The sequence below is a fragment of the Flavicella sediminum genome, from assembly GCF_006381105.1.
Classification (GTDB): Bacteria; Bacteroidota; Bacteroidia; order Flavobacteriales; family Flavobacteriaceae; genus Flavicella; species Flavicella sediminum.
In genome coordinates, this window is record NZ_VDET01000037.1 from 57,672 (window position 1) to 112,314 (window position 54,643).

The window sequence follows — 54,643 nt, forward strand, 5'->3', positions numbered from 1 at the left end:
GGTCAGCAAGCTGAAAAATTAAGTTTTAAGAAAGAAAATTAGTGAGTACTTATAAAGTGAGGTGGTTTGCCAAATTGCAATTAATGCGTCCTGCAAATATAGTTACTTCGGTGGCTGATATTATTGCAGGTATTGCTATTGCAGGTTTTTTAAATCAAGATGTTTTTAACAATGATCAATGGTTTTCAATCTTATTGTTAATCATTTCTACGTGCGGATTGTATGGTGGTGGTATTGTTTTTAATGATGTTTTTGATTTTGAACAAGATAAAATTAATCGACCAGAAAGAGTAATTCCAAGCGGTCGGTTGACTTTAAGGCAAGCAAAAATATTGGGAATGCAACTGTTTTCAGTAGGTGTTTTTGCAGCGTTTTTAGTTTCAATTCTTTCTGGAATTTTGTCTATAGTCGTTATGCTATTGGCACTGTTGTATGATAAATACAGTAAGCATCATAAATTATTGGGGCCTATAAATATGGGCATGTGTCGAGGAGGGAATCTTATTTTAGGTATGAGTATTTCTTCGGAACTTTCAATGAATTACTGGCTTATAGGTGTTTTACCTGTGTTATTTATTTCAGCAATTACGCTCACTGCTCAAAAAGAAGTCAAAGGAAAAAATAAACTGGCCATTGCATTTGCCATTGTTTTGGATCTTTGTGTGGTTGCGGGTTTTTTAGTCATGCACCATTATTTTAATTTATCACTCATCAATGCCATCGGTTTTCTTATCTTGTGGTTTGGAATGAATTTCTATGCCAAGCTAAAAGCAATATTTTCTAATAAACCTGAAAATATTATGAAAGCAGTAAAAATGGGAATACTGTCTTTAATTCCACTAAATGCCACCTATGTTGCCGGATTTTCTTCGGTTAAATTTGCGGTGTTACTTTTGTTGCTTTTGCCAATTTCAATGTTTTTGGCGAAAAAATTTCCTGTTACTTAGAATTTTATAAGTGAATTATATTTATGCAAATAGTTAAAAAAATACAACAACAAGTCCAAGTGACTGTTGAGTTTGAACTGCTTTTTACAAAGCACTTGTTTCATTGTGAAAATGAAGTTTTAAAGCAGGTGCTTCAAGCAGAGTCTGGGCAGCAAGCAAAGGCTATTGTAATTGTAGATAAAGGAGTAAGTGCTGCCGATAAAAATTTAATAGAAGCGATCAAAAATTATTTTTTCACTCATAAAAACACGCTACAACTTTGTGGAGAGGTGTTGGAAGTGCTTGGCGGAGAAGCCGTTAAAAATAATAAGGATGCCGTTGACGCGGTGTTAGATTTGGTAAATATACATGGAATTGATAGACACTCTTATGTCATTGCTATTGGAGGTGGTGCTGTATTAGATGCAATCGGATTTGCTGCTTCAATTGCTCACAGAGGTGTTCGATTGGTGCGTGTTCCAACCACAGTGCTGTCACAAAACGATTCTGGTATTGGTGTCAAAAATGGAATTAATTATTTTGGAAAGAAAAATTTTATGGGAAGCTTTTCTGCTCCCTATGCTGTTATAAATGATGCTGCTTTTTTAGAAACTCTACATATTCGCGATTGGCGATCTGGTATTTCTGAAGCTATAAAAGTAGCATTGATAAATGACTATTCTTTTTTTGAATGGATTGAAGAAAATGCCTTGTTGTTAAATAGGCGGAATGCATCGGCAATGGACGAATTGATTTTTCGTTGTGCAAAGATGCATATGGATCATATTCGATGTTCGGGTGATGCTTTTGAGCAAGGTTCTTCAAGACCTTTAGATTTTGGACATTGGGCAGCTCATAAGTTAGAGCAGCTATCTAATTTTGAAGTCAAGCATGGAGAAGCTGTGGCCATCGGGATTGCTTTGGATAGCACCTATTCTTATTTAAAAGGATTTATTAATGTAAAGGATTTACATAGAGTTTTAGATTGTATTTTAAATTTAGGTTTTTTAATTACCTATCCAAATTTCGATAAGGAGGTTTTAAAAGGTTTAGAGGAGTTTCGTGAACATCTTGGAGGTAGGTTGACAATTATGTTGTTGGCAGGTTTAGGAAATGGTTTTGAGGTGAATGAGATGGATGAAACTTTGGTTTTAGAAGCCATTCAGTATATGTCGAATTATAAAAAATAACGGAAGTTCTAGAGTTTAGGTCGAGCATTATTGAGCAATAAAAGATTTTATTTTCAAGATAGAAACGTAGTTTTTGAGACCTCATTTTTTAGCAACTTTTTAATAAATGATAAGAAATTATAAGCAAAAGAGAATCCTTATGTTAATTCTGATCTAACAGGTTTTTAAAAGCTGTTAGGTCTTTTATGAGCGTAAAATAGATTCTGTTGAATTGTTGGTAATTAAGTATTTGTCAAGAAAAAAAATAAATTATGTTTTTAGAAGGAAATGCACATCTAACATATTGCACTAATATTCATCCCGGAGAATCTTGGGAGGAAGTGTTTGATAGTTTGAAAAAATATACCGTAGAAATAAAGGAACAATTGCAAGGAGATAAGCCTTTTGGTATCGGATTGCGATTGTCTCGGAGAAGTGCTGCTACTTTATTACGAAAAAATAGATTGGAAGATTTTAAGCAATGGTTGCACGATCATAATTTGTATGTGTTTACCATGAATGGTTTTCCTTATGGCGATTTTCATGATGCTGTAATTAAAGACAAGGTTCATTTGCCAGATTGGACAAGTGTTGAGCGAGTGTCATATACACAAGATTTATTTAAAATTCTCTCGTTTTTGTTGCCTGACGCTATGGAAGGTGGGATTTCTACATCGCCTTTGTCCTATAGATTATGGTTTAAAAATAAGGAAGAAGAAATAGAAAATGTGAAAAAAAAATGTACCTCTTCTTTAATGAAAATTGTGGTGCAGTTATTTGAAATAGAAAAGGAAACGGGGAAACATTTACATCTAGATTTGGAACCAGAGCCCGATGGATTTTTGGAAAATACTGAAGACATAATTCGATTTTTTGAGGATTATTTGTTCCATGAAGGCGTAGAGGAGTTGATGGATCCTTTGAAATGTTCTAAAGCAAAAGCAAAAGCGTATATTTTACGATATATTCAAGTGTGTTACGATGTTTGTCATTTTTCTTTGGCTTACGAAAGTACCAAGTATACCGTTGATGAATTGAATCGATATGGAATTAAAATTGGTAAAATTCAAATTAGTGCAGCTTTAAAATGTGTGTATACATCTGAAGAAGTATTGAAAGAACAGCAAGCTTGTTTGCTCCAGTTTGATGAACCTAATTATTTACATCAAGCTATTCTAAAACGAGAATCAGGAGAATTAAGTCATTATTCAGATTTGTCAGAAGGAGTAGAAGCAATGGAAGATTATGATTTTAAGGAAATAAGAACCCATTTTCATGTACCCGTATTTATTGAAGATTATCAAGTGTTACAGTCTACACAAGATGCCATAATTGAAGCGTTGACGTTTTGGAAGGAAAATAAATATAGCAATCATTTAGAAGTGGAAACCTATACTTGGACTATTTTACCAAAAGAGTTACAGACTGATTTAACAAGTTCTGTGGTTAGAGAATTGGATTGGGTGCTTCAACAAATAAATGCTTAGGTATTGAAGAATATGAAACAAACAGTAGTAATCAATGTGGTTGGACTTTCGAGTTCGTTGTTGAAAGATAAAAGTCTTTTTGTGACTAAGTGGATCGCTAAAAATCAACTATCCAAAATAAAACCGATGTTGCCAGCGGTTACCTGTTCGGTTCAGTCCACCTATTTAACAGGAAAATGGCCATCGGAACATGGAATTGTTTCTAATGGTTGGTATTTTCGTGAGGAAGATGAAGTCAAATTATGGCGGCAGTCGAATAATTTGGTACAGGCTCCAAAAATTTGGGACATCGCTAAAAAAAAGAATTCAGAATTTACCTGTTCTAATATGTTTTGGTGGTACAATATGTACTCAAATGCCGATTTCAATGTAACACCTAGGCCGCAATACAGAGCAGATGGACAGAAGAAACCTGATTGTTATTCAAAGCCTGCCGATTTACGAGATCGACTTCAAGAGCAATTGGGGACATTTCCTTTGTTTAATTTTTGGGGACCAAACACAAGTATAAAATCTACAAAATGGATTGCAGAAGCTTCTATGTTAGTGCATACTTGGCATGAACCTACCTTGCAATTGATTTATTTACCTCATTTAGATTATGTACTTCAGAAAACAACAAATAAAAAAAGCATTGACAAAGATGTAAAAGAATTGGATAAGGTTTTCCAAGAGTTGATTGAGTTTTACGAGTCAAAAGGAGTAACACCAATAGTGCTTTCTGAATATGGAATCAATCCTGTAAAAGAGCCTTTCCATATCAATAGATTGCTTAGAGAAAAAGGGTTTTTAAACATCAGAATAGAAAATGGACTGGAGGTGCTTGACTATGGTGAGTGCACAGCATTTGCTATGGCGGATCATCAAATAGCACATGTTTATATACAGGATAAAACTCGGATTTCTGAAGTAAAACAACTTTTAAAGGGCTGCCCTCATATAGATTTAGTTTTAGATGCTGAAGGAAAAAAAGCACATCATTTAAACCATGAACGTTCTGGAGATTTAGTAGTACTAGCAAAGCCTGATTTTTGGTTTACCTATTATTATTGGTTGAATGATGCTGTAGCTCCTGATTTTGCAAGGATGGTAGATATTCATAAAAAACCAGGCTACGATCCTGTAGAATTATTTACAGATCCGAAGAAAAAAATGATGATGGCTCGAATTGCATTGAAATTGATCAAAAAGAAATTAGGCTTTCGAACTTTATTAAATATAATTCCCTTAGATGCTACTTTGGTGCAAGGCTCTCACGGAACCATAAATTCAGGCAGTGAGTACCATCCTATTCTGGTACAAAAAACAGGGAATAAAGTGAAGGAAGTCTTTGAACCGATTGCTATTTGTGATCTAATACTGGATACAATTTTTAAATAAGGAGTTAAGCTAAGAGTTTACCAAACATTTTATTCGGTATTCATTCGGAGCACATTTTTCGTATTTTTTAAAAACTGTAGAATAGTATTGACTTGTAGCAAAACCACAAGTGTATGCAATTTCCGCAATGGTGTAATCAGGATGTTTTAACAAGGCGATCTTAGAAGCTTCTAGACGTTTTAAAGTCAGGTATTTCATGGGGGTTAAATTGGTCAATTGTTTGCAATGATGTGTAAAACGGGTCATGCCTACGCCAGCAGATTTTGCCATTTTTTCAATAGTCCAATTATCAGAGATTGATTTTTCTAATTCATTTAAAAACAAGCGAACACTTCTAGAACTGTCTGTTAAAGTTTCGTTTAACTCAATATCTTTTGTATCTAAAAGGTCTAGCAAGAGTATCAATAAATAATTGACAAGGAGTCTAATTCTTGAAGCATTGCTGCCATTTTCATCCTCATTAATCGCTTTGTTTATTCTTGCAAAACAATTGCGTACTCGTTGGTCTGTTTTCCAAATAGACTTTTCATTGTGTCTTAAAATAGTGGTCAACCTGTCTAAATCTTGATTGGTTAAGGTGATCCATTCAGGCCAAACCCATTCTTGGTGGGGTCTTCTGACACCCAAATCGATAATAACCCAATAAAATTTCCCCATGCCAACATAGGGATTTCCAACTTTGTGCGCTTCCCAAGGTCGTGTAACGGTAAGATGATCAGGTGTTAATATAGTTTCGTTTCCTTCCTGTGCATAAGGCATGGTACCAGATTCTAAAAAATGAAATTCGATACCCTCATTGCGATGCCAGTCCAAACCCCAATCTTGTGGCTCATTGGCGTCCCAATAACCAATACTATTTAATCCAAGTGTATTGTCATCCAACCTATCTCCAGGATAAGTATGTCTGGCAAGTGCTTTGAACTTTATTTTTTTTCTTTCAAAAGCATCAATAAGTGGAACACAGGTATCTGCATGATAAACGATACCATCGGCTTCATAAGGCTGTATTTTCTGTTTATTTTTTATCACTGAAGTAATTTGAACAAGTTCGCCTTGCAAATTAATTAATTTGGTTGAGATATTTTGCATGGAAGTCAATTATTTAGAAAGTCTTTTAAGATTGTGCTAATTCATGTAATTTAGATACCTAAACTAAATAAAACCAATCATGAACACCCATATAACAGCTAGTTACGATGCAATTGTAGTCGGTACAGGTATTTCTGGAGGTTGGGCAGCCAAGGAACTTTGTGAGAACGGACTGAAAACTCTTGTTTTAGAAAGAGGAAGAGATGTAAAGCATATCCAAGATTATCCAACCATGCATCACGATCCTTGGGATTTTAAATTCCGTGGAAAAATGAAGGCCAAAACCTTTGAAAGAAAACCCGTACAAAAAAGATATGGAGGAGCAAAAAATGAAGCTTCTGCGCATTGGTTTGTCGACGATGTAGACAACCCATATACCGAAATAAAGAAATTTAATTGGATCAGAGGTTACCATGTTGGTGGACGTTCTATAATGTGGGGACGGCAGTCGTATAGATTAGGCGACCTTGATTTTACGGCTAATAAATTAGATGGCCATGGTGTAGATTGGCCAATTCGTTATAAAGACATCGCACCTTGGTATGACAAAGTAGAACAATATATCGGTGTATCTGGAGAGAATCATGGTTTACCACAGCTGCCAGATGGAAAGCTTTCGGAACCAATGGAGTTAAACTGTGTAGAAAAAGAACTTCAAAAAAGTATCAAAAACAATTTTGATGACCGCTTAATGATGCCTGGTCGTGCTGCACATATTACAGGAAACGCCTTACATGAAGGTCGCTCAAAATGTCAATATCGTAGTAGGTGCATTCGGGGTTGTCCGTTTGGTGGGTATTTTAGTAGCAATTCGTCTACCTTGCCTGCTGCTGAAAGAACTGGGAATATGACTTTAAGACCTAATTCTATCGCTTTTGAAATTGTGTATGATGATCAGTTAAAAAAAGCAACAGGTGTGCGAGTTATAGATGCCATTACAAAAGAAAAATTATTTTTTAAAGCAGATATTATTTTCAGTTGTGCTTCCACATTAGGTACAACAGGTTTGTTGCTGCAATCTAAGTCGAAACGTTTTCCTAATGGGTTGGGAAATGACAGTGGTGAATTAGGCCATAATTTAATGGATCATCATTTTAAAGTAGGAGCAACAGCAACTTTTGATGGACATCAAGATAGTTATTATAAAGGAAAACGACCTGCTAGTTTTTACATTCCAAGATTTAGAAATGTAGATGAAAAATCGAAGCGAAAAGATTTTATTAGAGGTTATGGATATCAAGGTAGAGCAAGTAGAGGAGCAGATTGGAGAAGTGGAATTAAAGAATTGAGTTATGGCTTGCAACTAAAAGAGGAAGGAGTGAAGCCAGGCGAGTGGTCTATTGGAATTACTGCTTTTGGAGAATGTTTACCTTATCATGAAAATAAAGTCACTTTAAATGAAGAATTATTAGATGCTTGGGGATTGCCCACCTTAAATATTGATGCAGAATTCAAAGAAAATGAATTTAACATGCGGAAAGATATGAAAGAGCAAGCCGTAAAAATGTTGAAAACAGCAGGGTTTAAAAATGTAAAACCTAAAGATGAAGAACCAATTATAGGTTTTGCAATCCATGAAATGGGAACTGCCAGAATGGGTAGAGATCCAAAAACATCTGTTTTAAATAAACACAATCAACTACATAGTGTGCCAAATGTGTATGTTACAGATGGTGCTTGTATGACTTCCTCTGCATGTCAGAATCCGTCATTAACCTATATGGCTTTAACGGCCAGAGCTGCCAATCATGCAGTACAACAATTTAAAAAAAATAAAAAAGAAACATATGGATAGAAGAGCCGCATTAAAAAATTTGACCATGGGTCTAGGATATACCATCGCTGCCCCAACTTTATTAAAAATGTTAGCTTCCTGTACTTCGGAAGTAAAAACATGGACCCCTTTATTTTTAACCGAATTGGAACAGCATATGGTCATTCATTTGTGTGATTTGATTTTGCCTGCTTCTACAACACCAGGCGCTTTGGATGTAAATGTGCCTCAGTTTTTGGACATGATGTATAAAGAGATAGAAACCGAATCTAAACAAAAACTATTTAGAAGTGGAGCAGGAGTATTTGCTACAAAATTTCAAGAAAAAATAGGGAAAGAAGCGTTGGAAGGTAAGAAAGAAGATTATGAAGTTATGCTAGATACCTATTTGAATCTTTCAGAAGAAAAAACGGAAGAGGTATTAGCATTGCAAAAACAAAAAATAACAAAAGTGCCTAGAGAAAAAGCAGAAATTTATTCTTTGTATAAATTTTTATTAGCGACACGCGAATATACGCTGTATGGCTATTTTACTTCAGAAAAAGTAGGAGAAGAAGTTTTAAGTTACGATCCAATTCCGGGTGTATATCAAGGCTGTATTCCTTTGGAAGATGTGGGTAACGCTTGGTCATTATAATTTTTTATAGCAAATGAAGGAAATAGAAACAACATTTGATGCCATTGTTATCGGAACGGGAATTTCTGGTGGCTGGGCAGCAAAAGAATTATGTGAAAAGGGCTTGAAAACTCTTGTTTTAGAAAGAGGAAGAAATGTGCGACATATAAAGGATTATCCAACCATGCACAAAGATCCTTGGGATTTTAAGCACAGGGGAAAACAAAATAAAAAAGAACTTTTCAATCAACAAAAACAAGGACGTTTGTGGGGAGGCTATCCTACCAGTAACAAAGTAAAACATTGGTTTGTTGATGATTTAAAACATGCTTATACCGAAACAAAACGTTTTGATTGGATTCGTGGTTACCATGTGGGGGGGCGTTCTATAATGTGGGGAAAACAAACCTATCGTTGGAGTGAAATGGATTTTGAAGCCAACAAAAAAGACGGACATGGAGTTGATTGGCCAATTCGTTATAATGATTTGGCACCTTGGTACGATAAGGTGGAAGAATTCATAGGCGTTTCAGGTCAAAATTTAGGCTTACCGCAATTACCCGATGGGAAATTTTCTCCTCCCATGGAATTGAATTGTGTAGAAAAAGATTTGCAAAAAAAGATCAAGGATAATTTTCAAGATAGATTATTAACTATTGGTAGAGTGGCACACCTTACTGGGAATGCCATGCATGAAGGTCGATCTAATTGTCAGTTTAGAAATAGATGCGATCGTGGATGTCCTTTTGGAGGTTATTTTAGTAGTAATTCTTCTACCTTACCCGCAGCCAAGCGAACTGGAAATATGACTTTGCGACCGAATTCTATCGCTTATGAAATTGTTTATGACGCGCAGAGTGGTTTGGCAGCTGGTGTTAAAATAATAGACACTTTAACCAAAGAAAAACTGTTTTTTAAAGCAAAAATTATATTTAATTGTGCTTCCGCTATTGCTTCTGCAGCAATTATGTTGCAATCAAAATCAGAACGTTTTCCAAATGGATTGGGGAATGATAGTGGAGAATTAGGACATAATGTGATGGACCATCATTATGAGGTTGGTGCGCAAGCCGTAGTAAGTGATTTTAGTGATTCTTATTACAAAGGAAGAAGACCCAACGGATTTTATATTCCTCGTTTTGTAAACATCGATTCAAAATCGGAAAAGAAAGATTTTATTCGGGGTTATGGCTACCAAGGAGGGGCAAGCAGAACCAATTGGAAACGAGCCGTATCTGAATTGAGTTATGGAAAAAATTTAAAAGAAGATTTATTAAAACCAGGTTCTTGGAGTGTAGGTATGGGGGCTTTTGGTGAATGCTTGCCGTATCATGAAAATAAAATTTCGCTGAATTACAATCAATTGGATGAATGGGGTTTGCCTACCATCGATTTTGACGTAGAGTTTAAAGAAAATGAACACAAGATGCGAAAAGATATGGAAGAACAAGCAGTGAAAATGCTGAAGGCAGCCGGCTATGAAAAGGTCTTTGGTTACAATAGGCAAGCGGTTCCTGGCAGAGGTATTCATGAAATGGGGACAGCTCGTATGGGAAAAAATCCTAAAACTTCGGTATTAAACAAACACAACCAAGTGCATGAGGTACCCAATGTATATGTAACAGATGGAGCTTGTATGACTTCTTCAGCTTGTCAAAACCCGTCTTTAACGTATATGGCTTTAACCGCAAGGGCAGTTGATCATGCCGTAAAAGAATTCAAACAAAAAATGAGTTAATTTTTAAATTAAAAACAAATAGAATTAATGAATACGACAATCCCAAAAAAATACGATGCTATTGTTATTGGTACAGGAATTTCAGGAGGATGGGCTGCTAAAGAACTTTGTGAAAACGGTTTAAAAACACTCGTTTTAGAACGAGGGAAAATGGTGAAACATATTGAAGATTATCCTACGATGCATAAGGATCCTTGGGATTTTAAACATCGCGAAAATAAATTCAAAAAAGATTTAGAGCGAAAATACAAACAAGCCAGAACTGGATACGTTATGAAACCTTCAACCAGTCATTGGTTTGTAGATGATTATAAGCATCCGTATAAAGAAACGAAACGCTTTGACTGGATTCGTGGATACCATGTGGGTGGACGTTCCATTATGTGGGGAAGGCAATCGTATCGTTTGAGTGATTTAGATTTTACGGCAAACAAAAAGGATGGACACGGCGTAGATTGGCCAATTCGATACAAAGACATTGCCCCTTGGTATGATAAAGTTGAAGAATACATCGGTGTGTCGGGAAATAAGGACGGCCTAGCACATTTACCTGATGGAAAATTTTCACCACCTATGGAATTGAATTGTGTAGAAAAAGAATTGAAAAATAAGATTTCAGAGAATTTCAAAGATCGAGTTTTGATCAATGGTCGGACGGCACATAAAACAGGAAATGCGGTTCATGAAGGGCGTTCTAATTGTCAGTTTCGAAATAGATGTATGAGAGGGTGTCCGTTTGGAGGATATTTTAGTAGCAATTCTTCCACATTACCTGCGGCAGAAAGAACAGGGAATATGACCTTAAGACCTCATTCTATAGCGTATGAAATTGTGTACGATGAAAAATTAAAAAAAGCAATAGGAGTTAAAATTATTGATGCGGTAACCAAAGAAAAGCATTTTTACGAAGCAGAAATTATTTTTTCTTGTGCTTCAGCAATGGCTTCTGCCAGTATTTTATTGCAATCAAAATCAAAACGTTTTCCAAATGGTTTAGGAAATGATAGTGGAGAATTGGGGCACAATATTATGGACCACCATTTAGGAGTTGGTGCTTCTGCTGTTGTAGATGGTTTTAAAGATTCTTATTTTAAAGGAAGAAGACCAAGTGGGTTTTACGTTCCTAGGTTTAGTAATATTGATGAAAATTCAGAAGAAAAAGAATATCTAAGAGGGTTTGGTTTTCAAGGAAGTGCTTCAAGAAAAAATTGGAAACGTGGAATTGCAGAATTGAGCTATGGAAAAGATTTAAAAGATGAACTTTTAAAACCTGGAACTTGGACTGTTGGAATGGGAGGCTTTGGAGAATGTTTGCCTTACCATGAAAATAAAGTGACCTTAAATTATGACGAGTTGGATGAATGGGGATTGCCTACTTTGGTTTTTGATGTAGAATTCAAAGAAAACGAAGAAATAATGCGGGAGGATATGAAGAATCAAGCTGTGGAAATGTTGAAGGCAGCCGGTTTTAGTAATGTTCACGGATTTAAATCAACTTCGGTTCCAGGGAAAGGAATTCATGAAATGGGGACCGCTAGAATGGGACGAGATCCGAAAACCTCTGTGTTAAATAAATTCAATCAGATACATGCAGTACCTAATGTGTATGTAACCGATGGAGCATGCATGACTTCCTCAGGTTGTCAGAACCCTTCTTTAACCTATATGGCGTTAACGGCAAGAGCTGCAAATCATGCCGCAGAACAGTTTAAAAAGAAACAAAAAAAATAAAATAGATGAGAAAGTATCTACTATTGGTAAGTGTGGTGAGTTTATTGTTTTCCTGTAAATCAATAAAAACGAACAAAACAGGTGAGCCTTGGGTAAATTTATTAGAAGGCAATTCTTTAAAAAATTGGACAGTTAAAATTCGGAACCATAAAGCGGGTGAGAATTACAAAAATACCTTCCGTGTTAAAGATGGCGTTTTGGCTGTAAATTATGGAGAATATGAAAAATTTGATGATTCCTTTGGGCATATCTTTTACAATAAAGAATATTCCAATTATAAGTTTCGAATGGATTATCGGTTTATTGGAGATCAAATAGAAGGCGGTGCTGCTTGGGCTTTGCGTAATAGTGGAATAATGATCCATTGTGAAGCGCCAGAAAATATGGGGTTGCAACAAAAATTTCCGGTATCTATTGAGGTTCAATTGTTAGGAGGAAATGGAACGGATGAACGACCTACAGCCAATGTATGTACGCCAGGAACACATGTTGATATTGATGGAAAACAAGATAAAACACATTGTATTACTTCTTCTTCAGAAACTTTTCATGGGGAGCAATGGGTACATATAGAAATTGAGGTAAGAAATAGTGAAATTGTTTCGCATAAAATAAATGGGAAAGAAGTATTGAGCTATACAAATACCGTTTTAGGTGGCGCCGTTGATGCGAATAAAACCTATTGGAAAAATAAAGAAGGGGAATTATTGAAAAAAGGGTATATTTCATTGCAAAGTGAGAGTCACCCAATAGAGTTTAAAAATATTCAAATTTTAGAATTATAAGTCTTTACAGTATGAGAAAAAATGTATTTAGTTGTTTGATGGTCCTGTTGTTTATAGGAAATGTGTTTGCACAAGACCGAGTTCTTGTCTTTTCAAAAACGGCCGGTTATCGTCATAAATCTATAGAAGTTGGAATAAAAAGTATTCAGAAATTAGGAAAGGAACATAATTTTATAGTGGATGCAACTGAGGATGCTGAGGTAATGATTAAGAAAATTAAGAAATACGACGCTGTTATTTTTTTAAACACGACAGGTGATATATTAAATGAAAAACAGCAGAAAAAATTTGAGAAATATATTGAAAAAGGTGGTGGGTTTGTAGGGGTACATGCGGCTGCAGATACAGAATACGAATGGCCTTGGTATGGCAATATGTTAGGCGCTTATTTTTTAAGCCACCCACAGCAGCAAGACGCATTGATGCATATTGAAAACCATGAACATGAAGCGACATCATTTTTAGACGCAACATGGACTAAATTTGACGAATGGTACAATTATAAAGATATCAGTCCGAAAATAAATGTATTGATGAAATTGGACGAGACGTCGTACAAGAGAGGAAAGAATGGAGACAATCACCCAATTTGTTGGATTCAAGATATTAAAAAAGGAAAAATGTTTTATACAGGTCTTGGTCACACGGATAAATCGTACCAAGATGAGAAATTTTTAAAACATCTTTTAGGAGGAATTCAATCTGTGATGAAATAAAAAGAAAATTAGGCTATTGTTAAACTTAAATTAAAAAATATTATATAGGTATGAAACTGAATAAAAACTGTATATTTGCACGCAATTAAATGCTAAATTTATTGCACATGGCTTCAACAAAAATATTACAAGAAGGATTAACTTACGATGATGTCCTTTTAGTTCCAGCTTATTCAGAGGTACTTCCAAATACAGTTTCTATAAAATCAAAATTTTCAAAGAATATTCCTTTGAATACTCCTATTATTTCGGCAGCTATGGATACAGTTACCGAATCGAGAATGGCGGTATCAATGGCTAGAGAAGGAGGTATTGGTGTGATTCATAAAAACATGACAATTGCTGAGCAAGCTTTACAAGTTAAAAAAGTAAAGCGTTCTGAAGCAGGAATGATTTTAGAGCCCGTGACCATTTCTTCAGGACAAACGGTATTGGATGCCAAATTATTGATGCAAGAACATAAAATTGGTGGAATTCCTGTTGTGGATGAAAACTTTGTTTTAGAAGGAATTGTAACCAATAGAGATTTGCGTTTTGAAAAAAACAATGAGCGTTTAATTAGTGCAGTAATGACTTCTGATGGATTGGTAACAGTCGCAGAAGGAACTTCATTAAAAGATGCAGAATCTATTTTACAAGAAAATAAAGTTGAAAAATTACCGATTGTAAACGACCAAAATAAATTGGTTGGTTTGATAACTTTTAGAGATATTGTAAAAGTTCGAGAAAATCCAGAAGCTAATAAAGATGAATTTGGACGTTTACGTGTAGCTGCTGCTATTGGTGTTACAGAAGATTGCTTGGAAAGAGTTGCTGCTTTGGTAAAAGAAGGCGTAGATGCAGTTGTTTTAGATTCAGCACATGGACACTCGGTAAATATTTTAAATAAATTAAAAGAAGTAAAAGCAGCTTATCCTAATTTGGATGTCGTTGCTGGAAATATTGTAACAGCACATGCGGCCTTAGATTTGGTTGCTGCTGGAGCAGATGCAGTGAAAGTAGGTATTGGACCAGGTTCAATTTGTACAACACGTGTGGTTGCCGGAGTTGGTTACCCACAATTGTCTGCGGTAATGCAAGTCGCTGAAGCGTTAGAAGGAACAGGAGTTCCTGTAATTGCAGATGGAGGTTTAAGATATACAGGAGATATTCCAAAAGCAATTGCTGCGGGAGCGGACTCTGTTATGTTAGGTTCTTTATTGGCAGGTACTAAAGAAGCGCCAGGAGAAGTTATTTTATTTAACGGACGTCGTTTTAAATCTTATAGAGGAATGGGCTCTGTAGAAGCTATGCAACAAGGATCTAAAGATCGTTACTTCCAAGCTTCTGAAGGAAATACTCGAAAGTTAGTTCCGGAAGGAATTGAAGGACGTGTACCTTACAAAGGAGAGTTGTATGAAACGATGCATCAATTTATTGGTGGTTTAAGAGCAGGTATGGGTTATTGTGGTGCCAAAGATGTGGAAACGCAAAAAACAGCGCAATTCGTTAAAATTACATCTTCAGGGATTAAAGAAAGTCACCCGCATGATGTAACCATTACAAAAGAAGCGCCTAATTATTCTAGTTAGTAATCTTTTAGGAATAGTAATAAAATCAAAAATCCCTCTTAATTTTTAAGAGGGATTTTTTTATGCTAATTTTTCCTTTAAGAACTCAGCTGTTACAGATTTTTTACTGTGAACTAATTCTTCAGGTGTTCCAGTAAATAATAAATTCCCACCATTTTTTCCTCCCTCAGGTCCTAAATCCACAATATAATCAGCACATTTAATAAGCTCAATATTGTGTTCAATAACGATAAGGGTATGGCCTTTGTCTAACAAGGCATCAAAGGATTTTAATAATTTTTTGATGTCGTGAAAATGAAGTCCTGTAGTAGGTTCATCAAAAATAAATAATGTTTTGTCTTTGGAAGTTCCTTTTACTAAAAATGAAGCCAATTTAATTCGTTGCGCTTCACCGCCCGAGAGGGTAGAAGAGGATTGTCCCAGTTGAACATAACCCAAACCAACATCTAGAAGTGGTTTTAGTTTTTGTACAATTTTGGATTGATGGTAATTGTCAAAAAACTCAATGGCATCTTCAATGGTCAAGTTTAATATATCATCAATATTTTTATCGTTGAATTTTATTTCTAAGACTTCTGTTTTGAATCGTTTTCCTTTACAGTCCTCGCATTGCAAATGCACGTCTGCCATAAATTGCATTTCAATGGTTACTTCGCCTTCTCCTTTGCATTTTTCACATCGTCCTCCTTCTACATTAAAAGAGAAATGTTTTGGTTTGTAATTTCTGACTTTAGAAAGACTTTCCGAAGCAAACAAACTTCGAATATCATCATAAGCTTTGATATAGGTTACAGGGTTTGATCTTGACGAGCGGCCAATCGGATTTTGGTTTATAAATTCCACGTTTTTTAAGGAGCTGAAGTCGCCTGATAACTCTGTAAACTCTCCAACTTTTTCTCCATGACCGTACATTTTCTTTTGCAAGGCAGGATACAATATTTTTTTGACCAGGGTACTTTTTCCACTTCCGGAAACACCTGTTATAACAGATAATGAGTTTAAAGGAAAATCAACATCAACATTTTTTAAGTTGTTTTCTCTAGCACCTGTAATACGAATAGATTTGGTAGAGGTTCTCCTTTTTTGAGGGACTTCAATTTTTAATTCTTCATTTAAATATTTAGCGGTAAGGGAGTCTGACTTTAATAGCTCCGCAAAAGTTCCTTCAGCCACCACATGTCCACCATGGGTTCCCGCTTCTGGCCCAATGTCAATAATACAGTCGGCTTCTTGCATAATATCTTCATCATGCTCAACCACAATAACCGTGTTTCCTAAGTCGCGAAGGTGTTTTAATACTTTAATCAAACGTTGCGTGTCTTTGGGGTGTAAACCAATACTAGGCTCATCTAAAATATACATGGAGCCCACCAAACTACTTCCTAAAGAGGTGGCTAAATTTATTCGTTGACTTTCACCTCCAGACAAGGTGTTGGAAGTTCTGTTTAAGGTTAGGTAGCCCAATCCGACATTGTTTAAGAAACCAAGTCGGTTGTTAATTTCAACTAATAATCTTTTTGCAATCGAAGCATCGTGTTCATTTAAACTTAAGTTTTTGAAAAACACAACCAATTCATTGATTGGTAAATCTACCAAGTCAGAAATATTTTTGTCGGTTATTTTCACAAAATTGGTTTCACTTCTAAGTCTTTTTCCTTGACAAGTTTTACATTTTGTGCGGCCTCTATAACGAGAAAGCATGACCCGGTACTGAATTTTATAACTTTTTTTATCTACAAATTCGAAAAAAGCATGTAATCCTTCAAAAGCATTAGTTCCGTTCCAAACCAACTCTTTTTGTTCTTGGGTTAATTCAAACCAAGGTTTGTGAATAGGAAGATCGAATTTGTAAGCATGGTCAATTAATTGTTCTTTGTATTTTAAGAAAGAATCTGTTTTCCAAGGAGCAATGGCATCTTCATAAATAGACAATGTGGTATTAGGAATGACTAATTCTTCATCGATACCAATCGTATTGCCATAACCTTCACAGCTAGGACAGGCACCGTAGGGGTTGTTGAAACTGAAAAAATGTGTATTCGGCTCTAGAAAAGTCATGCCGTCTAATTCAAACTTATTGCTAAAAGGAATGATTTCATTTTCGTTAAGGTTTTCTAAACTACAGCAACCTTTTCCTTCAAAAAAAGCAGTTTGAACGGCGTCAGCTAATCGGTTGTAAAAATCTTCTTCATCTTTTACTACAATTCTATCTACCACTAAATGCAGTTGTTCTTTTTTTGCCGCTTTTTCAAAATCTTTTTTCGAAAATTGAGTTAAAATACTTTCGTCAATTCGAACAATTTCATCGTTTATTTTTAAACGGGCATACCCTTGTTGCGAAAATAATTTGATAACAATTCCAGGATCTTTGTCCTTGTCGAACTCAATAGGAGCTAACAATAAAAGTTTGGTTTTTTCTTCTAGTGATTTTACATAATTTAAAACATCAGAAACAGTATGTTTTTTTACTTGTCTGCCTGAAATTGGAGAATAAGTATTTCCAATTCTGGCAAATAATAATTTAAAATAATCAAAAATTTCTGTAGAAGTTCCTACGGTAGATCTAGGGTTGGTAGAATTCACCTTTTGTTCTATGGCTATTGCAGGAGCAATTCCTTTGATATAATCAACCTTGGGTTTGTGTAATTTCCCAAGAAATTGTCTAGCATAAGAAGATAAACTTTCTACATACCTACGCTGCCCTTCGGCATATAAAGTATCAAATGCCAAACTCGATTTTCCTGAACCGGACAATCCGGTTACAACCACCAATTTATTTCTAGGGATGGCGACATCGATATTTTTTAAGTTGTGTAATTTTGCTCCTTTGATAAGGATAAAATCTTTTGGACTAAGCTCTGCTATGTTTTTTGTCATTGTATGATAAGAAAGTTGTAAAAATAATCTTTTTGAAACTCAAAATTTGTATTGAAAAGATTTTTTAACAATAATAATTAGGTATGAACACAATAATTTTACATATTTGTAATCAGAAATTAACAACTCTTTTTTAAACCAACGCCTATACCATAAAATTACTTTTAAAAATTACAAACTGTCTAAGGACATTATTAAAAGGATTTTATATGTATACAAAAGTCATTTCCGACAGTGACCTAGTGAGTAGATATATTCAGGGAGATGAAAAATCTTTGGAAATATTAATTACGAAGCACAAACAAAAAATTTACGGATTTATTTATTCTAAAATTTTAGATAAAACATTGACTGAAGATGTTTTTCAAGATACTTTTATTAAAGTGATCAAAACTTTAAAAAAAGGGAAGTACAATGAAGAAGGAAAGTTTTTGCCTTGGGTAATGCGTATCGCTCATAATTTAGTGATTGATCATTTTAGAAAATCAAGTCGCTTGCCTAAATTTAATAGAACCGATGATTTTGATATTTTTGATGTTATTGGTGATGCTAGTTTGAATAAAGAGTCGGAAATTATTCAAGGGCAGTTGTATTCGCAAATAACAGGCATTATAAAAGACTTACCTGCAGATCAGCAAGAGGTGCTGAATATGCGTATTTATAGAGAATTAAGTTTTAAGGAAATTTCAGAAAATACAGGAGTAAGTATCAATACTGTTTTAGGAAGAATGCGTTATGCCTTGATTAATTTGCGTAAAATAATAGCGCAAAAAGAAATTATTTTAACCAATTGATACGAAACGAAGAATTTTATCGTTATAACTAAGTATTTTAACTACTAGTATATGATAAAAAATTACACTCCCCAAAAATCTTCAAAAGTAAACAATGAGCCTTCAGAGCAAACGATCCGATTTTTATTGGATTTTTCAAAGTCTCTACGATTTGTGAATAGCATTAAATTGGACACTCAAGTTGAGTTGAATTTAAATTAGTTTTGGTTGACTAATCCCCCAATTTTTTATGGGGGTATACCAATTAAATTATTTGTTTTTATAAGTATCTAAAACAGATTTTCTTCCAATTGTTTTGGTAATGATGTCTTTTTCCAAATCCCAACCTCTGGCAGGAGAATATTCTCTACCATACCATATAATTTGTAAATGCAAGTCGTTCCATAATTCTCTTGGAAACAATCGTTTTGCATCTTTTTCTGTTTGGTTTACATTTTTACCATTGGTTAAATTCCAACGATACAATAATCGGTGTATATGTGTATCAACAGGAAAAGCAGGAACGCCAAAAGCCTGACTCATCACAACACTCGCCGTTTTATGTCCTACTGCGGGTAATTCTTCTAAACCTTCAAAACTTTGAGGAACCTCTCCGTCGTATTTTTCAATTAAAATTTTAGACAATCCATAAATACCTTTACTTTTCATGGGTGATAATCCGCAAGGTCTGATAATTTCTTTAATTTGTTCTAACGTTAATTTTACCATGTCAAAAGGATTGTCGGCTTTGGCAAACAATAGTGGCGTAATTTGATTGACACGAACATCGGTGCATTGAGCAGAAAGTAAAACAGCAATTAAAAGAGTATAAGGATCTTTATGGTCTAAGGGAATCGGAATTTCCGGATACAATTCCGCTAAGGTATCTATAACAAATTGTACTTTTTCTTGTTTTAACATAAGGTTCGTTTTCGTTTCAAAAATAAAGGATTCTTATAGAAATACCTTTTAAAACAAGAAGTATTTTTTTAGTTATAAAAGCTTTTTCGCCAAAGTTAATGCAAAGTTTTTTTATTCTCATATTTAAAAATGGTTCTAAAAAAATGGCCACTTAATAAGCAAGACTTAGCATAGATTAAGAAATACAAAAAAGAGGCTTTAATATAAATTTTTGTAGTTCCGTATCCTTACTTTTACTACATGATTAAAAAGTTTATTCCCGCTTATTTATTGACGTTTGTAAACGTATTAGGTTTTAGTATTTTAATGCCAATTTTACCTTTTGTTGTAGATAGCTATGGAGCTCCAAAATGGGCTTTCGGATTGCTAATTACTTTGTACAGTGCCTTTCAATTTATTGGTGCACCTATGTTAGGCGCCCTGTCTGATACCCATGGAAGAAAACCAATTTTGTTGATTAGCCAGGCGGGTACATTGCTGAGCTGGGTAATTTTTGTCATTGCTTTAAGTTTGCCCGAATATCGATTTTTAGGTTTTGCTTTTCCTTTGTGGATTGTGGCTTTGTCTAGAATTTTAGATGGAATTACAGGAGGAAATGCATCGGTTACAAATGCCTATGTGAGTGATGTTACCAACAAAGAAGAGAAGTCGTATATATTTGGTTATTTAGGAGGTATTGCCGGAATAGGAATGATTATTGGACCAGGCTTGGGTGGAATAACAGCTTCAACTTCTATAGGTTATATGGGAACATTATTGTCATCAATAGTTATTTCTACCATTACTTTATTAACCGTTTATAAGTGGTTAAAAGAGTCTCATCCAGAAGAAAAAAGAACGAAAAAAAAGAAAATAAGTATTTGGGAAACTTTATTTATCCCTTTGCGTATTAAAAAAGTAAATCCATCGCCAATCATTAGAGTTTTATTTTCTATGAAATTTTTCTTTTCTGCCATGATGGGTTTTTATATTGGTACCATGGCTTTGTTTTTAGTCGATTTATTTTCATTCAATGTTAAAGAATTAGGCTTTTTTATGTTTGTTATAGGGCTGTTTTTAGCTTTAAATCAGGCTTTTGTTTCGAAATACTTTGTCAAAAAAATGGGTGCTTTTAAAACCTTAATCTTAGGGTTGGTTTTAAGTGCCGTAGGTTTGGTAGCCATTACTTTAACCGAAGATTTGTACTTGTATATTGTTTATTACTATATTTTAAACCTCGGACTTTCCTTATGTTTTCCGGTATTTAATTCTATAATTTCTGTAAATGCTAATCCGGCTAAACAAGGTGAAATTATGGGAATTAGTGAAGCAATTAACTCCTTTTGTATGGCCTGTTTTCCTGTAATTGCGGCTATAATTTATTCGTTTATAGGAAGCGATTTGTATCGATATATGATTGTGTTGCCAATTGTGGCTTTGGTACTTGCCTTTGTTGGGGTTAAAAAGTATGGAAAAACAACCTTTGCTAAATAACTAAAGGAGAATAATAAGTTTCTGTATTCACTATCCTGTCTGCTTTCTTTATATTTGTGTTCATTAAAAAATAAAGTATATATGGAGATGTTAAAAGTAGGAGACAAAGCTCCGAATTTTGAGGCAATAGATCAAAATGAAAAAACAGTAAAACTAAGTGATTTTAGCGGGAAAAAACTAGTCGTTTTCTTTTACCCAAAAGCAAGTACACCTGGCTGTACTGTGGAAGCTTGTAACTTACGAGATAATTATCAAACTTTTTTGGCACAAAATTATGAAGTGATTGGCGTAAGTGCTGATTCTGTAAAACGACAAGCAAACTTTGCGACGAAGCAAGAGTTGCCATTTTCGTTATTGGCTGATGAAGACAAAAAAGTAATTGAAGCTTTTGGTGTTTGGGGACCTAAAAAATTTATGGGAAAAGAGTATGACGGAATTCATCGTACTACTTTTGTTATTGATGAACAAGGAATTATTGAGGAGGTAATTGCAAAAGTAAAAACCAAAGCACATACCGAACAAATTTTAAAATAATCTTTACTAGGATGCAGGAATCAACAAGAAGAAATTTTATCAAAAAAACAGCATTGGCAGCAGGTGCTATTCCACTTGTTGGTTTTCCTCAACATATTTTTGCCACAGAAGCTGAGACGGCTAGTACACCTTTGGATATTCATATATTTTCAAAGCATTTACAGTTTTTAAATTATACCGAAACGGGGAAAAAGGCTAAAGAAATGGGCTTTGCAGGAGTGGATCTAACTGTAAGACCGAAGGGTCATGTGCTTCCGGAAACGGTAGGTGTAAATTTGCCAAAAGCGATACACGAAATTGAACAAGGAGGTTCTCAGTGTAAACTAATTACGACGGCTGTTGAAAATATTCACAATCCCTTGGATGTGTCTGTGATAAAAACAGCTGCTGCTTGTGGTGTGAAATATTACAGGTCGGGGTGGTTGCGTTATTCAGATCATGAAGAAATGGAAGTCACTTTAGAAAAATATAAGCAGCAAATTAAAGCCTTGAGTGAGCTGAATAAAACACACGGCATCGTTGGTTGCTACCAAAACCATTCAGGTACTTTTGTAGGTTCATCTTTGTGGGAAATAAAACAAATTTTAGCCAAGGCGAATCCAGATTATTTTGGAACGGAATACGACATTAGACACAATGTTGTTGAGGGAGCTAATTCTTGGGAAAATGAGTTAAGACTTATTAGAAAGCATATAAAAACACTGGTAATAAAAGATTTTAAGTGGGCTAAAATTAATGGTAAATGGAAACCCTTCAATACGCCAGTAGGCCAAGGAATGGTCGATTTCAAAAAATATTTTAGATTGCTGAAAGACTACAATATCCATGTACCCGTAACGTTACATTTGGAATACGATATTGGAGGAGCAGAACATGGAGCAAGAAAGCTTTCTGTGAAACCTCAAGTTGTTTTTGATGCCATGCAACGAGATTTAGAGACCGTACAAAAGCTTTGGAAAGAAGCTTAATAACTTTTTGCTTATAAAAAAGTTAGAATTTCATGGCCAGTTTAGCACTTAATACTCGACTGGTCATATAATTTGGAACACCGTATACTTGTTTGCTATAAGCATCTCTTACCCAAGTATTGGTGTTTGAATTTTGAATGTCGAATATGTTAAAGATTTCCAATCCTACATTTAGCTCTTTAAAGTTTTTTAAGAAGCCTTTTTCGTATTTCTTTTTTCCATCTACAATAATATACGAAAAACCAACATCGGCTCTTTTATAAGAAGTAAGTCGTGTTTGAAATTCATAAGGATCATTGTACGAAGGAGATCCACCTGGTAATGGTGAATTATAAACCAAGTTTAAATATACCTTCAAATCAGGAATGGTAGGTACATAATCTTGGAATAAGATTCCTAGTTTAAAACGTTGATCTGTTGGTCTAGCTATATCTCCTTGATTGTTGATGTTTTCAGTAGTACTTAAAAGGCCTAAACTTACCCAACTTTCATTTCCAGGGACAAACTCTCCATTTAAACGTACGTCCAAACCAGAAGCTTTGGCAGTCGTCACATTATCGGCTCTATATCGAATTCGGACATTGTCAATGGTATACGCATTTACATCGCTTAAACTTTTAAAGTAGGCTTCTGTGGTTAGTTTAAAAGGACGGCCCCACATTTGGAAACTATAATCGTTACCTAGTACAAAATGAAAAGACTCTTGAGCTTTTACATCGGTATTTATTTGGCCTTCAAAGTTTTTAAGTTCTCGGTAGGATGGAGGTTGATGATACCAACCACCAGATACTCTAAACATCATGTCTTTTTCCCAATTGGGTTTTATAGAAAACTGTCCCCTTGGACTTATAGTACTTTGGTTTTCTGATGTGAAATTATCAGAAATTACATTCCAATAATGTGCTCTAATTCCTAAATTATACCATACGTCATGATCCTTCCAAACACTTCTTTTACTCCATTGTAAAAAACCAGTAGCTCTATTTATGGTTACATTATTGTTTCCACGGATAGATTGATAAGGCTCAATAGGACCCGCATATGGCTCGTTAGGTTGTCTATTTATAACGGTATGTTCAATGGGTCTAATAGCAAAACCTGTAGAATCCAACACTTCCCATTCATTGATGCTTTCTCTAATATTTTCTTTTTGAAATTTAATACCACCTTCATAATGGTTTTCATCATCACGCGTAGAAAATTGAATTTTGATATTTTGAATCAAAGCATCCAATTCATTTCTAGAATGATTTATTTGTCCACCAATACCACGACTAAATTCTTTTTCACCAAAATTATCTGAAGTTTCATCCTGATTTATTTGATTTAAGGAATAGGCACCAATGATGTCAAAAAATTCTTCTTCTTGTGTATTGTAGGCCGAAGTTGTGATGTTTATTTTCATATCGTCGTTTACACGATAGGTTGCATTTAAAGCACCAAATAGGGTAACAAATTTATCATTTTCATTTCCTTGGTAAAAAACGACAAGTTCTATAGGGTTGGATAAAGTTCCAAATTTTGTTCTTCTACTAATAGGCTGATAGTTGTAGTCGTTTACAGAAAAATTTCCAAGGAAATCTAACGTCCACTTTTTATTCAGTTTGTAAGATAAAAATGTTTGAATATCGGCAAACAAAGGTTTGTAGTTTGTTTCTGTGTCTTTAGAATTGACGAGCAGTTGATTGTTTCTGTAGCGGGCACTGGTAATTGCAGAAAGTTTTTTGTCTAAAAATTGACCTTCAAAAGTAGCACTTCCACCTAAAAGAGTAAGATTTACATTGGTTTCAGTTTTTGTAGGTTTACGGTATGTAATGCTAAGTACTGAAGATAATTTATCGCCATATTTAGCTTGGAATCCACCTGCTGAAAAGTCAATGTCTTGGGTCATTTCAATATTTAAAAAACTCAATCCTTCTTGTTGTCCAGACCGAACTAAAAATGGACGGTAAACTTCAATACCGTTTACATAAACTAAGTTTTCGTCAAAATTACCACCTCTTACATTGTATTGGGTACTAAGTTCGTTGTTGTTGTTTACCCCAGCAAAGGTCATTAGTAAATTTTCTATTCCAGCCGTAGGACCAGGAATGTTTTTTAATTTTCTAGCTTTTAAATTGGTAATTCCTTTGGCTATTTTTCTATGATCTTGAATGGTGACTTCATCAATTTCTTCCGTTTTATAACTCATGGTAGGTGAGTAACGAAAAGTTCTTCTTTTTGGGATTTTAACTTTTTTGTACAAGTTGTTAAAAGAAACATGACTAAAGACTAATACCAATTCTTGTCGAGCTGGGATTTCTATAAAATATTCTCCATTTTCATCGGTTGTGGTTCCTTGGCCATTTTCATAGCTAATAGAAACACCTTGAACAGGTTCTCTTTTGCTATTTTTCACAGTACCCGATACAAATGCATTTTGCGCAATTAATGAGTTTATAGAGAACAGAATAAATAGAAAGAAGATGATTTTTTTCATCAAGAATAGTATTATTTAGTGTAAAAGAACGAAGAAAATTGTTTTGTATTGCCCACATTATCTTCTGAAACGACTGTAAAGGTATGCTTTCCTTTTTTTATTTCCTTGTCATTAAAATCATAAGTCAATTTATAGGTTTTTGTATTGTACTCCATTAAAATCCATTGCCCGTCAATTTCAGCTCTAAACGATTTTAAACCAGTTAATTTGTCTTTGGTATGAATGCTTAAATATCGGTAATTAGAAATATTTTGTCCCTGGTAAAAGTTAGGTTTGTAAATAAGTGGGGCTTCAAAATCTTGATGTATTGTAAAATCACCCAATGTTTTTGTTCGAGTTTTAAAAAGAGTATCCAGTTTTTGCGTACTCATAAAATTAAAATATTTTTTATTGACCACGTTTGCGATGTAGGACTTCTTTTTAATAGAATCACTTAAATGCGTTACGTTAAAGCTTATATTGTAATATTTGTCTAAAGGAAGATTTGGCTCGTGTATAGTCGCAACATTATTTTTTACCTTAAAGTTTAAATACAAATTGTCGTAAAAAGTGTTTTTAGGAAATTCAACAGCCACCCCATTTAGTTCAAATTTTGCTATTTTATTTCTGTCAATAAAATAGTTTGTTTTTTCTTTTTTCTTTAAAATTTTAGGAGCTTGTTTTGAGCCTATAACAGGAATTAGCATACTGGAAGAATTGCCAACGAAATCGGTGATTTTTAGTTCTATCTGATAATTTCTGCCTTCTTTAATTGTAAGATAACCTTTTTCTTTTGTGTTTTTAAAGATGCTTAATTTACTCCTAGGATGTATATGTGTCTTTTGGTATTTTCTTCTAATCTTACTGTAATAAGGATAGTCAATTAATAGATTCAGGTATTTTGATTCCGCAAAAGAAAACGTTTCTAGTTGGTGTTCATAAACGGTTTTTCCGTTAGAAATCATTTCAATTTTATAAACTCCATTTTTATTGGTTGCCCCGTCCTGTCTATCGTAAGTATTTATAGAGAAACCAATTTTTCCGTAGGCTTTTATAGGGCTTGCTTTGTGTTTTTTAGCGTCTATTTTTCTGAATTGTATAGGCAAAGGAATGTTACTTAGATTAACATGAGAAGAATCATTGAAGGCATAAGCTCTCAAATGAGAGATAATTGGCGCTTTGGTGTCTTTTGGTATCAGGCCAAAATGCATAGGGTTAATTATTTTTTCCGTTTTAGAGTTTCTTATTTCAAAATGTAAATGGGGAGCAGAAGAACTTCCCGTGTTTCCTGAAAAAGCAATGATTTCATTTTTAGCAATAGGTAATTCTGTTTTATTAGGAAATAAATGAATGTCAAAAGATTCTTTTTGGTATTGTCTTTTTTTGACAAATTCTTCAATTTTTTTGTTGAATTTTTTTAAATGTGCATAAACAGTCGTATAGCCATTTGGATGCGTAATGTATAGTGCTTTTCCATAGCCCCACAAAGAAATTTTTATTCTGGAGACGTATCCTTCTGCTGCTGAATGCACATTCAAGCCTTCTTTTCCCAAAGTTTTAAAATCGATTCCTGAATGAAAATGACCTGTACGAAGTTCGCCAAAAGTACCCGCTAAAATCATAGGGTTTTCTAAAGGCTGACTGAAATAATTTTGAGGATATTTATTTTGAGAAGCAACTAGCGTGATGCTAAAAATACTGAATAAGAGGGCTACTATTTTTTTTTTCAAGAGTTCTTTTTATTTATTGCTAAAGTATGAATAATATAGGATTTTGAAAAGAAATGTGCTAGGCACTTGTGAAACAGAAATCTAAAAAATAAATGCGTAAAAAACACGTAAAATGTTGTATTTTAACTTTGGAATGTTAACTTTGTAACAATAGTTTTGAAATTAAGAGCCATATGAGTAATTTTTTGGAAACCGTTGGTTTGCTAGAAGATAAATTAAAAAATCTGCTAGAGAAATATGAGTTTCTAAAAAAAGAAAATGAAATTTTACTTGGAAATATTAATGAACTTCAACAAACAAAGATGTTTTATGAAGAAGAATTGAAAAACGAACAAGAAAATTATAGGTTGTTAAAAATAGCCAAAACTATTGATGGTGGTAAGATAGATAGTAAAGAAACAAAACAAAAGATAAATGCTTTGGTTCGAGAAATAGACAAGTGTATTGTTAAATTGAATCAATAAGTTCTTTAAATAATGGCAAATAAGTTCAAAATAAAAGTAGTTATTGGAGGGAGAACTTATCCTTTGCATGTGAACAATGCAATAGAAGAGGAGGGAACCCGAAAAGCTGCAGATAAAATCAATGCGTTGATTGCTAGATTTGAACAAGACTATGCGGTAAGTGATAAACAAGATGTATTGGCCATGTGTGCTTTGCAATTTGCTTCCAAATTAGAAATAAATGCTGTTAAAGAAAACGAAGACTTAAACAAAGCGAAAAATAAATTAGACCAGTTGCATGAATTGTTAGATGCAAATTTGGGATAAGGTTTTTTATTAGAATACGATACTGCCTACATTGGTTAATGTTTGATAAACTCAACGCGATTCCATTAAAAAGGATGAGTCATAATAGCTAAAGTATGCCGATTTACTCGGAAACTTGACCTATTAGTTAGTCCTAAACTTGTTATTTTGGAGTTTATATAAACCAACTAATGTAGGTTTTTATATATATATAATTTAGATAAACATGGAAACAATCACCATAACTGGTATAGTCATTGGAACAGCAATAGGTCTAGTGATAGGATTGGTAATCACAAAGATACTCGAGAAAAAAAGAGGTTCGGAGATTATTAATAAAGCAAAAAGAACAGCTTCAAATAGAGTAAAATCAGCTCATAAAGAGGCTGAGTCAATTAAGAAAGACAAAATTTTACAAGCGAAAGAAAGGTTTATAGAACTAAAATCTGAGCACGAAAAAGTAATACTTTCCAGAGAAAAGAAGATCGCTGATGTAGAGAAAAGATTGAGAGATAAAGAATCTCAATTATCTTCAGAGTTAGACAAGAACAGAAAATTAAATAAAGAATTGGCAACGAAAGAAGCCGATTACGATTACCGTTTAGATTTCTTAGAAAAAAAACAGACAGAGATTGACAAAGTTCATAAGAGACAAGTAGAGCAACTAGAAGTTATTTCTGGTATTTCTGCAGAAGATGCTAAATCTGAATTGGTAGCTTCATTAAAAGAGGAAGCGAAATCTGATGCGATGTCTTATGTACAAGATATTATGGAGGAAGCGAAGTTAACAGCTGAGCAAGATGCCCGAAAAATTATCTTAAATACTATTCAGAGAGTAGGAGTAGAGCAATCTATTGAAAACTGTGTATCTGTATTTAACCTTGAATCTGATGATGTAAAAGGTAGAATTATTGGTAGAGAAGGTAGAAATATTAGAGCAATAGAATCGGCAACTGGTGTAGAAATTATTGTTGATGATACTCCTGAAGCAATTATTCTTTCTTGTTTTGATCCTGTGAGAAGAGAAGTTGCAAGATTGTCTTTGCATAACTTAGTAACAGACGGTAGAATTCACCCTGCTAGAATTGAAGAAGTTGTTAAAAAGACAGAAAAACAAATTCAACAAGAAATTATTGAAGTTGGGAAACGTACCGTAATTGATTTAGGAATTCATGGACTGCATCCTGAATTGATCAAAACAGTGGGTAGAATGAAATTCCGTTCTTCTTATGGTCAAAATTTATTGCAGCACTCTAGAGAAGTAGCCAATTTATGTGCTTTAATGGCTACAGAATTAGGTTTGAATCCGAAAGTAGCCAAACGCGCCGGATTGTTGCATGATATAGGTAAAGTGCCTGATACAGAAACAGAATTACCACATGCATTGTTAGGAATGCAATGGGCTGAGAAGTATGGTGAAAAACCAGATGTATGTAATGCTATTGGTGCCCATCATGATGAAATTGAAATGAAAACATTGTATGCACCTATCGTTCAGGTTTGTGATGCAATTTCAGGAGCTAGACCTGGAGCTAGACGTCAAGTTTTAGATTCTTATATACAACGTTTGAAAGATTTAGAAGATTTAGCATTCGGATTTACAGGAGTTCAAAAAGCGTATGCAATTCAAGCAGGTAGAGAATTACGTGTATTGGTAGAAAGTTCAAAGGTAGATGACGCAAAAGCATCAGAATTGTCTTTCAATATTTCACAAAAAATACAAAATGACATGACCTATCCTGGTCAGGTTAAAGTAACTGTAATTAGAGAAACAAGAGCGGTAAACGTAGCGAAGTAATCGGTTATACAGATATATACAAAAAAAGCTATCCATTTTGGATAGCTTTTTTTTTGTTTTGTTATTCTAGATTTTTAGAAGTTTTGATTATTTCAGAAAGTAATTTTTTTGCTCGTAAAATTTTCACTTTTATATTGTTCATCGGTTCATTCAATTCTTCCGATATTTCCTTATAACTGAGTTCTTGAAAATAACGCAAATTGATGACCTTTTGGTAATGTGGCTTTAGTTGCTTGATATACCTTAGTAGCTGTGCTAGATTCTGTTCAATAATTAATTGATCCTCTGGTGTCGGTGTGTCGTCTGAAATATGATGTGAGCGATCTGGATCGTTATCTAAAGATACAGTTGGTGTCTTTTTTTTACGCAATTCATCAATCTGTAAGTTTTTAGAGATGGTAAGGAGCCAGGTTTTAAAATTATAAGATTCTTTATAAAGTGCTATTTTATCAAAGGCTTTTGAAAATGTTTGTATGGTGATGTCTTCCGCTAAATTCTCGTCATGGATACGCGAAAGTTGGAAGAGATAAATATCATTCCAGTAAAGGTTTAATAAAGCTTTAAACGCAGCTTGTTTGCCTTCTTTGGCTTCAATAATTAAATGTATTTCCTGTTTCGTCATTTTAATATACCAACTTCATATAAAAGTTACCAGTGGGTGGGTGCGCTAATTTTATTTTTAACAAAAATAACGAACTGCATAAAAATAAGTGTTATTTCCGTAATTGGTGCCCATAAAATTAAATCTTTTTCATTTAGCCTTTTAGAGCTAAGTCCAATGCTTAGGTAAAAGAAAAAGTACCGTATGAATATGAGTATTCCGACAATTTTAAGTTGGAAGTTAAAGCTAAGCAGTAGAATTGAAAATAGAAAAAAGCTGATTTGAGAAGTGTAAAACAAACCCAATAACAATTTGTGTTTTAATTTGTAATGTTTTGCAGTTGATACATGTCTTCTTTTTTGCAAAATCCAATCTTTAAAATTGGTTTCCGGTTTAGAGACAGTAAAACTATTATTGGAAATATTGCAAATGGTATTTTGTTTGTTGGCAATTTCATTTATCAACAAATCATCATCTCCAGATTTGATTTTTATATGCTTTATAAAGCCATTAACCTTAAAAAAATCACTTTTTGTATAGGCTAAATTTCTACCTACGCCCATATATGGATTTCCGGCATTGGCATAAGAAAAATATTGAATGGCGGTTAGTAAAGTTTCAAAACGAATAAGTTTGTTTAAGAATGAATATTTAATTTTTGCATAAGCACCATAACCTAAAACGATGGTTTTGTTCTTTGAAAACTGACTGGCCATGTCTTCAATCCATAAGTCATTTAAAGGAATACAATCGGCATCTGTAAATAAAAGGTGCTCGTATTTGGCTGCTTTGATACCTAAGGTCAAAGCGTATTTTTTGTTTCCCCAAAAATTCTCACAATCTTGAATGTTGACAATTTTTATATGCTTGTGTTTTTCAGCAAAGTCTTCCATAACTTCTGCGGTATCATCAGTAGATCGATCATTGATCAACACCAATTCAAAATCATTGGAATAATTTTGTTTTAAGATAAGTGGAAGCGTTTCTTTTAAATTTTCTGCTTCATTTTTGGCACAAACAAGTACAGAAATAGGAGGAGAATCTGCAAATTTTTGTTTTTTATTAGAGCTAAAGCCTGTAGAAAAAAAAAGATAATAAATAACTTGAATAGCACAAATAACTATAAAAGCATAGAATAAGTATAAGAGCATTTTTTACTTATTTTCACAGTCTTCAGGCATTTTTCCACAAAAACCACAAGGCTCACCATCTTCATTAAAATTTGAATTTTGACTAGCACAGGTTCCAGCAAATTTACCGTCTTTTTTGGCCCATATTTTGATGGCAATTCCGGCAAATGCAAGTGCTAATAATACGATGGTAATGATCAGTAATTTCATAATAAATATATTAGACTACAAAGATAGTTAATTGGAAAATATAGCGTTTGAAAATGAATTCTTTTTTTCGGTTTTATCCCGATTTATTCTATAGTTATTTGTGTTCCTAGATTTTGACTAAAAAAAAGCCCCCATCTAACTATTGATTTAGATGGGGGCTTTTTATACTTGCTAAGTAGGTTACATACTATAGCTCATCTTTTAAAACTTTGATGACGAATTTTCTTAGTTTTTTAGGGTAATCTACCTGAATCATTGTTTGATGAATGTCATCAGGAAAAAAGATCGCGAAGTAACCTGTCTTTAGTTTTAATTTTGGTAAAGGTTCTAAAGTATAGAACGTAAAATCTTCTGTTTCATTATATGGAGTTGTCGGTTTCTGATTTACCAGCGTCGTCATTCCTACATTTTCTTCTCCAGCCACCATATATTGAATATCAATATACTTTTTGTGTGATTCTGATTTGCAAATTACTTCTTTTAAAGTATTGTATTCCATTAGAATTCCAAATACTTCGTCACCATCAATACTGTGTTTTCCTAATTTAGCCTCACTTAAGTCTGTTTGATTGATGTAATCAAAAGCTTTTTTAAATCTTGGGTGACAATTGGAATACAGATGTTGATTGTCAATTTTATCTAGAATCATTTTTTAATTGTTTTTGTTATAAGTGTCCAATTCTTTTATATAAATTTCTTTACGCTTAGACGGAAGTAAAGAATATTGGAATGAATTTTTAGCTAATTGATAAAGCATATCTTTGGATAAATCTAAAGCCGAAGTGATGGCTTCAAAATTAGTGTTTATTTGTCCACCAAAGTAGGCTGGGTCGTCAGAATTTATGGTAACTTTTAATCCCATGTCTAACATTTTTTTAAGTGGATGATTTTTTAAGTCATCTACAACTTGCAAGGCGGTGTTGGACAATGGACAAACGGTAAGAGCGATATCTCTTTTGATGATTTCTTGAATTAATTTAGGATCTTGTAAAGAGTTGTTTCCATGATCAATTCTTTGGATTCCTAAAATATCCAGGGCTTCCCATACATAATCCGCATTGCCTTCTTCTCCTGCATGTGCTAAGGGAATGTAACCTTCTTTTACAGAGGCTTTAAAAACGTTTTTAAATTTTGAAGGCGGATTTCCTTTTTCAGAAGAATCTAAACCCACAGCTGTAATCAGATGTTTAAAAGGAAGAGAGGCTTCTAAAGTTTTGAAGGCTTCCTCTTCACTTAAATGCCTAAGGTAGCTCATGATCAGTAAGCTGGAAACTTGTAAGTTTTTTTCGGCATCTTTGGTCGCCTTTGAAATACCAGAAATAACAGTTTCAAATGAAACACCACGATCTGTATGGGTTTGGGGGTCGAACATAATTTCTGTATGACGAACATTTTGTGCAGCACACTTTTGTAAATAACTATAGGTTAAATCGTAAAAATCTTGCTCGTGAATAAGCACATTAGCCCCTTGGTAATAGATGTCCAAAAAATCTTGGAGACAGTCGAATTCATAGGCTGCTTTTATTTCTTCAACAGAAGCAAAAGGAATTTGAATGTTATTTCTCTTGGCAATTTCGAACATTAATTCAGGTTCAAAAGTACCTTCAATATGTAAATGCAGTTCTGCTTTGGGCAGATTTTGTATAAAGTTCTTTAACATGGGTCAAAAATAGAAAAAGCGTTTAAGAATAGGACTTTCTTAAACGCTTTTTTATAAGATTTATTGTTTTTTACCAATCATCTGTCCTAAAAGAGGAGGCAGGTAGGCCAGAAGTGCTAAATAATGTGGCTTCTGGTGTATTTGTAAAAGCGTATCTTACAGCAACTGGGTTTTTAACTTTTTCGGAACTGACTTCTAGAGTATTTAAACTTTTTACAATTTTTGCTTGTGCTGGATAAAAAACTTTATCGGCTCCAGCAATTTCAAAGCCTTTAAGTTCTTTTCCAAAGCTATTCAATCCTGATGAACTTCCTGAAAACTGTAATTGAATTTTATTTTTATCTGTAATTTTCAGGCTTTTATAGATAGGACCCGAATAATCTAAACCGGCAATATTGTAATCTTTAGATAAGGCCCAATAAGCCAATCGGTTTCCAACGGTTTTCTTTTCTCTAGGGTGGATAAATTTAGCATCACCAATGTCTAAGGTAACGGCCATTCCAGAATTTTTTAAATTGAGAGATGTTTTCAATTGAGCTTCTCGTAAATAGGCAGAATTCGTTTTATTTCCATATTTGAATGGAGCAATTTGTGTGGTGTAAAAAGAAAAATCACCTTGTTCCCATTTATTCCTCCAAGAAGTGACCATAGCATTTATTAAGGCCGTGTAATTAGAAGCTCTTTCTTTATTAGATTCTCCTTGGTACCAAATAGCACCTTTTATACCATAACCAACTAGCGGGTTGATCATTCCGTTATACAATGCAAATGGCGTATGTTGTACCCCGTTTTTTTTAAGTTCTGTAGGAAGTTCTATGGTTTTAAACTCTTGCAAAGTCTCTTTATCCGTCCATGCTTCAGCAGAAGAGCCACCCCAACAGGTAACTATTAAACCGACAGGAACCTGTAAAATACTTTCTATTTTTTTTCCGAAGAAATAGGCAACGGCACTAAAATCTCCTGTAGTATTTGGAGCGGCTACTTTCCATTGGCCTTGCACATTTTCTTGAAGACTCATGCTAGGGTTTCTTTTAACGCTAAACATTCTAATATGTGGATTGCTAGAATTTAAAATTTCTTCTTGACTATGATTTATTGCTTGGTTGTTAAATCCTTTAACAGGCATTTCCATGTTTGATTGTCCTGAACACAGCCAAACTTCACCTATATATACGTCGTTTAATTCAATTTTGTCACTACCGTTAATGTTTACGGTATAAGGGCCACCAGCCTTAGGTGTTTGTATTTTTAGCTTCCATTTTCCGTTGGCATCTGCTTTTGTGTTTTGTTTTTCTCCCCAACTACTAGTAATTTTTATTTTTTTGTTGGGCTTGTCTGTTCCCCAAATTGTAACTTTTTCATTTTGCTGAAGAACCATCTGGTCGCTAAAAAAATCGGGTAGTTTGGTTTGAGCCGTTAGTATAAATTGAGTGCTAAGTACTAAAAGGAATAGAAATTTTGATTTCATTTAATTGGTTTGTAAAATTAGAGATAGGTGGAACGTTAAAAAAATATAAGATTAAGAGGATATGTAATGCCATACAATCTAAACTAAAAAGATTTAATTTATTGGGAAATCAATTCTCGTCATGTCTTCAAAAGGACTTGGACCTGAACCAAAGCACAAAGCGGTACTTGGCTCTATGGAAATAAAGGCATGTGCAATTTTAGCAGACATGCTAACGAGTGTGCCTTCTGTAATTATTTGACTGTAAAGTTCTTGTTTAGGGGAGTCTACATCAATTAAATGCATTTGTATTTTACCTTTTAAAACATAGAATTTTTCTTGGTATTCACTGTGGTAATGAAATCCTCGTTTTACACCGTTTTGGGCAAATTCTACATACTCAATTTGCTGAATGTCAGATTTAGAGTTTACAACAGCAACAGTTCCTCGGTTATCACCGCCATGAAATCTTCCGAAGGCGTCTCGTTGATTAGGTAGGTTTTCAATTGTTACCTTTTTTAAAATGTCCGTATTTTCCATAAAGTGTAGATGTTTTTTTTGGGGGAAAATTACTGTTTTTTCATGGAATAATGGTTTTGTTCGAATTCAAAAAAAATCCTCATGAATATTTTCATGAGGATAGTTCTATTTTTTTGAATGTAGTAATGGTCCTGTTTTACCAGATATATGGTATTAGCTGTTATCTTTTGTACGTCTTCTTAAAATTTTAACTCCCCCCTTACTTGTAGCAACAAAAATCCAGTCTCCCTTTGCAATCACATAGTTGGCTGCATCCGTTGGGTCTTCTAAATCCCATTGAAAAGCAGGGATGATGTCTTCATTTTTACTTGTTGGATGTGGTGCAATCGCAATTCCATCAGTTCCATTTGCCATATAAATAAAATTGTCGTCTGTAGTGACAGCATTTGTATTTCCAGAACTAAGCATGCTTTCATGAGATTTATTTAATAAAGAACCATTTTTTATATCATATAAGCCAAGACCGAATTTCCCTTTAGAAATATATAAGTATTCTTTGTTTAAAGGAGAAAATTCCATAGTTGCATGGCCATTATCTTCATCTTCTATATTTTGATGCTGAATTTCACCAATAGAAAAACTATTAGTTTTTAAAACTCTATAAACTCTATTTGTGTTTAATTGGGCATATTTTCCGGTTGAAAGCGCTGCAATTGTAATATCAGTCGTGCCATTTGCAACTACATATTTAGCATTTTGATATCTTTCAGTACCTACGATACTTAAGCTGTTGATATCTAATTGTACCATACCTCCAAAATCATTTCCGGCAGTTACATACAAATAGTTATTTGTAATAGCAATAGCATTTGCAGAAGTTGATACTCCAGAATTCAAAGTATTGGATAAATTTACCTGTCTATTTATATTGGTAAGAAGACCATCTTGTGTGTCAATTTCAAATAGATGGGCTCCTGATTCTTCGTTAGACATGGCTAACCATATTTTTTGACTTGAAGAATGATCTGAAAAACCGGTACTTATTGCATTAATATCTGAGTTAGGAAAAATGGCTTTGCTAATTACTTTTGGCTGGTCAATATTAGACAAATCAATGGTTTCGATTGCTCCTAGTTGTTGTATACCTTCTTTATGGTAACTAATAAATGCTTTGTTGTTGTTTAAGCTAATATGAGAAACACTTAAATTACTATTGTTTACAGTCATTGGTGCTAAATCAGCTACATATTCCCAATAATAATTATCATTTGAATTGCTTGCCGTTTCATTCCCTTTAAGCTGTGAATTGAAAAGCTCCGATTTTTCGATTGAAGCTATTTTATGTACAGGTTGTATTCTAGCTGATAGCGTTGATTCACTTTTATCAATGTCATAAGCTATGGGTGCAATTTCTTCAAAAGTAAATTCTTCATCGGCTATGTTTTGACAACTGATGAAACTAAAAAGTGAAATAATAGCCAAAGAACTAACCATAAATTTTTCAACATAATTTGATGTATTGTAGGTTATCGCTTGTGTTTTCATGAGTGCTTAGATTAATTTTATGTAAAATTAACTACAAAGCCTTCTTGATATTTAACGTTTTCGTTGACTGGTTGTTTTGTTTCGACGAACGGAAGAAAAGTTTCTTTTATTGGTTTTTAACTAAATTTAAATTGGAGTTTAAACGATAGCTATAGATTGGAGCTTATGTTTTCCAAACATTGAAACTCAAATAAAAAAGAAATAGTTTGTTAAATTCTTGATTTAGATCGTGCACTTTTTGAAAATAGGAGTATGCATAAACCAACAATAGTCTGACTATTTTAAAACAGTCGGACTATTGTTGGTTTAATAAGTTAAAGGTGTTCTAGATGAGTTTAAAAAGCTTGTTTAAAGTAAATTTAAGCGTTTCATCAATTCACTTCTGTTCGCTCTACTTACAGGAATTATGTCTTGTTTTATAAGCACACTGTTGTCTTCAATATCAATAATCTTATTTATGTTAATAACATATGATCGATGTACTTTTAAAAAAGTCTCTTCAGGAAGCTTGTCTACTATTTTTTTTAAAGTAGAATGAACAATATGATTTTTTTCTTCGGTTTTAATATTGATATAATCTCCTTTGGCTTGAATTAAGTAAATATCAGGGATGTTAATTTTGACCAATCGTCTATCAATATTTACATATAATTCATGTGCTACATTGGCCTCTTGCGCGTCGGGTTTTGCGTTTTTAACAGGTTTTCTATCGGTTGCTTTTTGAATTGCTTTTTGAAACCTTTCAGGAGTCAATGGTTTTACTAGGTAATCTACAACACATTCATATTCAAAAGCATCCAAAGCAAAGTTTTTGTCTGAAGTAATTAATATTACTTGAGGAGGTAATTTTAAGGTTTTTATAAGGTCAAATCCCGAAAAAGCAGGCATATGAATGTCTAGAAACAATATGTCTATCGTATTTTCATTTAAAAATTTAATAGCTTCAATTGCATTAGGAAACTCCGCAATGACTTCTATATTATCTATTTCAGAGCATAATCTTTGAATAATTAACCTAGCAGTTGCGTCATCATCAATTACAATACATTTTTTCATATACTTATATTTTACTAAGGTATACTGAAATTTGATTTAAAATGTCTTCAAATTTAGTTCCTGAGCAATCCTTATTACTGATCAATTCCTTTTCGTATTGGTTTGCTTGCTCGTATCCTTTTTCAAGTCCCAAGATACTTATTTTATGTTTTATTTTGTGGACTATTCCAGCAGTTTTTTTAAAATCTTTTGTTTTAGCAGTTTCTTTGTATAAATTAAGTTCTTCTGGGAATTCTTTTTTGAGAACATCCACTATTTTAGCTTGAAATTCTAAGTCGCCACCGCTAAGCTCTATTATATAATTTAAATTTGGTGTTTCCATTTATTATTTAGGTATTGTAAAAAAGAATGTTGTGAATTTGTTTTTTTCAGATTCGAGCCATATTTTCCCTCCCTCGTGGTCTATAATTTTTTTGACGATTGACAGTCCTATTCCTGAAGACTCTTTGCTCTTTTTTAATGAATTAAATATTTTGAATATTTGATCAAAATATTTTTCATCAATTCCCATTCCGTTGTCTTTTATAGAAAATTGATAATAGGATTCGTGTTGTTCAACATCTATTTCTATAAGTCCTAGTTCTTTGTCATTGAATTTAACCGCATTGCTTATTAAATTTTGAAATACCTGTTGTATTTTTGTTTGATCAGTTTTTAATGTAGGTAACGTTGTTAATATTTTAAGTTCAATGTTTTTAGGAAGATAGATTAGCTTTTTCAAGTCATTTATCAGAATGTTTAAATCAACAATTTCTTTTTCAGATTCCCTTTTGTCGACACTAGAGTAGGCCAATACATCTGAAATTAATTGTTCCATTTTTTCTAGAGTATTGTCAATTAGTTGTATGTTTTGAAGACTTTCTTCATCTAGCTTGTCTTGGTTGTCTTCTTTTATAAAACTAAATAAGGCGTTGATACTTCTTAAGGGCGATTTTAAATCGTGAGATACAATATGAGCATATTCTTGAAGCTCTTTGTTATTGTGTTCTAATTTTGTTAAAAGCTTGGTGTTTTCTACTTCAACTTTTCGGCGTTCTCTTAAGTGTAATGCGCTTTTTAATTGCATAGAAACCAAACGAGCGATATTTTCTAAGGTTGTAATATGTTCTTTCGTAAAATAATTTTTATCAGAGTGTTTGGATTCAATTACTCCAATTACTTTATTTTCATTTACAATGGGTACGGCAATTTCAGAGTTTTTACTATTACCAATATCGATTGAATTTTCATTATTAATTTTAGCAATCCCACTAAGGGCAACTTCACCAATAATTCCTTTTCCAATGTCTATTTTAAGTGGACTTTCAATTTGAGGGTCAAAAGTTCCAACTTGCTCCAATCTGTTTTTTTTCGGATTGTTTATGTAAAGGGTACAATCCTTAGTACCTAAATATCCTGCAATTTCACAAACTATTTCCCATGAAATTTCATAGATGTTTACCTTACCTAATATGGAGTGGGTAAGGTTTTGAATCATATCTAAAATAAGTTTTTTTTCTCTTTTAGAAGTAATGTCTTCAAAAATAGCAATTTGAAATTTTATTTCACCTTCCTCATTTCTTACAACGCTAATATTGGATTTTGCCCAAATAATGGAGCCATCTTTTTTAACATATCTTTTTTCTATAACAAAATGATTTGTTTCTCCTGAAATCATTTTGTTCATGTAATTTTCAGTCATTTTTAAGTCGTCTGAATAAGATAGGTCTTTAATGGTTTTTTGCAGTAGTTCTTCTTCTGTATAACCTAATAAAGTTGTTAAGGAACGATTTACTTTTAAAATTTTGTTGTTTTGAGTTAAAGCAATACCAAAAGGAGCATGTTCAACAATTGTATCTAATTGCGTTTTTTGTTCCTCAATAAATTCAGTCATGAATTTAGATTTGGTAATATCTCTAATTATTCCTTGAGCAGCAATGGGTTTTTTCTTATCATCATAAATAATGCTAGAATTTATTTGAACCCATTTTATTTCTTTCGATTTGGTTACAACCCTTGCAGTGTAATTTGAAAAGATACCTTTTTGATACAATTCATTAAAAGAAGAGTAGGAGTAGTCGTGATCTTCAGAATAGATTAAGGACTGGACATTAAAGGATTCTTTCTTTAAATCGTATCCAAAAATATCAATGGCTGCCTGATTCACCTTTATGACATTACCATTAAGTTCCATAATTAAATAGGCATCGTTTATGTTTTCAAAAACACCTTTTAACTGTGAACTTTTTTGTCCAAGAAGAAATTCTAATTTTCTGTTGGCATGTTTTAATTTTTGAGCTGTGTTGAATAATTCTAAAGATTTTTTCTCTAGAATTCCTTCAGCCTCTTTTCTAGCTGCTTTTTCGCGGCTTAATGCGCGTTGTAATATTTCAACTTTTTCAGTATCCATTTAATTTTTATGGATAATGAATTTTACTTCTGTACCGTCTTCCTTTATCTTTTCTAAGGAAATTTCTGCTGTAGCATTAAAATGTTCAAAGGTTTTATTCATTAATCCTAATCCAAAATGATGCATGGCTCTACTTGATTTATAAATCAACACCAAAGAGTTCTCTGTTTTCTCTACTACTTCAAAGGAAGGCAATTCGGCATCAGGATAAATTTTACGTACTTCAATGTGAATATGATTTTCAATAGAAGCAATCATTTGAATAGGATCTGTATAAGAATTGATTAAATCAGGGTAACTGTTTTTCAAGACAGAGAAAAAATGTTCTGCATAGGTTAACAATAAGTTATCAATGGAGATCCCCGTATTTTTATTTAAGTTCTTTAGCAATTGAAGCATGTCAGAAAAAGCATAGGTTCCAATTGCTGTATAAGCTCCGTTTGTTTCTAATTCAGATTGATTGATGATTTTATCAACCATTTCAAGTCCAAACTTATCTTCCACTAAATCTAAAAACTCTGTAAATACAATTCCTTTCATTTATTTTTTTATTAATTCATTGATACTCCAGTAGGCTAGTAATTTTTCGATTTTTGATACGTAATCATCGTATTTTAATGGTTTTATCAAATAGCCGGTAACTCCTAAGCTATAACAATCTAACATGTCTTTTTGATGACTAGAAGTTGTTAAGATTATAGTTGGTAGGTATTTTAAAGTCTCATGATGTTTTAACACGGCTAAGAACTCAATACCATTCATTTTTGGCATGTTTAAATCTAATAAAATAATATCAGGTAAGGGACCCGAACTGTTTAAATATTCAAGAGCTTCTTCCCCATTATTTTTTTCAATAATTTTATGAGGTAATTTTAATTTAGAAATTGTTCTATTCAATTTCATCACCTCAATGGTGTCGTCTTCAATTAAAAGTATAGTTAACTCTTTCATATTTGGTTTTATAATGTCTACTAACTTATAAAGTTAATCTTTCTTTACGATAATTAATCACTAGATAGTTGAAACGTTATTTACTGTCGACGAATGGTTGTTTATCATCGGTAAGTGGTTTATGTTTTGTGGGAATATATTTTCTTAAAACGAAAAAATGATCTTGTTGATCTAAATAACACTTGTTTGAAAATGAATTTGGTTCAATCAAATTAGAAGTCTAAAATTAACTTTTAGAAGAATTCCTCTTCTATAAATATGTATTTATAGAAGTGAATTTTTTTCATCACAATTTAAGTAAGATGATAATCGCTACTTTGACGATACATTTTAAATCGTGTGTACTTTTTTTATAAAGTTTTTTCTAGTTCAGTGTTAGTTCCTTTTTTTACAAATAAAACTATGTGGACTCAATTTATTAAACAACAAACCCACCTAGTAAAATAGATGGGTTTGGGCTTGTGCTATGTGTTTGTTGACTATTCAATTACCATACTGTGGTAAACGTTTTGAACGTCATCATCTTCTTCTAATTTTTCAAGTAATTTCTCAACTTCAGCTTGTTGTTCTTCAGAAAGCTTTGTGGTTGTCGTTGGAATTCTTTCAAAGCCAGAAGATAAAATTTCTAAATTGTTTTCTTCTAAATAGGTTTGAATAGCACCAAATTGTTCAAAAGGACCATAGATTAAAATACCATCTTCGTCTTGGAAAACTTCTTCAACATCAAAATCCATCAATTCCAATTCTAATTCTTCTAAATCAATTGCTGCTTCTTCAGAAGTAATTCTAAAGTTACAGGTATGATCAAACATAAAAATTACAGATCCTGAGGTTCCAAAAGTTCCATTACATTTATTAAAAGCTGCTCTGACATTGGCAACGGTTCTGTTGTTGTTATCTGTAGCAGTTTCACAAACGATAGCGATACCATGTGGAGCATAGCCTTCAAATAAAACTTCTTTATAATTAGCGGTATCCTTATCTGTTGCTTTTTTAATGGCGCGTTCAACATTGTCTTTCGGCATGTTGGCCGCTTTCGCATTTTGCATTACAGCCCTTAAACGTGCGTTAGAGTCAGGGTTAGGCCCTCCTTCCTTTACCGCCATAACAATATCTTTACCAATACGTGTAAAGGTTTTTGCCATTGCAGACCAACGTTTCATTTTTCTAGCCTTTCTAAACTCAAATGCTCTTCCCATTTCTAATCTCTTGTTTTATTGCCTAATAATTTTTGCTGAGCAAATGTAAAGATTACTTCACGCTTTTACAATTTTTTTAATTGCTGTTTTTCCAAGGACTTGTGTCTACTTAATTAGTTCATAAGATTGTTTGGCAATTTCAATTTCTTCATTGGTAGCAATCACTAATATTTTTACTTTGGCACCGTCTTTTTGAATTTCTCTTATTTCTTTTGAGCGAATTAAATTCTTAGGAATATCAATTTCAATACCCAATCCATCCATATCTGCACAAGACATTTGTCGAATCAAGCTAGAGTTTTCTCCAATACCAGCAGTAAATACAATGGCGTCTACACCATTTAGCACAGCGATATAAGAACCAATGTATTTTTTTATTCTATAGCTCGCTAATTTTAAAGCATTGATGCAATTTTCATCTCCGTTAAGTGCCGCATTTTGTATTTCTCTTAAATCAGAATAACCGGTCAATCCTTTCATTCCAGATTCTTTTTGAAGTATATGATTTACTTCATCGGCAGATTTGTTGAATTTGTTTTTTAAATACAAAACCACAGATTGGTCTATATCTCCAGATCGGGTTCCCATAATTAAACCGTTCATAGGGGCAAAACCCATAGAGTTTTCAATGCTTTCTCCGTTTTTTATGGCAGACATGCTACAGCCATTTCCTAAATGAATGGTCACTATTTTTTTTGATTTAGAACCTAAATATTCAATGGCTTTTTCTGAAACGTATTTATGACTAGTTCCATGAAACCCATAAGCTCTAATTTTATTTTCATTTAAATAAGAATTAGGAATTGCATACTGGTAGGCTTCTATTGGCATGGTTTGATGAAAAGCCGTATCAAAAATAGCAATTTGCTTTGCGGATGTAAATATGGTTTCTGAAATTTCAATACCTATTAAATTGGCAGGATTGTGCAAAGGAGCCAAGTCAAATAAATCTCGGATATTATCTTTTACTTCTTGTGTGACAAGAACAGTGCTTTTAAACTTGCTTCCACCATGTACAACTCGGTGACCAACAGCTTGAATTTCATCTACTGAAGAAATAACACCTATTTTTGGATCCATTAAGGTTGCTTCAATTTTTCGAAGTCCGGCTTCATGATCTTTAATAGCTAAGGATTCGGTATGTTTTACCCCATCTTTTTCATGGGTGAAAATAGAATCTTCCATTCCAATACGTTCAATAATACCCACGCATTTAACAAGTTGCAAAGGCATTTCTATCAATTGATATTTTATAGAAGATGATCCGGCGTTTAAGACTAGTATGTTCATGTTAATTTTGATGTGCTTGAATTGCGGTTAATAAAACAGTGTTAAAAATATCGTCTACTGTGCAGCCTCTACTTAAATCGTTTACAGGCTTGTTCAATCCTTGAAGCATTGGGCCAATGGCTAAGGCACCTGTTTCTCTTTGAATGGCTTTGTAGGTATTATTTCCTGTATTTAAATCAGGGAAAATTAAAACAGAAGCTTGTCCGGCTACCTCAGAAGCTGGCATTTTTGTTTGCGCTACAGACATGTCTACAGCGGCATCATATTGTATAGGTCCTTCAATTTTTAAATCAGGTCGAAGACGTTTGACAATTTCTGTTGCTTTTCTAACTTTTTCAACTTCTTCACCTTTTCCTGAGCTTCCAGAAGAATAAGACAACATGGCAATTCTAGCTTCAATTCCAAAAGCTTCCGATGATAGGGCAGAAGAAATAGCAATTTCTGCTAATTGTTCGGCATTCGGATTCGGATTAACCGCACAATCGCCCATAACAGAAACACGATCAGCTAAACACATAAAAAATACCGATGAAACTACTGATACACCTGGTTTTGTTTTTATTAATTGTAACGAAGGTTTAATGGTGTGTTGTGTGGTGTGCGCCGCGCCTGAAACCATTCCATCTGCCAAACCATTCATAATCATTAAAGTTCCGTAATAGGAAACATCAGTTACCAAATCTTTGGCAATAGTTTCTGTCATTCCTTTGTGTTTACGTGCTTCAAATAAAGTTTGCGCAAAAGCATCATTATGGATAGAGTCTTCTGGGTTTAGAATGTTTATTTTATCCAAATCAATTTGCAAGCCAATTTGGTCGCATTTTAATTGAATGGTATTTTTGTCTCCCAAAATCGTTAAATCAACTATGTTTAATATTTGTAATCTAGAAGCGGCTCGAATAATTCTTTCATCGTTTCCTTCTGGTAAAACAATATGCTTTCTGTTTTGTTTAGCTTTTTGAAGCATGTTGTATTGGAACATCTTCGGCGTCATCTTCGTGGAGCTATGTGTTGTCAAGCGTTTTGTAATTCCTTCGGCATTTACATAACTATCAAAAGTATCTAGCGATAATAATATTTTTTTGCTATTGCTTGCGTAAATTTTTGACTTTACGGCACCAATTTTATTGGTAATGCTAAAAGTTCCTCCTTCAACTGAAATAATAGGTACTGTAGATTGTACTCCTTCTATAAGGCGAAGAATAGATTCTTCTGGAAGTAAAGAGCCTGTTAGAATAATCCCTGCAATTTTAGGGTAATTGCTCGAAGCATTTGCTTGCAAGGCTCCTAAAATAATATCCGCTCTATCGCCAGGTGTTACTACCAGCGCATTGTCTTTAATCCTAGTCAAATAATTTCTTAGTTGCATGGCACCAGAGCTGTAGCTTCCAATGCTATTGTCTAAAAATTGTTCTCCAAATAGGACTTTACCATCCAATGCTTCTACAACTTCTTTTACGGTTGGGTTGCTTAAGAAGCTTACTTTAGGAATGATGTCAATTTGTATTTCTTTTGGTATGTGTTTTTGCAAGGCTTTTTTGACAAAGTACATTTCTGATTCGTCAATTTTGTTTGCAATCAATCCAATAACATCTACTTCTTTTTCTTTAAAAGATTTATAGGTAAGTTGCATTGTTTGAATAAATTCTTCCGTTGTTTTTCCATTTCCAGAACCAACAATCAATGCAGGGATGTTTAAATTTTTAGCAATCATTAAATTTACATCCAACTCAGTAAAACCTCCAATACCTGAAAAATCACTTCCTTCAACCAAAACATAATCAAATCGATTTTCGAGTTGTTTGTATTTTTCAATGACAGTATTAATGACTTCATCTATTTTTCCTTCCCCTAATAATTGTACAACTTCTCCTTGTTTGTAAGCGTAACAATCCTTGTAGTCGAGATTTAAATTGAAAAAATTAATAGCCGTATTGGTATGGTCATCATACTTGCTTTCATTTGCTTCATTAATAATAGGTCTGAAATAGCCTACTTTTGAAGACTTGGTAAGCATCATTCTTAGAAGTCCAAGTGATACTAACGATTTACCACTATCAGATTCAATAGTAGCTATATAAATTGCTTTACTCATACACTTTAAAATTAGGGTATAAAATTACAATATCTTAGAAAAATAAAAGACTAAAAAGTTTTTATTTTACATGATTCTTATCATGGTATTATAGTTTTACAATGATTAAAAAAATGCTGTAATCTATAAAATAGAGAACAGCATTCAATGATATTTTGAAAAGATAAGAAATAAATTAGACTTGAATAACACCTAAATTAAAAGCTTTTTCAATAGGAGCATGATTTGCTGCTTCAATTCCTGTGCTTATCCATTTTCTTGTGTCTAACGGATTTATTACTGCATCTGTCCAAAGGTGAGCAGCTGCATAATAAGGAGAAGTTTGCTCGTCGTACTTTTCTTCAATAGATTTTAATATTTCTTGTTCTCTTTCTGTAGTAATTATTTCTCCTTTTTTCTTTAAGCCCGCAGTTTCCATTTGCAACAATACTTTAGCTGCTTGTGTTCCCCCCATTACAGCTAATCGAGCACTAGGCCATGCAAATATTAAACGAGGATCAAATGCTTTTCCGCACATAGCATAATTTCCAGCTCCATAAGAATTTCCAACAACAACCGTGAATTTTGGAACAACAGAATTACTAACGGCATTCACCATTTTAGCACCATCCTTTATAATACCTCCGTGTTCTGATTTGCTACCCACCATAAATCCGGTAACATCTTGTAAAAAAACTAAGGGTATTTTTTTCTGATTGCAATTGGCGATAAAACGAGTGGCTTTGTCTGCAGAATCAGAATAGATAACCCCACCGAATTGCATTTCTTTTTTTGCTGTTTTCACTACTTTTCGTTGATTTGCAACAATACCAACGGCCCAACCATCAATTCGTGCATATCCGCAAATAATTGATTTCCCATGGCCATCTTTATAAGCTTCGAATTTTGAATCATCTACCAATCGCTTAATGATTTCATTCATATCGTATTGATCTGTTCTTAGCTTTGGTAAAATTCCGAAAATTTCTTCAGGATTTTCTTTTGGTTCAGTTGGTAAAGCTCTATTGTATCCAGCTTTGTCAAAATCTCCAATTTTATCAATTATGTTTTTGATTGTGTCTAAAGCAGCTTTATCATCTTTAGATTTGTAGTCGGTAACTCCTGAAATTTCACAATGTGTTGTAGCTCCTCCTAAGGTTTCATTGTCAATACTTTCGCCAATTGCAGCTTTTACTAAGTAGCTTCCTGCTAAAAATATGCTAGCCGTTTTATCTACAATCAATGCTTCATCACTCATAATGGGTAAATAAGCGCCTCCTGCAACACAGCTACCCATAACGGCAGAAATTTGTGTAATTCCCATACTGCTCATAATGGCATTGTTTCTGAAAATTCTTCCAAAATGTTCTTTATCAGGAAAAATCTCATCTTGTAATGGGAGGTATACGCCAGCGCTGTCTACTAAATAAATGATAGGAATTTTATTTTCCATAGCAATTTCTTGCGCACGTAAATTCTTTTTTGCCGTAATTGGAAACCAGGCACCTGCTTTTACCGAAGCATCATTGGCAACAACAATACATTGTTTACCGCTAATATGGCCAATTTTTACAACTACACCACCTGAAGGACAGCCTCCATGTTCTTCGTACATTTTATCTCCTACAAAAGCACCAATTTCAATAGATTTTGTATCGTCATCTAGTAAATAAGTAATACGTTCTCTTGCTGTTAGCTTACCTTTAGAACGAATATTTTCTAATCTTTTTTCTCCGCCACCTTTGTAAACTTTTAGAAGTTTTTTCTTTAGACTTGCTGCTAAAAGTTTGTTGTGATCTTCGTTTTTGTTGAAATTGATATCCATTGAGATGCTCCTAATTTTAGCCTGCTAAAGTACAAAATTGTGTTGTAAAATTAATTTTAACTACCAAGGTTTTATTTACCATGGTAAGTATTAAAATATTTTTGTATATTTGCCTTGAATTATTAAATACAAATACCATGAAAAAAAATAAAATAATCTATTGGATAGCAACAGGTTTGCTAAGTTTAATGCTGTTAATGTCAGCAGGAATGTATGTGTTTAACCATGAAATGGTTGTGCAAGAATTTGTGAAACTTGGGTATCCTACCTATGTTGTTTATCCTTTAGCTTTAGCGAAACTACTAGCGGTTGCAGCGCTTTTATTGAAGAAAAAAGGAGTTTTAGTGGAGTGGGCTTACGCAGGATTGTTCTTTGATTTTGTTTTGGCGTTTTTTGCACATTATATGATAGGAGATGGAGAGCAAATTCCGGCAGTAGTCGCAATAAGTATTTTGGCTGTTTCATACATTTATAAGAATAAATTTTAATGAAAGTGCTTCCAAAATCTAAAGTAGTATTGAGTAGGTCTAATTTTCAGGCCGTGGCAACAAGTAGACAATATACTTACCCAATAGATACTTTGCAAAAAAAAGGAGGGAAGGACACAGGCCCAAGCCCTGTTGAATATTTTTTATCAGGAATAGCTTCTTGTGTAGCCATAACTTTAAGAATGTATGCTGATAAAATGAAATGGGATCTTGGAGAGATAACGGTGGAAGTTTCTGAAAAAACAGAATTGACAACTAAAGGCATACAAAAGAAATTATTGGAAACAATTTCTTTTGAAAAAAAGCCAACGGAGCAGCAATTAGCATTGCTTAAAGAAGTATCAAATAAATGTCCTGTCGCGCAAATGGTAAAAACAGAAACAATAATTATTAAAACAATTTAAAATGAAAAATATAATAGCATTAGGAGGAAGTACTAGTAAAAAATCAATAAACAAAGCATTGGCTGTATATGCAGCTAGTCAATTAAAAAATGTTGATTTAACGGTTTTAGATTTGAATGATTTTCAATTACCATTATATAGTGTCGATATAGAATTAGAAGAAGGAATGCCTTCAGAAACAAAAAGATTGAATGCAGCGTTTGATAAAGCAGATGGTTTTGTGGTTTCTTTAGCAGAACATAATGGAGCTTATACTGCGGCATTTAAAAATGCATTCGATTGGTTAAGTAGAATAAACGGAAAGGTTTGGCGAGAAAAACCAGTCTTATTAATGGCAACTTCACCTGGAGCAAGAGGTGGTTTGACTGTTTTGGAAATTGCTGCTGGGCGTTTTCCTTATATGGGAGCTCAAATTGCAGGACAATTTTCACTGCCCTCTTTTTTCGATAATTTTAAAGAAGAAGCCGTTGTAGAAGGCGAATTAAAAGCAGATTTATTTGCGCAAATTGATTTGTTTCAAAAAGCAATTGATCTGTAGGAGTATGGGAGATTTAGCTAAAGAAATAAATTCAACGTTTCCGTCAGAGCGAATTAAGGCTTTGATAAATATAAAATATACATCTAATTGGATTGAAAACCAATCGAATGAATTATTGAAACCTTTTCAAATTTCGGTACAACAGTACAATATACTGCGTATTTTAAGAGGAGCTAAAGAAGCAATAAAAGTGCAAACTGTTAAAGATAGGATGATTGAAAAATCTCCAAACGCTACGCGATTAATGGATAAACTCTGTTCAAAAAAATTAATAGAAAGGTTTCGTTGTGAAGATGACCGAAGAGTTGTTTATGTTAAAATAGCAAAAGCCGGACTAGATATTTTAAAGGATATTAATATGGATGCAGTTGGTGATAGCATGAATAAATTGTCAGAACAAGAAGCAAGGCAGTTAAACACACTTTTAGATAAAATTCGGTAAGTTTTTAATCCCTAAAACAATACATCATGAAAACAAGAAGTATTCAAAATAAAAGTAAAAGCAATTTTGTAAACATGGGACCTATAAGGTTAAGACAACCTTTGCCTAGTTTTGCCATTAATAATGTAGATCCATTTATTTTATTACATCATTATGGACCCTATGAAATAAACGCTAAAAGTAATCCTTTCGATTTAGGGCCACATCCGCATCGCGGTTTTGAACCAATAACTTTTTTAATTCAAGGAGAGCAATTGCATAGAGATTCTTTAGGTAATGAAAGTATCGTTAAGTCGGGTGATGTGCAATGGACAACGGCAGGAAACGGAATTGTTCACGCAGAAGGACCAACAAAAGAATTTGTAAAAAAAGGAGGTTTATTGGAAGGAATACAGCTTTGGTTGAACTTACCGGCAAGTCATAAAATGATGGAACCAAATTACCAACATGTGAAAAATGAAGATTTCGCTGCGGTAACTTCGCAAGATTTGAAGACTTCTTTAAAAATTATCTCTGGTACCTATAAAGGAGTAAAAGGTAAAATAGAAACACAAACAGGGGTACAAACCATTTGGGGTAATTCTCTAGAAGGATCGGAATATTTTATTGAAATACCGAAAAAGCATGATGTTTTGATCTATTTAATTAAAGGAAGTGTATTTGTAAATGAGGTAGAGCATTTAAGGGAGGAAGGAGATAGAATGTTTACTTTTAAGCAAGATGGTGAGGGGATTAATATAAAAGCTACCGCGGATAGTGAGTATTTAGTATTGTCTGGAGTTCCATTGAAAGAAAAAGTTGTATCACACGGACCTTTTGTAATGAATAGTCAGCAAGAAATTCAGCAAGCTATTCAAGATTATCAAAAAGGAAAAATGGGCTACTTGGCCGAATAATTAAAATATAAAAAGCGAATTTAAAACCTATGCTATGTGTATAGGTTTTTTGTGTGTTATAAAGTCTACAATAGTTTAAGTTCAAAATAGCAACTATAGTTCTCTAATATAGTTTTCTAAGCTATCTGATGTAGTTAGTCCCATTTTTTTCTTTATTCGATATCGGGAAGTATGCACACTTTGTAATGATATATTTAGTAAAGCAGCCATTTCAATACTGTCCAGATTTAACTTTATCAAAGCACAATGCTTTTGTTCTGTAGCGGTTAGTTTAGGATGTTTGTTTAAAAGGTTTGAGTAATAATCATTATTAATTTCAAGGAAACGACGGTTGAAATCTTCCCAAAAAACGATGCTATTTACTTTGTGCTTTTGTTTGAGCAGGTTGTAGTTTTGAGGCGAGTGTTTTTTTATAGTGGCTAATAATTCTTTAATGGCTTGTTCTTTTTCAACTAATTGCAAAGAATAGGTTGTCAATTCTTTGTTTTTAGTAGCTATTACTGCAATATTTTTTTTTATTTCAAATTGCTTGATTGTATCTAGTTTTTTTAGCTTATTCCGTTGTTTGTTGATAATATAGATACTTGTGGTAATAAAAACGATAAAAATAAGTGAGATGATTAGCCAAATTCTTTCTTTGTTTTTTCTTTCAATAAGGTCGGCTTGTTCAGTAATAAAGAGTTCTTTGTCTAAAAGACTTTCTTTATATTTATTCTTAATTTCAAATAATCGTTCGTTATTTTTATTAGCAATACCAAATAATGAATTATAGCTGTCTTTGGAAGATCTCATATGTCGATATGCGCTATCTAATGTGCCTAATGAGTGATATACTTCAGCCATTTTTTGAAGAACTTCAGGCTTTAATTCTATATGTACTTTTAGTTTTTCTATTGCATTTAAGCTTTTCTGATAATATATCAGTGCACTGTCTTTTTCCTTTGTTGCAACTTTTAAATCACCTAAGAAATAGAATATTGCTGCCTGGTACGGGGATTCAGTTTTCAGTAATTCTTTTTTTGCTTGATATAAGTCCGTTTTGGCTTCTTTAATTTTTTTTAGTTTTAAATTACAATAGCCTCTGTCTGCTAATATATATGGTAATTTTTTGTTTTTTAAAATAGATGTACAGGAGTCTAAATATTTTAGAGCGATATGATAATTTTCTCGAACTCTCCAATACATAGCTACTGAGAAATAACTGGATGTTAGCTGGTTTAAATTCTCTTTATTGTGTTTGGGTTGTTTTTTTGATAAATGAATAGACTTTTTAAGGTATTCTAAAGAGGTGGAGTCTTTGTTGAAAATGTCGTATAAGATACCTAGGTTCCTATAGATTAATACTTGTTGAGGCTCTGAAGTTTTAATTTCAGATAGAGTTAAACTTTCCCATAATTTATCAAAAGCCAAATCATAATCTCCACGCGACCTATCATAATTACTTAAATCTATTAATGCTTGAATTATCGCAAGCGTATCTTTTTTTTCTTTGGAAAGCTTGTGTTTTAACAAAATCTGTTGATATAATTGCTCACGATTTGTTGAGTTTTTATCATTTAAGGAAAATGTATTTGTAGCCTTTGTAAGGCTATCTATATTTGAAATATAAGGATTGGAGTAGCTATGAAAAGAAAAAGAAACAGTTACAAATAAAGCTAAAAAAATATTTAAATCTCGGGTGTTTATCATGATGGTAAAGATACTTATTAATAGATCTAGTTCATAATTTCAAACCCCATTGTCTAGTAATAGACTAGGTGTTTTATTTAATAGAATAGCTTTAGAGTAGTCCTGAATTATTACAATTTACCTTTCAGATAGTAATTTTGCTATCCATTAAGTTTCGTCTTTATTAATGTAGTAAATAGGAGTTATATGAAGTTAAAATTTATTTTCTTAGTAAGTATATTTATGTTTACCAACTTATTGAATGCCCAGAGTTGGGAGTCAGTTGTACGTGGTTCATGGGTTGAAAAAGGTTCGTTGAACACTAAAAGTATTGCCTTGGTAGATGCCTCGAAACTTGTAGATATAATAGTGTCATCAAAAGAACATAGCTGTGTTCGTCAAGCAGCTTTTTTTTTAGCCGCTGATATAGAAAAAATAACAGGTAAAAAACCTAAAATTAGGACCAAAGCAAGAAAAGGAAAGTCAGCAATTCATTTATCGACTTATGGAGCAAAGAATATTCCCAATGAAGTAAATTCAAAAAAACTAAAAGTAAAGTGGGAAGCTTATATAATTAAAACCGTTGGTAGTAGTGTTTGGTTGGTAGGATCTAATGCTAGAGGCACTGCTTTTGCTGTTTATACATTTAGTGAGCGCTTGGGTATAGATCCCTTATATCACTGGACAGGATATACACCAACAAAATATCCTGAACTAAGTATTAAAACTGTTAATTTATTTGTTGATGAACCCACTTTTAAATTTCGTGGTATGTATCACGATGATAAAGATTTAATTCCTAGTCTGATTAATGAAAAAGGATATGTTGCTGAAGATCCTAAAGTAGCTGATATTGATAAAGAAAGTCATATTCAGAAATTGGAATCAGGTTATCCAGAGCAATGTGGAACGGTTGATATGGTTTGGTGGAAACGTTTTTTCGAAACAGCACTACGGCTTAGAATGAATCAGGTGGCTCCTTATGTGCGAGAGCCTCGTTCCTTTGAAGTAAATAAAATGGCTAGCGACTGGGGGTGTTTTTCAGTTCACATCATTATGACATGCTTCTTTCTAATCCTTGGGGGTATGAGCGTTTTGGCTTAGCTAAGGAAAGAGGTATAGAAGGTCCTTATAAATGGAACTCTAACAAAGAGGGGATGATAAAATTTTGGGAAGCAGGTGTTGTAGAGAACAAAGATCTAGATTGTATATGGCCTGTAGGTTTACGTGGTACTGATGATGTAGGGGCACTTTTTCCTGAAGGAACATCAATGGAAAAAAAGGCTAAAATATTATCAGATATTATTGAGATTCAGGTTAATTTAACAAAAAAACATCTGCCCAAAAATAACAAACCCATCTTTCATTTAACCCTATATTCCGAATTGCAACATTTTTATGAAACTGGGTTAATGAAAATACCTGAAGATGTAATCTTAGTTTGGAGTGATCATGGAGATGGCAAAATGCGAGCACTCCCTAAAAAACTAGGTAATAATAAACATGGTGTATACTATCATTTAGCATTTCATGGTTGGTCGGAAAAACAAACTGTGCACACTGTAAGACCTGATAGAATTGAAGAGCAGTTTCGTGAAATTGTAGCGTCCGGAGCAACGGATTATATGCTATTAAATATTTCTGAACTACGAGATTATGTAATGGGTACTCGTTTTATTGCCGAAATATCTTATAATGCAAAAAAAGCTTTTGAGAAACCTGATGCAGCAAATAGGTATGTAAATTGGTGGAGTAAGGAGTATTTTGGAGAAAAAGCATCAGCCGATGCGATTAAAACCTATAATAATTATTTCGAGATCATCCATAGTTATGATCAAATTTTTCAAGGATCATTGGCTTTAGATTATGCATTATACTGGCAAAAGTTTCGTATGTATGGCGATTTGTTTATTGGTGGGCAGACTAATAAAAAATGGTTAAATATTATGACAGAACGTGTAGCAAGATATGATATTGCTTTTGAGATTGCTAACCGTGCTATAAGCAATATGAATGAGCAACAAGCACAGTTTTTCTTTGAAAATTCGATGTATGGAATGCTTATAGATTACCGTGGGGCTCAGGCTGCTTTGGCAATGAATAAAGCACTTTTTACGTGTTGGAACTGTAGAGGTGAAGAAAGGGCATATGCTCGAGAGGCAATGAGGTATTTATCGCTATTAGAGTTAGAAACAAAACATGCTGAACGTGCTCCATTTGAAAATTGGTATAGAGATACTTTTATGAGAGGTAGGCATTGTTTAACTAGTGTACATTACCCCTATTATCGATTAAAAGAATGGATGGACAGCCTAGGTATTGAACATTAATCGAATAAAGAAAGAATTATGTTTATAGGTATCAGTAATATTCACTACTATTTTTATCAGTATGTTTATGCTTAATTGATTGTTGTATGAATCATCATAATTAGGTCAATATAGATAGAGAGGTACAAGAAATTAATCTGATGGTTGATTACAATTTTTATGAAGATATTTTGAAGTATTATATTTAATTTAAAATGTTGCTCTCAGTTTATTGTGAAGTTAAAAATAGAGAATCTAACTTTTCAGATTTTTCTTTAAAGAGTAAGATGTTAGATAATGAATACAAAAAGTGGTGATTCAATAGGCTATACATGATTATCAAAAAGGAAAAATGGGCTATTTAGAAGAGTAAAACGTTAATTTTTGTTTTGAAGTATTAATTAGTTTAGAATTTTTGAACTGTATTGTTAGATGATTTTTCAATATATGAATCGTATTACTGTATTTATTATGGAATATTTTTATAAATAATAAAGGGGAATAGTTTTTTTTTAGAGCTAAATTATTGTATATTAGAGGTTCTCTCTTTTATTTTTAACAAAGTAAAAAAATAGTTATTAAAAAGTAGTTTGTAAAGTAAAAAGAGGTTGTATCTTTGCAGCCGCTAGCAACGAGAGTAGTTGGTAAAAGAGTGCCTTAGGATCACGATTGTGGGTTAAAAAACGGAGTAAGAAAATAATTAAAATTTTATTTTTTTATAAAGAAAAAAGCTTTTACATTTGCAGCTGCTAACCGCGAAGGTGTTTAGGGGACCTGT

General features: G+C 33.3%; 49 protein-coding genes and 1 other RNA gene (1 of these 50 running past the window's edge). 27 read left to right on the forward strand and 23 right to left on the reverse strand.

The window, feature by feature from the left end:
- From FGM02_RS17285 to FGM02_RS17305, 5 genes are all read left to right on the forward strand, one after another.
- A protein-coding gene (locus tag FGM02_RS17285) for a TatD family hydrolase (RefSeq protein WP_139959761.1) crosses the window boundary here: on the forward strand, positions 1 to 42 show its final stretch. Its footprint begins 858 nt before the window's first position; 42 of the gene's 900 nt are visible here — the last part of the coding sequence; its start codon lies beyond the left edge, outside the window; the stop codon is at positions 40 to 42.
- The gene (gene eboC, locus FGM02_RS17290) at positions 42 to 947 is read left to right on the forward strand and encodes a UbiA-like protein EboC (protein WP_139959763.1); all 906 of its coding nucleotides are present in this window, start codon (positions 42 to 44) and stop codon (positions 945 to 947) included. Before FGM02_RS17285 ends, eboC begins: the two co-directional genes overlap by 1 nt.
- A 23-nt stretch (positions 948 to 970) precedes the next feature.
- Positions 971 to 2,116 carry a 3-dehydroquinate synthase gene (locus FGM02_RS17295; protein WP_139959765.1) on the forward strand — a complete coding sequence of 382 codons (1,146 nt, stop codon included), beginning with the start codon at positions 971 to 973 and terminating at the stop codon, positions 2,114 to 2,116.
- 251 nt (positions 2,117 to 2,367) lie between these two features.
- The gene (gene eboE, locus FGM02_RS17300) at positions 2,368 to 3,582 is read left to right on the forward strand and encodes a metabolite traffic protein EboE (protein WP_139959767.1); all 1,215 of its coding nucleotides are present in this window, start codon (positions 2,368 to 2,370) and stop codon (positions 3,580 to 3,582) included.
- 12 nt (positions 3,583 to 3,594) lie between these two features.
- Positions 3,595 to 4,962 (forward strand): alkaline phosphatase family protein, encoded by a 1,368-nt coding sequence (locus tag FGM02_RS17305; protein ID WP_139959769.1) that lies wholly within the window; start codon positions 3,595 to 3,597, stop codon positions 4,960 to 4,962.
- 9 nt (positions 4,963 to 4,971) lie between these two features.
- On the opposite strand, the gene FGM02_RS17310 is transcribed toward FGM02_RS17305, so the two are convergent.
- Entirely contained in the window at positions 4,972 to 6,051 is a 1,080-nt protein-coding gene (locus tag FGM02_RS17310) for an AraC family transcriptional regulator (protein ID WP_139959771.1), read from the reverse strand.
- Between the two features lie 79 nt (positions 6,052 to 6,130).
- On the opposite strand from FGM02_RS17310, the gene FGM02_RS17315 reads away from it, so the two are divergent.
- The 7 genes from FGM02_RS17315 to guaB all read left to right on the forward strand — a co-directional run bounded on the left by FGM02_RS17315 (position 6,131) and on the right by guaB (position 14,982).
- On the forward strand, positions 6,131 to 7,846 hold the full coding sequence (locus FGM02_RS17315) for a GMC oxidoreductase (protein WP_139959773.1): 1,716 nt from the start codon (positions 6,131 to 6,133) through the stop codon (positions 7,844 to 7,846).
- Complete coding sequence (locus FGM02_RS17320) at positions 7,839 to 8,462, forward strand: gluconate 2-dehydrogenase subunit 3 family protein (protein WP_166461219.1); 624 nt, start codon at positions 7,839 to 7,841, stop codon at positions 8,460 to 8,462. The genes FGM02_RS17315 and FGM02_RS17320 overlap by 8 nt, the downstream gene beginning before the upstream one ends.
- A 13-nt stretch (positions 8,463 to 8,475) precedes the next feature.
- Positions 8,476 to 10,179: a GMC oxidoreductase gene (locus tag FGM02_RS17325; RefSeq protein ID WP_139959777.1), complete on the forward strand. Its 1,704-nt coding sequence runs from the start codon at positions 8,476 to 8,478 to the stop codon at positions 10,177 to 10,179.
- Between the two features lie 27 nt (positions 10,180 to 10,206).
- Positions 10,207 to 11,910 carry a GMC oxidoreductase gene (locus FGM02_RS17330; protein WP_139959779.1) on the forward strand — a complete coding sequence of 568 codons (1,704 nt, stop codon included), beginning with the start codon at positions 10,207 to 10,209 and terminating at the stop codon, positions 11,908 to 11,910.
- A 5-nt stretch (positions 11,911 to 11,915) separates the two neighbouring features.
- Positions 11,916 to 12,695, forward strand: a complete 780-nt coding sequence (locus FGM02_RS17335; protein ID WP_139959781.1) for a 3-keto-disaccharide hydrolase — start codon at positions 11,916 to 11,918, stop codon at positions 12,693 to 12,695.
- A gap of 11 nt (positions 12,696 to 12,706) precedes the next feature.
- Complete coding sequence (locus tag FGM02_RS17340; RefSeq protein WP_139959783.1) at positions 12,707 to 13,411, forward strand: ThuA domain-containing protein; 705 nt, start codon at positions 12,707 to 12,709, stop codon at positions 13,409 to 13,411.
- Between the two features lie 107 nt (positions 13,412 to 13,518).
- Positions 13,519 to 14,982 carry an IMP dehydrogenase gene (gene guaB, locus FGM02_RS17345; protein WP_139959785.1) on the forward strand — a complete coding sequence of 488 codons (1,464 nt, stop codon included), beginning with the start codon at positions 13,519 to 13,521 and terminating at the stop codon, positions 14,980 to 14,982.
- A gap of 60 nt (positions 14,983 to 15,042) precedes the next feature.
- Here the strand turns inward: guaB and uvrA are convergent, their stop codons facing one another.
- Entirely contained in the window at positions 15,043 to 17,859 is a 2,817-nt protein-coding gene (gene uvrA / locus FGM02_RS17350; RefSeq protein WP_139959787.1) for an excinuclease ABC subunit UvrA, read from the reverse strand.
- Positions 17,860 to 18,068: 209 nt separating this feature from the next.
- Between uvrA and FGM02_RS17355 the strand changes: the two genes are divergently transcribed.
- Positions 18,069 to 18,653: an RNA polymerase sigma factor gene (locus FGM02_RS17355; RefSeq protein WP_139959789.1), complete on the forward strand. Its 585-nt coding sequence runs from the start codon at positions 18,069 to 18,071 to the stop codon at positions 18,651 to 18,653.
- A gap of 249 nt (positions 18,654 to 18,902) precedes the next feature.
- On the opposite strand, the gene FGM02_RS17360 is transcribed toward FGM02_RS17355, so the two are convergent.
- Complete coding sequence (locus FGM02_RS17360) at positions 18,903 to 19,553, reverse strand: endonuclease III domain-containing protein (RefSeq protein WP_139959791.1); 651 nt, start codon at positions 19,551 to 19,553, stop codon at positions 18,903 to 18,905.
- 240 nt (positions 19,554 to 19,793) lie between these two features.
- Here FGM02_RS17360 and FGM02_RS17365 point away from each other — a divergent pair, with 240 nt between their 5' ends.
- The 3 genes from FGM02_RS17365 (at position 19,794) to FGM02_RS17375 (ending at position 22,528) form a co-directional block, all read left to right on the forward strand.
- Positions 19,794 to 21,026: an MFS transporter gene (locus FGM02_RS17365; protein ID WP_139959793.1), complete on the forward strand. Its 1,233-nt coding sequence runs from the start codon at positions 19,794 to 19,796 to the stop codon at positions 21,024 to 21,026.
- Positions 21,027 to 21,107: 81 nt separating this feature from the next.
- The gene (gene bcp / locus FGM02_RS17370; RefSeq protein WP_139959795.1) at positions 21,108 to 21,560 is read left to right on the forward strand and encodes a thioredoxin-dependent thiol peroxidase; all 453 of its coding nucleotides are present in this window, start codon (positions 21,108 to 21,110) and stop codon (positions 21,558 to 21,560) included.
- 11 nt (positions 21,561 to 21,571) lie between these two features.
- Positions 21,572 to 22,528, forward strand: coding sequence for a sugar phosphate isomerase/epimerase family protein (locus tag FGM02_RS17375; RefSeq protein ID WP_139959797.1), 957 nt, complete (start codon positions 21,572 to 21,574; stop codon positions 22,526 to 22,528).
- Between the two features lie 22 nt (positions 22,529 to 22,550).
- Here FGM02_RS17375 and FGM02_RS17380 read toward each other — a convergent pair whose 3' ends face one another.
- Entirely contained in the window at positions 22,551 to 25,007 is a 2,457-nt protein-coding gene (locus FGM02_RS17380; RefSeq protein ID WP_139959799.1) for a TonB-dependent receptor, read from the reverse strand.
- A gap of 11 nt (positions 25,008 to 25,018) precedes the next feature.
- Positions 25,019 to 26,716, reverse strand: a complete 1,698-nt coding sequence (locus tag FGM02_RS17385; RefSeq protein ID WP_139959801.1) for a M23 family metallopeptidase — start codon at positions 26,714 to 26,716, stop codon at positions 25,019 to 25,021.
- 173 nt (positions 26,717 to 26,889) lie between these two features.
- On the opposite strand from FGM02_RS17385, the gene FGM02_RS17390 reads away from it, so the two are divergent.
- From FGM02_RS17390 to rny, 4 genes are all read left to right on the forward strand, one after another.
- Positions 26,890 to 27,180 (forward strand): hypothetical protein, encoded by a 291-nt coding sequence (locus tag FGM02_RS17390; RefSeq protein WP_139959803.1) that lies wholly within the window; start codon positions 26,890 to 26,892, stop codon positions 27,178 to 27,180.
- Positions 27,181 to 27,192: 12 nt separating this feature from the next.
- Entirely contained in the window at positions 27,193 to 27,486 is a 294-nt protein-coding gene (locus tag FGM02_RS17395; RefSeq protein WP_139959805.1) for a cell division protein ZapA, read from the forward strand.
- Positions 27,487 to 27,535: 49 nt separating this feature from the next.
- Positions 27,536 to 27,642, forward strand: a non-coding RNA gene (gene ssrS / locus FGM02_RS17400) — 6S RNA.
- 49 nt (positions 27,643 to 27,691) lie between these two features.
- Positions 27,692 to 29,263 (forward strand): ribonuclease Y, encoded by a 1,572-nt coding sequence (gene rny / locus FGM02_RS17405; RefSeq protein ID WP_139959807.1) that lies wholly within the window; start codon positions 27,692 to 27,694, stop codon positions 29,261 to 29,263.
- Between the two features lie 61 nt (positions 29,264 to 29,324).
- Here rny and FGM02_RS17410 read toward each other — a convergent pair whose 3' ends face one another.
- The 17 genes from FGM02_RS17410 to FGM02_RS17490 all read right to left on the reverse strand — a co-directional run bounded on the left by FGM02_RS17410 (position 29,325) and on the right by FGM02_RS17490 (position 47,120).
- On the reverse strand, positions 29,325 to 29,885 hold the full coding sequence (locus tag FGM02_RS17410) for an RNA polymerase sigma factor (protein ID WP_139959809.1): 561 nt from the start codon (positions 29,883 to 29,885) through the stop codon (positions 29,325 to 29,327).
- A 26-nt stretch (positions 29,886 to 29,911) separates the two neighbouring features.
- Positions 29,912 to 31,015 (reverse strand): glycosyltransferase, encoded by a 1,104-nt coding sequence (locus FGM02_RS17415; protein WP_139959811.1) that lies wholly within the window; start codon positions 31,013 to 31,015, stop codon positions 29,912 to 29,914.
- A gap of 3 nt (positions 31,016 to 31,018) precedes the next feature.
- Positions 31,019 to 31,204, reverse strand: coding sequence for a membrane or secreted protein (locus tag FGM02_RS17420; protein WP_139959813.1), 186 nt, complete (start codon positions 31,202 to 31,204; stop codon positions 31,019 to 31,021).
- A gap of 187 nt (positions 31,205 to 31,391) precedes the next feature.
- Positions 31,392 to 31,853 (reverse strand): YhcH/YjgK/YiaL family protein, encoded by a 462-nt coding sequence (locus FGM02_RS17425; RefSeq protein WP_139959815.1) that lies wholly within the window; start codon positions 31,851 to 31,853, stop codon positions 31,392 to 31,394.
- A gap of 3 nt (positions 31,854 to 31,856) precedes the next feature.
- On the reverse strand, positions 31,857 to 32,864 hold the full coding sequence (locus tag FGM02_RS17430; protein WP_139959817.1) for an adenosine deaminase: 1,008 nt from the start codon (positions 32,862 to 32,864) through the stop codon (positions 31,857 to 31,859).
- 70 nt (positions 32,865 to 32,934) lie between these two features.
- The gene (locus FGM02_RS17435; protein ID WP_139959819.1) at positions 32,935 to 34,332 is read right to left on the reverse strand and encodes a sialate O-acetylesterase; all 1,398 of its coding nucleotides are present in this window, start codon (positions 34,330 to 34,332) and stop codon (positions 32,935 to 32,937) included.
- A 93-nt stretch (positions 34,333 to 34,425) separates the two neighbouring features.
- Positions 34,426 to 34,851: a polysaccharide biosynthesis C-terminal domain-containing protein gene (locus FGM02_RS17440; RefSeq protein WP_139959822.1), complete on the reverse strand. Its 426-nt coding sequence runs from the start codon at positions 34,849 to 34,851 to the stop codon at positions 34,426 to 34,428.
- Positions 34,852 to 35,004: 153 nt separating this feature from the next.
- Positions 35,005 to 36,336, reverse strand: coding sequence for an LVIVD repeat-containing protein (locus tag FGM02_RS17445; protein ID WP_139959824.1), 1,332 nt, complete (start codon positions 36,334 to 36,336; stop codon positions 35,005 to 35,007).
- A 348-nt stretch (positions 36,337 to 36,684) separates the two neighbouring features.
- The gene (locus FGM02_RS17450) at positions 36,685 to 37,392 is read right to left on the reverse strand and encodes a LytR/AlgR family response regulator transcription factor (protein ID WP_139959826.1); all 708 of its coding nucleotides are present in this window, start codon (positions 37,390 to 37,392) and stop codon (positions 36,685 to 36,687) included.
- Positions 37,393 to 37,396: 4 nt separating this feature from the next.
- Positions 37,397 to 37,714 carry an Hpt domain-containing protein gene (locus FGM02_RS17455; protein ID WP_139959828.1) on the reverse strand — a complete coding sequence of 106 codons (318 nt, stop codon included), beginning with the start codon at positions 37,712 to 37,714 and terminating at the stop codon, positions 37,397 to 37,399.
- Positions 37,715 to 37,717: 3 nt separating this feature from the next.
- Positions 37,718 to 39,781 (reverse strand): PAS domain S-box protein, encoded by a 2,064-nt coding sequence (locus tag FGM02_RS17460; RefSeq protein ID WP_139959830.1) that lies wholly within the window; start codon positions 39,779 to 39,781, stop codon positions 37,718 to 37,720.
- Positions 39,782 to 40,321 carry a heme NO-binding domain-containing protein gene (locus tag FGM02_RS17465; RefSeq protein ID WP_139959832.1) on the reverse strand — a complete coding sequence of 180 codons (540 nt, stop codon included), beginning with the start codon at positions 40,319 to 40,321 and terminating at the stop codon, positions 39,782 to 39,784. It lies immediately after the preceding gene.
- On the reverse strand, positions 40,322 to 40,732 hold the full coding sequence (locus FGM02_RS17470; protein ID WP_139959834.1) for a response regulator: 411 nt from the start codon (positions 40,730 to 40,732) through the stop codon (positions 40,322 to 40,324).
- A gap of 479 nt (positions 40,733 to 41,211) precedes the next feature.
- The gene (locus FGM02_RS17475) at positions 41,212 to 41,931 is read right to left on the reverse strand and encodes a YebC/PmpR family DNA-binding transcriptional regulator (RefSeq protein ID WP_139959837.1); all 720 of its coding nucleotides are present in this window, start codon (positions 41,929 to 41,931) and stop codon (positions 41,212 to 41,214) included.
- A 105-nt stretch (positions 41,932 to 42,036) separates the two neighbouring features.
- Positions 42,037 to 43,221, reverse strand: a complete 1,185-nt coding sequence (locus FGM02_RS17480; protein ID WP_139959839.1) for an acetate/propionate family kinase — start codon at positions 43,219 to 43,221, stop codon at positions 42,037 to 42,039.
- Position 43,222: 1 nt separating this feature from the next.
- A complete protein-coding gene (pta, locus tag FGM02_RS17485) occupies positions 43,223 to 45,316 on the reverse strand; it encodes a phosphate acetyltransferase (RefSeq protein WP_139959841.1) in 2,094 nt (697 codons plus the stop codon).
- Positions 45,317 to 45,491: 175 nt separating this feature from the next.
- Entirely contained in the window at positions 45,492 to 47,120 is a 1,629-nt protein-coding gene (locus FGM02_RS17490; RefSeq protein WP_139959843.1) for an acyl-CoA carboxylase subunit beta, read from the reverse strand.
- A 137-nt stretch (positions 47,121 to 47,257) separates the two neighbouring features.
- Between FGM02_RS17490 and FGM02_RS17495 the strand changes: the two genes are divergently transcribed.
- Genes FGM02_RS17495 through FGM02_RS17515 form a run of 5 tightly spaced genes read left to right on the forward strand, consistent with a single transcriptional unit; the run spans position 47,258 to position 49,888 of the window.
- Positions 47,258 to 47,608, forward strand: a complete 351-nt coding sequence (locus tag FGM02_RS17495; RefSeq protein WP_139959845.1) for a DoxX family protein — start codon at positions 47,258 to 47,260, stop codon at positions 47,606 to 47,608.
- Positions 47,608 to 48,012: an OsmC family protein gene (locus tag FGM02_RS17500; protein WP_139959847.1), complete on the forward strand. Its 405-nt coding sequence runs from the start codon at positions 47,608 to 47,610 to the stop codon at positions 48,010 to 48,012. Before FGM02_RS17495 ends, FGM02_RS17500 begins: the two co-directional genes overlap by 1 nt.
- Before the next feature lies 1 nt (position 48,013).
- Positions 48,014 to 48,550 (forward strand): NADPH-dependent FMN reductase, encoded by a 537-nt coding sequence (locus tag FGM02_RS17505; protein ID WP_139959849.1) that lies wholly within the window; start codon positions 48,014 to 48,016, stop codon positions 48,548 to 48,550.
- 4 nt (positions 48,551 to 48,554) lie between these two features.
- Positions 48,555 to 48,992, forward strand: coding sequence for a MarR family winged helix-turn-helix transcriptional regulator (locus tag FGM02_RS17510; protein WP_139959851.1), 438 nt, complete (start codon positions 48,555 to 48,557; stop codon positions 48,990 to 48,992).
- Positions 48,993 to 49,018: 26 nt separating this feature from the next.
- A complete protein-coding gene (locus FGM02_RS17515) occupies positions 49,019 to 49,888 on the forward strand; it encodes a pirin family protein (protein ID WP_139959853.1) in 870 nt (289 codons plus the stop codon).
- 93 nt (positions 49,889 to 49,981) lie between these two features.
- Here the strand turns inward: FGM02_RS17515 and FGM02_RS17520 are convergent, their stop codons facing one another.
- Positions 49,982 to 51,577, reverse strand: coding sequence for a tetratricopeptide repeat protein (locus FGM02_RS17520; RefSeq protein WP_139959855.1), 1,596 nt, complete (start codon positions 51,575 to 51,577; stop codon positions 49,982 to 49,984).
- A gap of 186 nt (positions 51,578 to 51,763) precedes the next feature.
- Here FGM02_RS17520 and FGM02_RS17525 point away from each other — a divergent pair, with 186 nt between their 5' ends.
- Both FGM02_RS17525 and FGM02_RS17530 read left to right on the forward strand, forming a co-directional pair.
- Positions 51,764 to 52,660 (forward strand): hypothetical protein, encoded by an 897-nt coding sequence (locus tag FGM02_RS17525; protein WP_139959857.1) that lies wholly within the window; start codon positions 51,764 to 51,766, stop codon positions 52,658 to 52,660.
- Entirely contained in the window at positions 52,618 to 53,886 is a 1,269-nt protein-coding gene (locus FGM02_RS17530) for a glycosyl hydrolase 115 family protein (protein WP_139959859.1), read from the forward strand. Before FGM02_RS17525 ends, FGM02_RS17530 begins: the two co-directional genes overlap by 43 nt.
- Positions 53,887 to 54,643: the final 757 nt, after the last annotated feature.

Coding starts and splice junctions, on each gene's coding strand:
- FGM02_RS17465 (WP_139959832.1), bottom strand. CDS start 40,321: ATGAAAGGAATTGTATTTACAGAGTTTTTAGATTTAGTGGAAGATAAG.
- FGM02_RS17305 (WP_139959769.1), top strand. CDS start 3,595: ATGAAACAAACAGTAGTAATCAATGTGGTTGGACTTTCGAGTTCGTTG.
- FGM02_RS17415 (WP_139959811.1), bottom strand. CDS start 31,015: ATGCTCTTATACTTATTCTATGCTTTTATAGTTATTTGTGCTATTCAA.
- FGM02_RS17360 (WP_139959791.1), bottom strand. CDS start 19,553: ATGTTAAAACAAGAAAAAGTACAATTTGTTATAGATACCTTAGCGGAA.
- FGM02_RS17495 (WP_139959845.1), top strand. CDS start 47,258: ATGAAAAAAAATAAAATAATCTATTGGATAGCAACAGGTTTGCTAAGT.
- FGM02_RS17390 (WP_139959803.1), top strand. CDS start 26,890: ATGAGTAATTTTTTGGAAACCGTTGGTTTGCTAGAAGATAAATTAAAA.
- FGM02_RS17340 (WP_139959783.1), top strand. CDS start 12,707: ATGAGAAAAAATGTATTTAGTTGTTTGATGGTCCTGTTGTTTATAGGA.
- FGM02_RS17435 (WP_139959819.1), bottom strand. CDS start 34,332: ATGAAATCAAAATTTCTATTCCTTTTAGTACTTAGCACTCAATTTATA.
- FGM02_RS17460 (WP_139959830.1), bottom strand. CDS start 39,781: ATGGATACTGAAAAAGTTGAAATATTACAACGCGCATTAAGCCGCGAA.
- FGM02_RS17525 (WP_139959857.1), top strand. CDS start 51,764: ATGAAGTTAAAATTTATTTTCTTAGTAAGTATATTTATGTTTACCAAC.
- uvrA (WP_139959787.1), bottom strand. CDS start 17,859: ATGACAAAAAACATAGCAGAGCTTAGTCCAAAAGATTTTATCCTTATC.
- FGM02_RS17355 (WP_139959789.1), top strand. CDS start 18,069: ATGTATACAAAAGTCATTTCCGACAGTGACCTAGTGAGTAGATATATT.
- FGM02_RS17325 (WP_139959777.1), top strand. CDS start 8,476: ATGAAGGAAATAGAAACAACATTTGATGCCATTGTTATCGGAACGGGA.
- FGM02_RS17330 (WP_139959779.1), top strand. CDS start 10,207: ATGAATACGACAATCCCAAAAAAATACGATGCTATTGTTATTGGTACA.
- FGM02_RS17310 (WP_139959771.1), bottom strand. CDS start 6,051: ATGCAAAATATCTCAACCAAATTAATTAATTTGCAAGGCGAACTTGTT.
- eboE (WP_139959767.1), top strand. CDS start 2,368: ATGTTTTTAGAAGGAAATGCACATCTAACATATTGCACTAATATTCAT.
- FGM02_RS17335 (WP_139959781.1), top strand. CDS start 11,916: ATGAGAAAGTATCTACTATTGGTAAGTGTGGTGAGTTTATTGTTTTCC.
- FGM02_RS17505 (WP_139959849.1), top strand. CDS start 48,014: ATGAAAAATATAATAGCATTAGGAGGAAGTACTAGTAAAAAATCAATA.
- FGM02_RS17420 (WP_139959813.1), bottom strand. CDS start 31,204: ATGAAATTACTGATCATTACCATCGTATTATTAGCACTTGCATTTGCC.
- FGM02_RS17515 (WP_139959853.1), top strand. CDS start 49,019: ATGAAAACAAGAAGTATTCAAAATAAAAGTAAAAGCAATTTTGTAAAC.
- FGM02_RS17395 (WP_139959805.1), top strand. CDS start 27,193: ATGGCAAATAAGTTCAAAATAAAAGTAGTTATTGGAGGGAGAACTTAT.
- FGM02_RS17425 (WP_139959815.1), bottom strand. CDS start 31,853: ATGATTCTAGATAAAATTGACAATCAACATCTGTATTCCAATTGTCAC.
- guaB (WP_139959785.1), top strand. CDS start 13,519: ATGGCTTCAACAAAAATATTACAAGAAGGATTAACTTACGATGATGTC.
- FGM02_RS17520 (WP_139959855.1), bottom strand. CDS start 51,577: ATGATAAACACCCGAGATTTAAATATTTTTTTAGCTTTATTTGTAACT.
- FGM02_RS17480 (WP_139959839.1), bottom strand. CDS start 43,221: ATGAACATACTAGTCTTAAACGCCGGATCATCTTCTATAAAATATCAA.
- FGM02_RS17500 (WP_139959847.1), top strand. CDS start 47,608: ATGAAAGTGCTTCCAAAATCTAAAGTAGTATTGAGTAGGTCTAATTTT.
- FGM02_RS17380 (WP_139959799.1), bottom strand. CDS start 25,007: ATGAAAAAAATCATCTTCTTTCTATTTATTCTGTTCTCTATAAACTCA.
- rny (WP_139959807.1), top strand. CDS start 27,692: ATGGAAACAATCACCATAACTGGTATAGTCATTGGAACAGCAATAGGT.
- FGM02_RS17365 (WP_139959793.1), top strand. CDS start 19,794: ATGATTAAAAAGTTTATTCCCGCTTATTTATTGACGTTTGTAAACGTA.
- FGM02_RS17470 (WP_139959834.1), bottom strand. CDS start 40,732: ATGAAAGAGTTAACTATACTTTTAATTGAAGACGACACCATTGAGGTG.
- pta (WP_139959841.1), bottom strand. CDS start 45,316: ATGAGTAAAGCAATTTATATAGCTACTATTGAATCTGATAGTGGTAAA.
- FGM02_RS17475 (WP_139959837.1), bottom strand. CDS start 41,931: ATGGGAAGAGCATTTGAGTTTAGAAAGGCTAGAAAAATGAAACGTTGG.
- FGM02_RS17530 (WP_139959859.1), top strand. CDS start 52,618: ATGCTTCTTTCTAATCCTTGGGGGTATGAGCGTTTTGGCTTAGCTAAG.
- FGM02_RS17410 (WP_139959809.1), bottom strand. CDS start 29,885: ATGACGAAACAGGAAATACATTTAATTATTGAAGCCAAAGAAGGCAAA.
- FGM02_RS17430 (WP_139959817.1), bottom strand. CDS start 32,864: ATGTTAAAGAACTTTATACAAAATCTGCCCAAAGCAGAACTGCATTTA.
- FGM02_RS17490 (WP_139959843.1), bottom strand. CDS start 47,120: ATGGATATCAATTTCAACAAAAACGAAGATCACAACAAACTTTTAGCA.
- FGM02_RS17320 (WP_166461219.1), top strand. CDS start 7,839: ATGGATAGAAGAGCCGCATTAAAAAATTTGACCATGGGTCTAGGATAT.
- bcp (WP_139959795.1), top strand. CDS start 21,108: ATGGAGATGTTAAAAGTAGGAGACAAAGCTCCGAATTTTGAGGCAATA.
- FGM02_RS17510 (WP_139959851.1), top strand. CDS start 48,555: ATGGGAGATTTAGCTAAAGAAATAAATTCAACGTTTCCGTCAGAGCGA.
- FGM02_RS17450 (WP_139959826.1), bottom strand. CDS start 37,392: ATGAAAAAATGTATTGTAATTGATGATGACGCAACTGCTAGGTTAATT.
- FGM02_RS17445 (WP_139959824.1), bottom strand. CDS start 36,336: ATGAAAACACAAGCGATAACCTACAATACATCAAATTATGTTGAAAAA.
- FGM02_RS17315 (WP_139959773.1), top strand. CDS start 6,131: ATGAACACCCATATAACAGCTAGTTACGATGCAATTGTAGTCGGTACA.
- FGM02_RS17375 (WP_139959797.1), top strand. CDS start 21,572: ATGCAGGAATCAACAAGAAGAAATTTTATCAAAAAAACAGCATTGGCA.
- FGM02_RS17455 (WP_139959828.1), bottom strand. CDS start 37,714: ATGGAAACACCAAATTTAAATTATATAATAGAGCTTAGCGGTGGCGAC.
- FGM02_RS17440 (WP_139959822.1), bottom strand. CDS start 34,851: ATGGAAAATACGGACATTTTAAAAAAGGTAACAATTGAAAACCTACCT.
- FGM02_RS17295 (WP_139959765.1), top strand. CDS start 971: ATGCAAATAGTTAAAAAAATACAACAACAAGTCCAAGTGACTGTTGAG.